Here is a 57,671-nt window from a genome sequence, read left to right as displayed (position 1 = left end):
AGTGGTGAATCGTCAATCACATCATCGTGAATCAATGTTGCAACATGCAACAATTCAACTGCAGCAGCACCAGCTTTGATCTTTGCCGGGTCGGTTTTTTCGCCGAATTCTGAATAGATGTAAAAGAAACCTGGACGCAGGAACTTGCCGCCGGATTTTAACAACTCAATGATTTTATCGTGAATCGGCTGATTTGGAAGGTTAACGGCGTTTAACAAATAAGGTTCCAAAGCGATTAATCTTAAATTAATGCGTGGAAATTGACGCCAAAGTGCATGGACCATGATATACCTCAATTTAATAAATTTTTAATTACATTATCTAAGATACAAATTCCGCGGGGAGTTGTCAATTAAGGTAGCGTGGAAATAATTCGGAAGTGTTCTACAATGGATTTAAGATTCAAGAAAGTAAAATATTAAAGGGCTTAAATCAAATTTCAATTGATGGGAGAAGATTAAATGACAAAACAATATGATGTTGTCATCCTTGGTGGGGGTGTTGCCGGTGGTTCATTGGCGCATTCCTTGCGGAGGCAGCATAAAACTGTGGCGGTTGTTGAAGATAATTTATTTGGTGGGACTTGTCCGAATCGGGGCTGTGACCCAAAGAAGATTTTATTATCTGGCCTTGAAGTGACCCAATTAGTTGCTGATATGCAAGGGAATGGGATTTCCGGTAAAGTATCGGTTAATTGGCCGGATTTGATGCGGCATAAGCGGCAGTACACCAATCCAATTTCAACTGCCACTCAAAATGGTCTGAAATCAGATGGGGTTGATACGTATCATGAACATGCTCATTTTAATCAGGATGGCTTGCTAGAAGCCGGCAATGCAGTCCTTGCTGGTGACAAATACGTTATTGCAACTGGTCAGCGGCCGGCTATTCTAGATATTCCGGGCAAACAGTTTTTTAAAACCAGCACGGACTTTTTGAACCTTGATGAAATGCCGGCAGATGTGACCTTCATTGGCGGTGGCTACATTGGTTTTGAGTTGGCAGGGATTGCCCACGCAGCCGGAGCGAAAGTTCACTTGATCCACCACAATGATCGGCCACTCAAGCAATTTGATCAGCAGTTGGTCGGGCAGGCAGTTGATCATTTATCAAAATTAGGCGTTGATTTTCATATGGATACCGATGTCGAAGAAATCACCCAGGTTGGTGATCAGTTCGTCTTATCGGGGGATGATTTCAGACTGCCAACCGATATGGTCTTCTGTACAGCAGGTCGAATTCCAAATGTCGACACCATCGGTTTGGAAAATGTTGGCGTTAAAACAGATGCCCATGGGGTGATTGTTGACGATCATTTGCAAACATCTAATCCGAATATCTTTGCGATGGGGGACGTTGTAAGCACTAAACGTCCAAAGTTAACTCCGGTTGCAGGCTATGAAGCTGCCTATTTGGCAAACTACTTCAATGGTGCCGCCGATAAGATTCAATTCAATTCAATTCCAACGATTGTGTTTGGCCAGCCATCACTTGGTCAAGTCGGACTGCCATCCAGTATTGCTGCAGATGACAGCAGGTACATGCTGATCACCAATGATATGACGGCTTGGTATAGTTATCACCGGTTGAATGAACCGCTCGCAAAGGCCAAGGTCGTGATTAATCGCGATACGGAAACCGTTGTGGGGGCAACTGTTTTGAGCAACCATGCAGATTATTTGATTAATATCTTTACGTTGATGATTGATAAGCAAATGAAGATTAGTGATTTTAACAAGGAAATTCTGGCCTATCCGACATTTGCCAGTGACGTGCAGTATTTGGTCTAGATACCATGAAAATTGGTTGAATCAGTATGCCAGTGTTGTCAGAAAATAGCTGAGAAGCCCCAACAATGAATTTTTTTCGTTGTTAGGGCTTCTCTTCTTGTTTATGCAGTATGGATTGCAAGGCACTTTACTGTTATATAGAGAAAACGTGTTCCGACGACCCAGATGCTAACTTCTAAGACAACTTTGGCAGAAACCCAAGATCTGGGTTCCCTGCCAAAGTTGTCTTAGAAACCGCATCTCCCAGGTCTCGTCACACTCTGATTAAAATGTGTTCCACAAACCAGCTTCGTCCGCTTTATCTAATAACCAGCCTTCCCGCAAGAAACGCGGCAAAACTGGTTATTGGATAAATGCTCCGAAGCTACCCGGTTTGCTCCACACTCTCTACTTTTGAATTTTCTTCTCAATCTTAATCTTTCGGTCAGTCAGACTTTCGTCGGTAATTAACGGTGTGACATCACCCAAACTAATCAGGGTGAGTTGGTGCATTGCCCTGGTGATGATTGTATACAAGGTTCCCAACAGGCTTTCATCAGGATAATTTTTTTCAGATGTATCCCAGGCGATCACCGAATCAAATTCCAGTCCCTTTGCCAAATAAATTGGCAGCACCAAAATGCCTTTAGGCAAAGTTCTGTCTGCATCTTGAAGCAAAGTCACATCACCCAGCGAATACAATTTTTCGTACACTTGCTTGGCTTCCGTCATATTCTTAGTCAAAATGGCTACTGTAGCGTATTCTTTTCGCTGGTCAGTCACAATCTTATTGAGCTGTTTGATGCCATCGTCAAAGCCGGCAGCCAGGATTAATTCTGGAATGTCACCCGGTCGATTGAAAGCTTCGATGTCATCGCCGTTCGGCAAAATTGATTTCGCAAAACTCGTGATCGGAAGTGTCGACCGATATGACCGCATTAAGCTGATCAAACGTGATCGGCGAACGTGGAAAGCAGCATTTAATTTATCGAGGATTTCCTTTGGCTGCTCAACATCTTTGAAGAGGGCCTGTTCGCTATCGCCCAGCAGTGTCCACTTAGTCTGTGGGAATGCGTAACGCAGATATTTCAACTGGGCCACGGAGTAATCCTGCATTTCATCGACGAATAAATATTTCATGGTATTATTTTGACCGCTATTACACATATAGTCGCGCATGTACAACAATGGCGCACAATCATCCAACTTGATCGAATGAAATTCAATTGAGTGATTAAACTCATCGACGGATTGCTGCCATTGGGGTGTTTCAATGTTCTGTGGCAAATCGACAGTTTTCAAGAAGTCAGCATATTGCAGGTAGGCGTCAAAAAAGTTGTCATTAAAAATTGCATCGTAGACGACACGAAGTCGGTCATTGACAATCTTTCTGGCAATGTAGAACCGTTCAGCATCTTCGTTCTGGAATTCACCAAGTTCTTTACCTGCCAACAAGTCGTGATACTTTTCATTGCTGAGCTGATCGATTTCGTCATTTACCCAATCTGCTTTGGTTTCGGCGTCTATCCGTCGCTTGAGCCGCTTAATTAATTCGTTTTTGGTGTGGAGAAAGCGGTCATAAACCTTGGCAGCCTTGGGGAAACTATCAAAAATAGTTTGAATTTCCTTTTTACTAAAGAATGTTGATTCGTTAAAAATAATGTCACTAAAGAAAATTTGTGATGGCTGCAAATTATCACAGTATTCCTGAAGTTCATCCATGAACTTGGCGGACTCTTTAAATCCTCTGACGAGTTTTTGTTGGTCGGTTAGATCAACGTCGGTCTCATAGCGTTCAAATAAGCTTTGGACGTTGAGCCCTTTCAGACGATTATCGATGAACTCATCAAAGGTCACCTGGCGCATGTTGCGCTCACCCAAGCTGGGGAGGACTTCTGAGATATAGTGACTAAAGAGCTTGTTAGGCGAGAATAGAATAATTTGATCAGCTTCCAAAGTGTCACGACTGTGATATAGCAGAAAAGCGATGCGCTGTAAAATAGCGGAAGTTTTGCCAGACCCAGCGACTCCCTGCACAACCAATAAGTTGCTTCTGGTGTCTCGGATAATGTCGTTTTGTTCGTGCTGAATCGTTGCAACGATGTTTTGCATGTACTCATCGTTTTGTTCACCCAAGGCACTTTGGAGCATCTCATCGCCAACCGTTTCGTTGGTATCAAACATGTTACGGATTTGCCCGTCGACAATTTGGAATTGGCGTTTCTTTTTTAAATTAGTTTGTTGTTGGCCCATCGGCGTATCGTAAGCCACTTCACCTAGGGTGCCATTATAGTAGACACTGGAGATCGGTGCCCGCCAGTCGTACACCAGAAATTCGCCGTCCTCATTTTCAAATGACGCGATCCCGATATATAATTTCTCGGTTTCATCTTCATCTTCGTCTTGTATATCAATCCGACCAAAGTAGGGCGACTTCTTTAAGTCCTTCAAAGTCGAAAGCTGATTTTTTAAAATTGATTCGTTTTCGGTTAAACGAGAAACCAGTCCTCGTTGCTGCTGCAGTTCAGCACTGGTTTCAATTCTGTCGTCGACTTCAAAGTAGTTGACGGAGGTGTTATCGGAATAGGTTTGTTGAACCTTCTTGGTTTCGGCGTGGGCACGGTTTAATTCATCATCAGCGCTGATAATTTTCTTGTCGATTTTTTCAACAACCTTGTCCACACGTAACTGTTCGGTTTTCTTTTCGTTATTTTCCAAAAGGGTTCCTCCATTCGGATTCGGGTCGATTGTCAATTAAGAATGCTTCGACAATTTTAGTTGGTATTACAAGCGATGTCAATTGAGTTGTCCCTTCAAAATAATCTGAAAGGACTTTTCTGTTTTCGATTGAATTTCAAGCGTATACTTTTGGTGGAATGCTAACGAAATGAAAGGGATGGAAAAATGAAAATTCTAGACTTATTCAATTTAACTGAGCAGCAGCAAACCAAGCTGGCTGGCCTTGGAGATGTTCAAGTGATTGAACCTCAAGATCTCAATGACAACAATTCAAAAGAGATTGACGCCATTTATGGCTGGGACGCTCACGCAGAAGAGGTGTTGACGGCTTCTCCCAAGCTGAAATTTATACAATCAAACTCTGCCGGAGTAGATTATATGCCCTTAAGTGAATTTCAAAAGAAGGGCATCATTTTGGCAAACGTTAGCGGCATTCACGCAGAACCAATCAGCGAAACAGTCATTGCCTATGTTTTGTCGTTTGCCCGCGGTATTGTGACAACTGCCGCTGCCCGACCTGACAAAAGATGGGTTGGTGATCAGGTCCGAATGCAAAATTACACCTTAAAAAATCGCACAGCCGTGATTTTTGGGACTGGTCATATTGGTGAGGCGATTGCTGAGAAGCTGCAGTTTTTTGGCACCCGGACGGTCGGGGTCAGCCGGCATGGCAACCCCGTTGCCCATTTTGATGAGGTGGTGACAGATGACCAAGGGACTGATCGCGCCGCCAAAGCTGATTTTGTGATCAATATTATGCCACTAACACCCGCAACCAAGCACTTCTTCAACAAGGAATTCTTCGATGAGATGATCAACCACCCCGTCTTCATTAATGTTGGTCGTGGGCCTTCGGTAGATACGCAAGCCTTAATTGATGCCTTGGATCAATACAAATTAGCTGGTGCCGGACTGGATGTTTTTGAATCCGAACCCTTGGAAAAAAGTTCGCCCTTGTGGGAAATGGATAACGTTATTTTGACACCCCACATTTCTGGTGGTTTCCAGGAATATGGCGCTGAGGCCTTTGATATTTTGTATAAGAATTTGGCAAGCTTCATTCAAACCGGTGAGGTCGCTGTCAACAAGGTTGATCTCTCGGCGGGATATTAACCAAATCTTCTATCATTTTACGTTGAAACAGGGTTTACTTTTTAGCCGTTTATCAGTAAAATTAAATTGTTATTAAAAACTGAGTAGAATCGTCAATAACAGAGAGGCCGGTTAGCTGAAAACGACCACGACGAAACGAATTGGATATTAAATGGGTGACGCCCATATCGTCATGAGCGGTAACTTGATATTAGTTACAATTTAGGTGGTACCACGTATAAGCGTCCTATTGTTAAAGCAATAGGGCGTTTTTTGAAAGGATGGTTAGGATGACAAAGAAAATTATTTTGACAGGTGACAGACCTACAGGCAAGTTACATATTGGCCATTACGTTGGTTCATTAAAGAATCGGGTAGAATTACAAAATTCCGGTGACTACGAAACATTTATCATGATTGCGGATATGCAGGCGTTAACTGATAACGCACGGGATCCAGAAAAAATTCGTCACAGTTTGATCCAAGTTGCTTTGGATTATTTAGCTGTTGGCATTGATCCCAAGAAGTCGACAATTTTGGTTCAGTCACAGATTCCGGCCCTCCCAGAATTGACTCAGCACTACTCTAATTTGGTTACCGTTTCGCGATTGAACCGGAACCCAACTGTTAAGAATGAAATTAAGCAGAAAAAGTTTGGTCAAAGTGTCCCAGTTGGGTTTGCAATGTATCCAATCAGTCAAGCAGCCGACATTACTGCATTTAAAGCCACAACGGTGCCGGTCGGCGATGACCAAGAACCAATGTTGGAGCAGACCCGAGAGATTGTGCGGACCTTTAACTCCGTTTATAACGATGACATTCTGGTTGAACCGGAAGGCTACTTCCCACCTAAAGGGATGGGTCGGATTCCCGGCTTGGACGGCAATGCCAAAATGAGTAAATCATTAGGCAATGCGATTTACCTTGCTGATGACGAAGACACCATTCAAAAGAAAGTGATGTCAATGTACACCGATCCCAACCATATCCACGTGGAAGATCCTGGACAAGTTGAAGGCAACACGGTCTTCACCTACCTTGACATTTTTGATCCAGATAAGCAGAAGGTTCAAGATTTGAAGGATCAATACAGTCACGGTGGCCTTGGTGATGTTAAAATCAAGCGTTACCTGAACGATGTCCTTCAAGCAGAGCTCAAACCAATTCGTGAACGCCGTGAACAATACGCCAAGGATGAACAAGGCGTATACGACATTCTCAAAAAAGGCAGTGAACACGCCAACGAGGTTGCCAACCAGACCCTCAAAGAAGTTCGTGATGCAATTGGTATTAACTATTTTGACTAATATGTCCAGAAAGGGTGGCAGGGATGGAAAACCTTGTAATTTTGGATATTGGCTCAAATTCAGTCAGAATGGCAATTAACCAGATTACTGATGATGGCAGTTACCATGAAATCAAGCGGATTAAAAGCGATAGCAGACTATCTGAAGGCATGGGCAGAGGCAAGATTTTACAGCCCGCTGCCATGGAACGGACGATCCAGTCGCTCGCTAATTTTAAAAAAATCTATTCCCAATACCAAGCTAAGAAGGTCATTGGGATTGCGACTGCTGCGGTTCGTCAAGCTAAAAATCAGGCGAAATTTCTCAAAGCAGTCAAGGACAGAATTGGCATTTCGCTGCAAGTTCTCACGGGTAATCAGGAAGCCTATTATGATTACTTAGGTGTGATTAACCGACTCGGAATCAATAACTGTTTAATTTTGGACATTGGTGGGGCAAGTTGTGAGCTAATCCGAGTTAACAACGGCCAAAGTGCCAACCTTACCAGTATTCCGATTGGTGCGGTCAATATCACTGAAAGATATCATTTGAGTGATAACATTACTGGTGCCAATTTGTTTAACGCGCAATTTAACATTCGTAAAATATATTCAAAGATTGACTGGCTTAGCCGGGCTGCCCATCAGCCGTTAGTCCTTCTGGGTGGTGCCAATCGAACCTTGGCGAGAATTAACCGACGTCGGCAAAACATGGTCAGAATTGATGCTATTCATGGTTATCATTTAACTGCTGAACAGGTGAACCGAACCTATTTGAATTTGTTGAAGGGGAATGTGAACCGCCGACGAAAAATTCAAGGACTGGAGCATGACCGTGCTGACATTATTGTTGGTGGTTTGTTGCCCTTGATTGTTTTAATGGAAAAAATTGACGCCAAAAAAGTCTTATTTTCCGAAAGTGGTGTCCGTGAGGGGATCATTACAGAATATATTCAAAAAGAATATGGCACAGAGTAGAGCTGGCAATTGCACCAGCTTTTTGTGCCTCTAGCAGATTTATGGTGATATGATGGAAAATAAATGGGATCACTTTTATAAAAAAGGTTATGCACAAAGGTTGCAGCTCATTGCCGATTCGGTTGGATTGTCTGATGCGCAATTGCAATTAATTCATCAAAATGAGGACCACGCATCGGGTGAATTGGTTGAAAACAATTTAACCAGCTATCCACTGCCTGAAGGTGTCGTCACCGGACTGATTGTCAACGGCCGTCGTCATCTAGTGCCAATGGTCACTGAGGAGCCATCCGTCATTGCGGCGGCAAGTAACGGCGCCAAATTATTGTCGGCAGGTGAGGGGATTCACTGTGCAATTCCGGAGAAGCTGGTTAGTGGTCAAGTCATTGTCAAACACGCCGAAATTAAGGCAGTATCCAAGTTTGTCGAAACTAATCGGCAGCAGATTTTGAATATTGCCAATCAAAGCCATCCAAGTATTTTAAAGTATGGCAGGGGTGCCCAAAAAGTCGCAGTTCGAGAACTTTCGCCAACATTTTTATCAATTGATTTATCGGTTGATACCGGCGAGGCAATGGGTGCTAATATAATTAACACGATGCTAGAGGCAATTTCCAATTGGCTTTCAGATCAACTACATGTGGAAACAACGATGGCAATTCTAAGCAATTTTGCTGACGAAGAAGTCGTTGAAGTGACTGGTCAGGTTGCCGTTGACAAATTGGCAAGCAGGTCACTTGATGGCCGACAGGTTGCACAACGAATTGCTGATGCCAGCGAAGTTGCTCAGCTGGATGTTAAACGTGCCACAACCCATAACAAAGGGATTATGAACGGTGTTGATGCAGCGGTCATCGCTTTTGGCAACGACTGGCGGGCAGTGGAAAGTGCCGCTCATGCCTTTGCTGCCCGGCAAGGGCCGTACAAGGGTCTCAGCACTTGGCAGGTGGTCGGCGATCAACTAGTTGGTAAAATGGCCTTGCCAGTCCCAATCGGCTTTGTAGGAGGTGCCAGCAAGGTTCTGCCGCTAGTAGCAGTTAATCAGCAAATTGCCCAAATTCATCATTCTCAAGATGAGATGCAGGTGATTGCTGCAGTTGGCTTGGCCCAAAATTTAGCTGCATTAAAGGCGTTAGTCACCGATGGCATTCAAAAAGGTCACATGGCCTTACAATTAAAGTCGCTGGCCCTTTCAAATGGCGCAACTACGCAAGAATTGCCTGCAGTGCTTGCTCAGTTGAGACAAATTGCCAACCCCAATTCACAGACAGTTAAAGAGATTTTAAAAACAATCCGAAGATAGGAGATCATTATGGATAACAATATTGATATCGAATTAAATAAGGACGTCCACGGCCTGATTGATGCCGTGAACAATTTCTTTCCCGGTACAGTGACGGTAACCTTTATTGGTAAGCTTCAGTCAGGCTATGTTCGCCACGATCAAGCGCAGACCGTTCAAGATGGCAAAAACATCATTGTCCAAATTGCCGATTTAAGTGCCCCAGACTATACCGCCTCTCATGAGCTGCTGCATTTATTGATGGTTCTACGTGGTTTTCCTCAAGTCTTTTACTCACTCACAACTGGCGACGATACTTTGGATGAACAGTTGAAGATGATGGGAACCGAGCTTTACGATATTGTGTCACACTTTGTGGTGGTTTCTGAACAGCGAAAACACAATTTGATTAATGACGAAATCGAAGACATGTATCTTAAAGGCGTTTACGCAACTATCAAACCTGAACCAAAGCCGTTGGACGACCAAATGATGCTACGCTTAACGACTTTGTTGGATGCAATGGTCTTCTATGGTGATGGCATTGATAAGGTCGCTGACAAACTCAAGAAAGATTTCCCAATCTCATTTGAAGCTGCCGAAAAATTATACAAAGTGATTACTGAAAAGCCGACCGATTCACCGTTTGGCCTTCGTCGAAACGTTGTCAAACTATTTAAGGCGTTTGACGAACAGTTGAAGGATTGGGAGCTGCCGGCACTTCATAACACCGAATTTACAACGGTTACCAGCGTTCTTTCCGAGCGTCAGCTGGGATTGAAAGTCAAACAGTTATTTGAAATCTATCATTCCGATTTGATCGAAGTGAATAGCAACACTAAAGGCTACGTTGGCTTTAACCGGGTTGATGATCAAAATTCATTTGTCCTTGCCAATCCTAAAGGTAACCAGGATGATCCAGAATTTTTCAAAGGGGTGTATGACAAATCGGTTAAGCAATTGTTTGATGACCTGAAGATGCCTTACATCGTTCGTAAATAATGAACTTTTAAAGGAGGATTAAAATGATTGATGCTAAAATTCAAAGTGAATTTGATAACGCGAAAAGAATTGTTTTTCTAACTGGTGCAGGGGTTTCAACTGCGTCGGGAATTCCTGATTATCGTTCAAAAAACGGTTTGTATACTAATGACAAGACCGATAAGCCGGCCGAATACTATTTAAGTTCCGACTGTCTGCGTAATGAGCCAAAAGTGTTCTGGGAATATGAGAAGTCAAACATGTATTATCCCGACGCTAAGCCGAACGTGATCCATGAACGTCAGGCTCAATTTACGCAGCAACGGGATGCAACTGTCGTTACCCAAAATATTGATAGTCTGTACCGCAAGGCTGGCACTCAGAACTTGGTCGAATTTCACGGGAACCTTTATAAAGTCTATTGTCAAAAGTGCCACAAAACTGTCGATTACAAAGAATATCTGAAGAGTATGTATCATGAAAATTGCGGTGGCGTTTTGCGCCCCGACATTGTGTTGTATGGTGAAGGCCTTGATCCGGTTGCCATTTCCAAGAGTGTCGATGCGGTTTCCAAGGCTGATTTAATTGTTATTGTCGGAACGTCGATGCGGGTGTATCCGTTCGCCGGTCTGATTGATTATCGCTCTCAGAATGCTAAAGTGCTTGCAGTTAACGAAGAACAACTTCAATTCGGTTTTCCATTTACAATGGTGAAAGAAAATGCAGTTGATTTCTTCAAAGACTTAAAGGTCAATGCCTAGTCATCTGGGAGGTGGGATGATTGATTACAATTGGTTTGACCACGTTTTCGGATCATCCTTCACTGATTGATGGTGCCAAACGGAAGGTTCGCTTAACTGAATACAGTGGTTATTTTCCGGTTGTTGAATTGGATACGCCGTTTTATGCAATCCCCAAAGTCGAGGTTGTGGAAAATTGGCAAAAGCAGGTGCCTGACAACTTTCAATTTATCTTAAAAGCCAACCGGGTTATGACGATGCATGATCAAGGCAGTGCTGACCCGGTTGACAATGAGCAGCGGTTTGTGGAATTTAATAACTATAAACGCGCCGTTGCACCACTTATGACGACGGGGCAACTAAAGGCGGTGCTCTTCCAATTTCCACCATATTTTGCCAGAAGTATTGCGACCATTCAGTATTTGAGACGGATTAGTAATTTAATGGCAGGTTATCCGGTGGCCGTTGAGTTTCGGAATTCCACCTGGTATGGGGAAGAAATCACCCAAGATGTTGCCGGTTATCTTAAGGAACTGGGGATGACCATGGTGGCGGTCGACGAACCGCATACCACAAACGCGGGGGTACCGTTTGAGCCATTAGTTACTAATGATGATTTGGCATTGCTAAGGCTGCATGGTAGAAACGTGAAGGGTTGGACGGAACACTCGGCGGATTGGCGGGGTAAACGAACGCTTTATCGGTATTCGAAGGAAGAACTGGAAGAATTCCGCAAAGTGGTCGCTGATTTGGATGAGAAAGCCAAGGAGGTCTGCGTTATTTTCAACAATAACAGTGGCGGAGATGCGGCCGATAATGCTTTGCAGCTTAAAAAGATGCTGGGAATTGAATTTGGCGGTTTGTCGCCGGTGCAGATGGATTTGTTTTGAGTGCGACGAGACCCGGGAGATGCGGTTTCTAAGGCAACCTTGGTGGAAACCCAGGGCTTGGGTTTTTACCAAGGTTGCCTTAGAAGTTAGCATCTGGGTCATCGGAGCACGTTATGGCTAGGTAAATGTGAATCCCGGTTGTGAATTTAAATTCGGAGTAACTTATATGTTAGCGTCAGTTGCGTCGGAGCACGTTATGGCTAGGTAACAGTGATGAAACAACTCGAATTTTTGCCAAGTTGGCCTGAAAGCTTAACATCCGGGTCATCGCCGCATTCATAACACACCAAAAGAATCCAATTATAAAAAATTCAAAGCTGCCCACAAATCCAATTCACATCGCCATTCCCACAAATATTTGCTATACTGGATTGTAATATCTTCAAGAATAATTAAGCATGAAAAGAGGTACTTTCATGGCAGAAAGTAAGCCAACATTTTATATCACAACACCAATTTATTACCCGTCTGGAAAGTTACATATCGGCAATTCGTACACGACCATTGCGTGCGATGCTGAAGCGCGTTTCAAACGGGCCATGGGTTACGACGTCTTCTTCCTAACAGGAACAGATGAGCATGGACTTAAAATCGAACAAAAAGCAGAACAGTTGGGCATGTCACCTAAAGACTATGTCGATAAGATGGCCGCTTCAATCAAACAATTATGGAAAAAGTTGGAAATTTCCAACACCAAATTTATTCGGACTACCGATGATTATCATGAAAAGGCAGTTGCAGATATCTTCCAGAAATTACTTGATAAAGGCGATATTTACCTTGGTGAATATACTGGTTGGTATTCTGTATCTGATGAGGAGTACTTTACTGAAAGCCAACTTGCAGAAGTTTATCGTGACGAGAATGGTAAGGTAACTGGCGGAAAAGCGCCAAGTGGACATGAAGTTCAATTAGTTCATGAGCAGTCTTACTTCTTTAAGATGAGTAAGTATGCCGACTGGTTGTTGCAATACTACAAAGATCATCCTGATTTCATCCAGCCGGCAACTCGGATGAACGAAATGATCAAAAACTTTATCGAGCCTGGTTTGGAAGATTTGGCGGTTTCTCGGACTACCTTTACTTGGGGTGTCCCTGTCAAATCAGATCCTAAACACGTGGTTTACGTTTGGATCGATGCGCTGACCAACTATATCACCGCACTGGGCTACGATGGCAAGGATGACAGCAATTTCAAGAAGTATTGGCCAGCTAATGTTCAGATGGTTGGTAAAGAAATTGTTCGATTCCACACGATTTATTGGCCAATTATCTTGCATGCCCTGGGACTTCCATTGCCAAAGACTGTTTATGGGCACGGCTGGTTGCTGATGAAGGACGGCAAGATGTCCAAATCAAAGGGAAATGTGATTTACCCTGAGACATTGGTTGACCGTTATGGCTTGGATGCTTTGCGATACTATTTGTTGCGGGCAATGCCGTATGCTAATGACGGCTTGTTTACACCTGAAGACTTCATTGATCGGTTGAATTTTGACTTGGCCAACGACCTTGGAAACTTGTTAAACCGAACTGTTTCGATGATTAACAAATATGAGGATGGTGTGTTGCCGGCATACAAGGCTGGTGTAAATGATGCTGATAAAGAGTTGGAAGACACCGCTGAATCAGTTATTGCCAATTACAAGCAAATGATGAATGATTTACATTTCTCTGATGCACTGGCTGAAGCTTGGAAGTTGGTTGCTCAAACCAACAAATACATTGACCAAACCGAACCATGGAATCTGGCTAAGAATCCTGACGACAAAGACAAACTCGATGCCGTTATGTCACACTTGGCAGCCGGTTTACGGGTGATTGCTGAACTGATTAGCCCAGTCATGACTCACGCACCAAAAGAAATTTTCGCTCAACTAGGGATCAAGGAAGAAATCAACCTTGAAAACCTTCAATTTGCAGATGTTCCAGCAGGCGTTAAAGCTGTTGCCAAGGGGACACCAATTTTCCCACGAGTCGAAGTTGATGATGAAGTTGACTACATTAAGCAACAAATGACTAAGACTGACAAAGCCAAGGGACGCGCTGCGATGAAAGAGGCTGCAGAAGCTGATTTTGATCCAGAAGAAACCAATTTGAACTTAACTAAAAAGGAAGTTCGATTCGAGGCTTTTGAAAAGATTGAACTTAAGGTTGCTGAAATCAAAGACGTTAACCGAGTTGAGGGCGCAGACAAGTTGCTTCAATTCCGTTTGGACGCCGGCGACGATGGCGATCGCCAAATTCTCTCGGGCATCGCCGAGTGGTACCCTGATTACAAGAAGCTGGTTGGCAAAAAAGTCATTATTGTTTCCAACTTGAAACCGCGAAAGATGCGTGGCCAAGTCAGCCAAGGAATGCTGCTGTCAGTGGAACATAAAGACGGCAATGTTGAATTAGTGACTGTCGGTTCGCACTTGGAAAATGGGGTTACACTGGAATAAATTGTCGATTTGTGGCAAAGTAAACATAGTGAAAGACTAGGGATTGGCAACAAGACGCAAGTTTTGTCACAATCCCTATTTTTATCTAAAAGATTTGGGAGCATATAATGAAAATTTTTGATTCACATACCCATTTGAATGATGAGCATTTATATCCAGAAGCAGATAAATACTTTAAGCACGCCCAAAACCTGGGAGTGGCTAAGATTGCCAACGTTGGTTCCAACCAGAAGCTAAACGATTTGTCGTTGGAATTATCTGCTAAGTATCCTGATATGTATTCAATAATTGGCTGGCATCCTGAAGACTCAATTTATTATCATGAAGAACAGGAAAAATTGTTGATTGAACAGCTGCAGAGCCCGAAAGTCGTCGCCCTTGGTGAAATTGGCTTGGATTATCATCAAACCACTTCACCACGATCAGTTCAAAAGCGGGTGTTAAAACGACAAATTGATATTGCCAAGCAGCTGCATCTACCGATTTCGATTCATAACCGTGATGCTTTCGAAGATACCTATGACATTTTAAAGGAAATGAATGTTGCTGATATCCGCGGCGTCATGCATAGTTTTAATGGTGATCCAGAGTGGCTGAAGAAGTTTTTGGATTTGGGGATGTTGGTCTCATACAGTGGCGTCGCCAGTTTCAAGAAAACCCATGAAGTTCATGATGCAGTCCGTGAAACACCGTTTGATAGTATGATGGTTGAAACGGATGCGCCATATTTGTCGCCGGAACCGTTGCGAGGCAAGCAAAATGAGCCGGCTTATTCACTTTACACGGTCGAGGCCCTAGCCAGAATCTGTGATGTTAACCCGGATGTGATTGCAGCGCATACTTACGAAAATACGATGCGTTTATTTGGAATTGAGGAATAATGAAAAAAATTAAAGAAGTCATTGTCGTTGAAGGAAAAGACGACACTAAGAGAATTCAACGCGCAGTGGACGCCGACACGATTGAAACCCGTGGATCCGCCATTCCTGACGAGACCTTGGATCTGATTAAAAAGGTTGCTCAGACCCGTGGTATCATCGTCTTCACGGATCCTGACTTTTCTGGAGAAAAGATTCGCAAAACAATTTCTGCTGAAGTGCCAAATGCCAAGCACGCATTTATTACCAAACAGCAGGGGGTTCCCAATCGCTCAGACGGCTCACTTGGTGTGGAACATGCCAGTGTTGAGTCAATCCGCGAGGCTCTCAGCCAAGTTTATACCGAGGACGATTCGGCCGGCGAGTTAATTTCCAAATCAGAATTAATGAAATATGGATTAATGGGGAATCCCAGTGCGAAGCAACGCCGCGAGCAGCTTGGCGAAATTTTACGGATTGGTTATGTTAATGGCAAGCAGCTGCAACATCGTTTACGGATGTTTGGCATCAGCCATGAGGAATTTTTAGCCGCCGTTCAACAGATTGATAAGGAGAAAACCAATGACTGAATATCCACAAATTGCCAGTCCTATTCGGACTCAGGCCATCTTGAATCGATATCATTTATCCGCTAAGAAAAGTTTGGGTCAAAACTTTTTAACTGACCTTGGCGTTTTGGACAATATTGTTAAAGCTGCTGAGATTACCAAAGAAGATAATGTGATCGAAATTGGTCCTGGAATTGGGGGCTTGACCGAGCAGTTGGCAAAAGCTGCTAACAAAGTGATCGCCTTTGAGATTGATGCCAACCTGCTGCCGGTATTGGATGAAACCTTGGCGCCTTATGACAATATCAAGATTATTAATCAAGATATTTTAAAGGCCAATTTGCCCAAAATTATCGGTGAAGAATTTGACAGTTCCAAACCGTTAAAAGTGGTTGCCAATCTGCCATACTACATTACAACGCCAATCGTGATGGACCTGATCGCTGGAGAGACGGTCTTTAATGCCATTGTTGTAATGATGCAAAAAGAAGTTGCTGAAAGGCTGAATGCTAACCCGTCCACTAAACCATACGGTTCATTATCTGTCATTGTTCAGGAATTGAATCATGTTGAAATTTCGTTTGTTGTTCCAAAAACGGCGTTTATTCCACAACCCAAAGTCGATTCGGCAATTGTTAAATTGACACCACGGGCTGATAACCCGGTCAAACCCTTTGATCAGAAGGCTTTTATCAGTTTTGTCCGCGGATGCTTTATGCATCAGCGAAAAACGTTATGGAATAATTTGCAGGGCGTTTTTGGCAAAACACCAGAAATTAAAGCAGCAATCAAAGAGGTGTTGGCAGCTGTTGATATCGATGCGGGAGTCCGTCCTGAAAGTTTGACGGTGGCACAGTTTGTGTCCATGGCGAATGCATTCCATACTTTGAAAAATTTAATCTAATTCTTAGGGCTTTATTATTGCTAGATGGCTTAAGTTGTGGTAAAAAATTGCATTTCTATTACTCTTGTGATATAATGAACCATCGTGAGGTGAGTAGAATGCCAGTGACTTTATCTGTTATTAAGCATAAGATGGACGATCATATCGGCCAACACGTACTAGTAACTTCTCAAATTGGGAGAAGAAAGACAACCAAGCGTCAGGGAATTTTGAGGGAAACATTTCCTGCTATTTTTGTTGTCGAATTAGATCCAGGGAAAGCGAATTTTGAGCGCGTTTCTTATAGTTATACTGATATTTTGACGAAGAACATCGAAGTTGACTTTGATGCTTCTCAAGCAGTCTAACTTATTGAGTCGAAATCATTGTGGGGCCTGAGAGGCCTTTTTGTTTTGCCCTTTTATCACCTAAACACTGACATTTTATTAATAATTTAGTATAATTTTGTTATTAATAAACAATGAGGGGGGTGGATCCAAGTGAAACGAATTGTTCGAGCACCAGCAAAACTGAATCTTGGCTTGGATGCACCCTTCGTTCATCCTGATGGCGCGATTGAATGGCGAATGGTGATGACCTCAATTGGATTAAGTGACCACATTCAAATCGAAACCACTGATCGTCATGACAATATCCGAATTCTGTCCGATAGCAGTTTTTTGCCAAATGATCGGCGCAATCTTGCCTATCAGGCAGCACATTTATTTTTAAATAAAGTTGGTATCCAGACTGGTTTGAAAATTTCGATCAAGAAAAACATTCCGGTTGCCGCTGGGTTGGGTGGCGGTTCATCTGATGCTGCTGCTGTGTTGCGTGCACTCAACGAAATGTTTGATGCCGGATTATCATTTGCGGAATTAGCCCAGATTGGCATTCAGGTGGACTCAGACGTGCCATACTGTGTGTATAGCAGAACGGCATTGGTGAGCGGCCGGGGTGAGATCGTGACCCCATTGCAAAAATTGCCAAAAATGTGGTTCGTTTTGGCCAAGCCGAATATCAGCGTCTCAACGCCTAAAATTCTTCGACAGGTAGCGACGACTCAAGTAAGCCACCCACAAATTGATGAACTGTTGGCGGGAATTGAGAATTCTGACTACGATCGAATTGTCAGCAACATCGGCAATTCTTTGGAAGAGATTACGACAGCTAGTCATCCCCAAATTGAAACACTGAAATCACGCTTGGTTGAATATGGGGCTGATGGTTCACAAATGAGTGGCAGTGGGCCGACAGTATACGGAATCTGCCGAACTGAATCTCGTGCCCATCGGGTTTATAACAGTATTTCTGGTTTTTGTAATGAGGTATATATCGCTCAACCAGAGTGTGATACGAACCCAGTCTTTTAAAATCATGAATATCGGGTTGCTGACAAACCTTCAGTTTTGTTCAAGCAGCCCTTTTAATTTGCCCCAGTGATTGACAAAATTTGAATTTAATCTAAACTAAAATAGTAATAATTACTTTTTACAAAGTTGTGGAGGGATTTTCATTTGAGTGAAACATTAATTTCAGTCGAAGATTTATCATTAAGCTTTCCCAATCACCAAGTACTTTCTGATTTAACTTTTAAAGTTCAACGAGGCGAATTCCTTGGCGTGATTGGTGAGAATGGTGTGGGTAAGACCACTTTGATTAGAGTGATTTTGAATCAACTGAAACCATCTGCGGGCCGAATCAAGATCAAAAATGGCCTGAAGATAGGGTACGTACCCCAATTTCGAAATGTTGATGTTGAATATCCCTTGTCGATTGAAGATTTTATCTCCCTGAATTTTACTGGGATTAAGTTGCCGTGGCTCTCACGAAAAGAAAAGCAAAAGATTCAGACGGTCATCAAGCAGGTTAATCTCGAACACATTTCCAAGCGACCGCTTGGGTTGGCATCTGGCGGTGAAAAGCAGAAAGCCTATTTAGCACAGGCGCTGATTAACGATCCGGACCTTTTGATTTTGGATGAGTCAACGGCTAGCCTGGATCCCAACACCAAGCGGGAACTACTGGATGTTGTTCTGCGATTGAACAAAGCCTTAGGGTTAACGATCATTTTCGTCTCCCATGATATGCAGGTCATTCATGAATATCCAGATCATTTCTTATGGTTAACCAAGAATGGTTATACCGCGGGGCCAATCAGCGAGCTTCATAATGATTCTAAGGAGGGCGAATATGTTTAGTTTTGAATTTATGCAGAATGCATATTTAGCGGGAACCCTTATCGCCATTGTTAGTGGAATCATGGGCGTTTTTGTGGTTGCTCGGAATATGCCTTTCATGACCCACACACTGTCAGAAATTGGTTTTGCTGGTGCTGCCTTTGGGATTTTCATCGGCTGGACACCTTTAAATGGGATGCTGGCTTTTACCACCGTCAGTTCGATTCTGGTCGGTGAGTTGAGTGGTGCAGTTGAATCTCGGCGTGAGTCAGTGATTAGTGCCATTTCTGGGCTGTTTATTGGTTTGGGAATTCTGTTCTTGTCATTATCAAACAAGAATTCCAGTTATGCGACCAGCATTTTATTTGGGAGTGTCATCGGGATCAGCCATCAAGAAGTCGTTCAAATGGCCATTCTTTCCGTTTTAGTCTTAGTGGTGTTATTTTTTATCTTCAGAAATTTGAAAGATGATTCCTTTGACGCGGTCGGCGCGAAGACAAATCATATCCACAGTTCCTTAATTTCAATTATCTTTCTTGTCTTGCTGGCATTTAGCGTCAGTGTTGCCGCCCAGATTGTCGGCTCACTTTTGATTTTCGTATTATTGACCTTACCGGCAGCCAGCTCCAAATATTTTGCCCACACCGTGATTCAAATGATGTTGTTAGCAATTGCTTTTGCAATCTTTGGTGTTTGGTTTGGTTTATATCTCGGTTATGTGACCAACTGGCCGGTGACTTTCTTTATCGCCAGTATCGAGGCCGTCATTTATGGATCAGCATTGATTTATAATTCAATTGCTAATAAGAGCCGTTGATTTTAAAACGTTATTATATTTTGCTATAAATTCCCCTAAAGACGAACATTTATGATAAAATCAAATAGATATTACATAAACTCGAGGTGGAATTTTTGAAAACAAGAAGAAGTGATCGACTGATCGATATGACCCGCTATATGTTGGAGCGGCCACATACACTTGTGCCTTTAACATTTTTTGCAGATCGATACGAATCAGCCAAGTCCTCGATTAGTGAAGACTTAACCATTTTAAAACGAACATTTCAAGATCGGGGAACCGGTCTGCTTGAAACCATTCCTGGTGCCGCTGGTGGGACCAGGTTTTTGCCGTACATTCTTAAAGATGAGGCTCAAGAGGTCGTTAACAAATTAATTGAGGAGATGTCCTCAGACACCCGATATTTGCCGGGTGGGTACGTCTACATGTCAGATTTGTTAGGCAGTCCGGCAACGCTGCGGGAAATTGGGCGGATCTTTGCAACCCAGTATCTGAATCAAAGCGTTGACGCGGTGATGACGATTGCGACCAAGGGTGTGCCAATTGCCCAGAGTGTCGCTGATTTCTTAAACGTGCCGTTTGTGATTGTTAGACACGATACTGAAATTACTGAAGGTTCAACCGTTAACGTTAATTATGTTTCAGGTTCATCGACCAGAATTGAAAAGATGTCGTTGTCCAAGCGGAGTCTCAGACCTGATTCCAACGTGTTGATCGTTGATGATTATATGCGTGGCGGCGGAACTGTTGGTGGGATGATTTCCATGGTCGAAGAATTTGATGCCAATTTGATTGGTGTTGGGGTAGTAGCCGAAAGCACTGCGCCAAACGGTCGGACCATTGGTGACTACACATCATTGATGCGTGTGGACGCCGAGAACAACACGGTCGTTTCACAACCTGGAAATTACATCGAGAAAATATTTAATTAAGCATTGGGGAGAAATATATAATGGCAACAAAAAACACAATCATACTGGCAGCGGGTAAGGGGACCCGGATGAAATCCAAGCTTTACAAGGTCCTCCACCGACTTTGTGGTAAAACAATGGTTGACCATGTTTTAACTGCAGTTGAGAAAGCCAATATGGATAATGTCGTGACGGTTGTCGGTTTTGGTGCCGACGCTGTCCGTCAGAATTTGGGCGACCGGACTCAGTATGCTGTACAAGAGCAGCAGTTGGGTACTGGCCATGCGGTCTTGCAAGCTGAAAAATTATTAGGAAATCTGGACGGCATGACTATGGTCGTCAGTGGTGACACACCACTGTTTACGACGAAAACGTTCGAAGATTTATTTACTTATCACGAAAATAAAAAAGCCAAAGCAACTATCTTAACTTCTAAAGCACCGGATCCAACCGGGTATGGTCGAATTGTCCGGAATGATTTGGGCATCGTGGAAAAGATCGTTGAACAAAAGGACGCCACTCGAGAAGAGCAGGCGATCGATGAAATTAATACTGGTGTTTATGTATTTGATAATCGTGCTTTATTCGATGCATTGCATAAGCTGACCAATGATAATGCGCAAGGTGAGTATTATCTGACTGATGTTATTGAGATTTTGAAGTCCGAAGGGGAAACGATTGCAGCCTACAAGATGGATGATTTTGACGAGTCAATGGGGGTTAATGATCGAATTGCGTTAGCTCGTGCCACCAAAATTATGCGTACCAGAATTAACCGTCAGCACATGATGGACGGCATTTCGATGATTGATCCGGAACGGACTTATATTGACGCTGACGTTAAAATTGGCTCAGATACAATCATCGAACCAGGTGTTCAACTAAAAGGCCACACGGTGATTGGCAGTGACTGTTATATTGGCGCGAACTCTGAAATTCGGGATTCCATTCTTCATGATCATGTCAAAGTGACATCTTCGTTGATCGAAGAATCAGAGATGATGGATCACTCCGACATCGGTCCTAATAGTCACTTGCGTCCGGAAGCCAAGATTGGCAAGCACGTTCATTTAGGTAACTTTGTTGAAATTAAGAAGTCCTCGATTGATGAAGGCACCAAGGTTGGCCATTTAACTTACGTTGGGAATGCCAAACTTGGCAAGAATATCAACGTTGGCTGTGGTGTGATTTTTGCCAATTATGATGGCGCCCATAAGCATGAAACGACAGTGGGCGACGATTCCTTTATCGGCAGCAATTCTAATTTGATTGCACCTTTGGAAGTTGCTGACCATTCATTCATCGCTGCTGGATCCACCATTAATAAGACAGTTAACCAGTACGATATGGCGATTGCCCGTGCGCGCCAGACGAATAAAGCCGGTTATTTCAAAAAATTGCCTTATCAGAAAGATTAACTCTGATTTTTAATTAAAACATTGTATAATTAAGTTATTGAGATGTGAGTTAACAAAAAACATATTGGAGGATCATATGGCTCAGCAATATTTTGATTCGAAACTAAAGATTTTCGCTCTGAATTCTAATCGTCCTTTGGCTGAGAAGATCGCGGAAACTGTTGGCGTTCCCTTGGGAAAAACTTCTGTTGATCGGTTTAGTGACGGGGAGATTCGCATTAATATCGATGAAAGTATCCGTGGCGACAACATTTTTATCATTCAATCGACATCTGCTCCGGTTAATGACAACCTGATGGAATTATTGATCATGGTTGATGCATTACGCCGTGCCAGTGCCGGAATGATTAATGTCGTGATTCCATACTATGGTTACGCACGTCAAGATCGAAAAGCTCGGTCACGTGAACCAATTACCGCCAAATTGGTGGCAAATATGCTGCAGACAGACGGGGTTGACAGAGTGGTTGCACTTGATTTGCACGCTGCTCAAATTCAGGGATTCTTTGATATTCCAGTTGATCATTTAATGGGGGCACCATTATTGGCTGATCACTTTATCAAGCAGGGTTTCGGCAGTGATGACGTTGTTGTGTCACCTGATCATGGTGGTGTTTCAAGAGCCCGTGCATTAGCTGAATTTTTGAAAGCCCCAATTGCAATTATTGATAAGCGTCGCCCACGTGCCAACGTAGCCGAAATTATGAATATCATTGGGGATGTCAAAGGTAAGCGTTGTCTGATGATTGATGATATGATCGACACTGCTGGAACAATCACGCTAGGTGCTCAGGCTTTGATGGATGCTGGTGCCAGTGAGGTTTATGCTTGCTGTACTCATCCAGTGCTTTCAGGCCCTGCAATTGAAAGAATCAAAAAGTCACCCATTAAGCAGTTAGTTGTGACCGATACCATTCAATTACCAAAAGAAAAGCAGATTGATAAGATTGAACAAGTTTCCGTTGGTCCGTTGATTGGCGATGCTATTAAACGCATCAACGAAAACAAGCCGGTGAGTCCATTGTTCAAGAATAGATTTCGTGGTGAACAAAATTAATGATCGATTTGATTAAGAAACGTCCAGCCTGGTCTTCTGTCGTTGCCGTTGTGATTATCAATATCCTGCTAATTTTATTTAAAATGCCCAAAATGGTGTTGGGAAATCTCGACTTTTTAGTCGGCTTATTTCTCATTGTTCTGGGATCTGTTTTTATTGTTGGCTCCGGCCATTTGTTTACCGGATGGCGGTTTCATATTCGCAAGAAAAGTGATTTGGAAGCTGAAAATGATCCCAAACACCCGAAGGCTAAAGATGTTGCTTCAATCAAAAATCAACCAATCAGAGTTAATAAATACGCCCGATACTGTTTGGGTGTGGGTGGTTTCTTGATTGTTCTAGGAATCATTTTGACAAGTATTTAATCAAATATTGCAAACAAAAAGGATCTCAATGAGGCACATGCCTCGTTGAGATCCTTTAATTTGGTCTAATCATTGACATACTTATTAATGGCAAATGCCACGCCATCTTCAGTGTTGGGCTTGGTAATAAATTGAGCGGCTTTTTTGACCTCATCAATTGCGTTGCCCATTGCCACGCCAAAGCCGGCATAGTCAACCATTGTAAAATCATTTCCTTGATCGCCAATCGCCATAATGTTGTCTTTGGTTAAATTCAGTTGATCAGCCAACTCGCCAAGGGTTTTACCTTTGCTGGCCTGCTTGTTCATCATTTCAATAAAGAAGGGTTCGGTTTGAACCACATACATATCATTTCGTAACTTGTCAGGAATTAACTGATTAGCCTTGGTAATATTTTCTGGGAAATCAACAAACATTGCCTTTGACATTACCAGGTCGCGAGGAATTTCTTCCGGTGATCTGAATTTGATTGGCAGCCGAACCAGAAAACTTTCAGCGATCCCATATGGGTTGGTATCCCGATTCGTGGTGTAAATGCTGTCGGTAGTTTCAATTTGATAGTTAACATTTAACTTACGGCTGAGCATTTCTGTTTCAAGGAAATTATCGTAAGTAATCGTGTGATTGACCGTGACCTTACCGGCTAAAGTCTGTGCCATGGCACCGTTAAATGTAATTGCAAATTCGTCGCCGCCGCTAATTTTGAGCTTGTCCAAATATGGCTGAACGCCACTTAACGGGCGGCCGGTACACAAGACAATTTTGACACCTTTTTTTCGGGCAGCGGTAATGGCATCGATGGTGGGTTGAGCCAGTTCGTTCTTTTCGTTTAAGAGAGTGCCGTCAATATCGATGGCAATGAGTTTGATATCCATGCGTGAGTCTCCTTTAAGTTATTGAATGAGTTGGTCATTTCGAATGTGGCGGTTAAATTCGTCATATTCCGGCTGGAACAAATCGACGTTCTCGTCTGGCTTTAAAATCTCTCGTGGGAAGAAGAACCGATTATCACCAGTTTGACGATCTGAAATTGCTCGAACCAGTGGGCTGACTGATGATAGTGACACTAACGTGCCGTCGTCTTGCATGAGGTGGATTTGTTTTTTGTCGGCTTGATAAGCGTCGTACGGCAAGTCGAAACTGTTGTCGGTCGCCGTATAATAGTCAGGATTAAAACCTGACTGTTCAATAATCTGACGCAATCGTGGCAGCAAGTTGCTGGTTGATTTGTCGAATTTAACGGATTTCAAAGGCTTTCGGTCAATGAATCGACTGGCCAAGTTGCTTAAAATGTCATCCGGGTACCGTTTCCAGTGAATGAAGTAGGTGTTCAACACGCCGTCGTCTAGTTGAAGATAATCATCCAGATTAAAATCACCTTTGAAGAATGGCAACAGCAGATAGGGTGTCTGCGGATCATGATTAACTTCGGAGCTGAAGATGACTTTGGCTCGCTGAAGCAGACGGTTTAAGACGACTTCCATCGATCGGGAAACTGGATGGAAATAAACCTGCTGATACATTTGGAATCGGCTGACGATATAATCCTCAACGGCGTGCATGCCGCTCATCTCGAAACAGATGCCATCTTTATATGGCCGCATAACTTCCAGGATTCTGGAAAGGTCAAACGTGCCGTACTTAACGCCGGTGTTATATGCATCCCGGAGCAAATAATCCATTCGGTCGGCGTCTAGTTGACTGGAGATCATTTCAACGACCTGCTTGTTGGGATAGGTCTTATTGATGACGCTGGCGACTTTTTCTGGAAAGTCAGGACTGACCCTTCGTAAAACCTGGTTAATTTCCGTTGTAGGCGATGTTATGATCGCTTGGGTAATCTGTTCATGGTTAGTGCCAAAGATGTGCTCAAAGGTGTGTGAGTACGCTCCATGGCCAACATCATGTAGCAGAGCAGCGCAGAGGGTGACTAATTTCTCGGAATCATCCCAGAGACCGTCCCCAGGTTCTTTGGACATAAAATTCTTTTGGAAGGATTCGATGATCCGTCTGGCAATTTCATAAACCCCGACGGAGTGAGAAAATCGGGAGTGCTCGGCACCATGAAAAATCAGCGAAGTCGTTCCCAGTTGATGGACACGACGTAATCGTTGGAATTCCGAGGTGTTGATCAAATCCAAAATGACTTGATACTTAACATAGACGTAGTTGTGAACCGGGTCGCGAAAGACCTTTTCTCGTTTTAATTGTTGATGTGCGTAATCCAAAAAATTGCCTCCTTAGACAATTGGTAATTGGTCATTTCTCAGTTGAATTTTCCGCAGCTGTTTGGCACGCTCTTCTGTAAATTCACGGGAGAGCATGAAATCCGAGCCGCTGGTCAGGTCAACCGAGATGTTTTGCTGAGTAACTGATTCTAAAAATTTGTGTTCGACGTCGCTTGGAGTGATGTCTGGAAATCCGAGCTGTTGGACAGTCGTCATGGTTGTTTGATCGACTTTAGGAAATGTCCACCGTGATTGTGAATAGGCGTCTGCCGTTTCGTAAAATTCCGCAACGGTTTGACTACGCGCATCCTGATCGCCATTGACACTCAGATAAAGCATCAAAACCAATGCATTGGTCGTCCGCCGTTGGGCAATTCCGGCAATCTTTTGCCCATTGACCGACAAATCGTATTTGCCTGGGCAATAGGAATTGGTGACCTCAAAGCTTTTGATGTCGAGTTGAGGAAACGACATGCTGATGAGTCCTTTGATAATCTCGTAGGCCTGATCAATGGTGTAGACTGTGTCCGGCTGTGGGATGAAGAGAGAAATGTTTAAAATTCCCGGATCACTCACAACCGCCAGGCCACCGGAGTTACGCAAAAAATAATCGTAGTGATTACTCAGCAGGCTTTTTAGGCCCGCAGCCAATTTGGGCAAATGCCGATCGTTGATCCCCAGGATTAAAGTTTCTTCTTCGGTTGTCCAAAAGTGAATAAAGGGCCTTAGATTGCGGTCACAGATTTCCAACAGCGCGTTGGTGTCCGCAAAGGCATCAAGTTTGGTGCTTCTGGAATAGATTTGATTAATTACAGTAATCGGAACGTTTGTAAAAGACATTTTCCAACTCTCCATTTCATAAATCAAACAATCCATTTAATTATAACAGACACTAACAAATTAATAGGTAAAGTTGCAGAAATGATGAAGGTGACATGAGTGCAAAAATAGGTTGAGGGATATATAATATATTAGTTAGAACTAGATTTAAAAGAAGGTGTATTATGGACAATTTAGCAACTGGCGTTCCAGTTCAGATTCATTTGGAAACCAATATTTTACAGGAAGGCCAGAAATCAAACTTTGTTTTTGATGTCACCGGCCAATTGGTTCGCGTCGGGACCAGCCTTTATATCCGTTATGAGGAAGAAAACGACGATGGTAAGATTCCCGTCACAATTAAGATTTCTGATAATGGCGACGTGAAACTGACTCGATCTGGTGACAACCGACTTCAGTTGATGTTTAGTGATGGCAAACGAATTGCTGCCCGATACCGGACGCCATATGGTTTGATGGATATTCAAACGGTCACTTCCGCACTGGATATGGAAATTTTAGATGCCCCCCTCAGAGGCAACATTGGCATTGATTATTTGTTGTATGCAGGGGATGCATTATTAGGTAAATACAATATTCGATTGCAATTTACAATCTAATCGAGTATAGTAATTTTTAGACTGTTGTTAGACTGTTGAAAGGACGTGTACCAGTTTGGAATTAGAAGTCTTTAAAGGCCAAAACAAAAATGAACTATCGATGATCGAGGTCGCACACGCAATCTTGGCACAACGTGGAGATACCATGCCATTTGCTGATTTAGCCAATGCTGTGCAAGCCTATTTAGGCGATAGTAACAAAGAAATTCGTGACCGATTGTCACAATTTTATACCGATTTGAACATTGATGGCAGCTTTATTTCACTTGGTGATAATCTTTGGGGCTTACGAACATGGTACCCTTATGAATCAATTGATGAAGCAACTGTCCACACAGAAGAAGACGAAGATCGACCTAAGCGTAAGAAGCGCCGTAAGGTTAATGCCTTTCTTGCCGATGCTTCAGATGATGACGACGTGATCGATTACGATGACGACGATCCTGAAGATCAAGACGATGACGACTTTGATGATGACACCGACGACGATGATGATTCAGATGATGAATCAGAAAATCTCGGCAAATACAACAAAGATCTTCAAGATATTGATGACGACTCAGATGATGATGACTTACCAGATGGTATTGAAGGTCAACTGAACGAATTGAATGATGATGACGATTCATTAGATGATGACGATGATGATTTCAATTCAAAAGAAAGCCATTAATTCTTGACTAATAATTAAAAAGTATGTATTATGTTTTTTGGGCTCCTTGAGATTTCAAGGACATCTGAACGATGATTAAATTGTTCCCTATTCACTTTTGGATAGGGAATTTTTTTATTTGTGAATTCCCCGGCTAACGGCTATCTAGTAAGAGGAGAGGATTATATAATGACCAAATATATTTTTGTAACTGGTGGAGTTGTTTCATCCTTAGGTAAAGGAATTGTCGCAGCATCACTAGGCCGATTGTTGAAAAATCGAGGATTGAATGTTACCATCCAAAAATTTGATCCATACATCAACGTTGACCCGGGAACTATGAATCCATACCAACATGGCGAGGTTTTTGTTACCAACGATGGTACCGAAACTGACCTGGATCTTGGCCATTATGAACGATTTATCGATAATAACCTGAATAAATACTCCAATGTCACAACTGGTAAGATCTACGACGAGGTTCTAAGAAAAGAACGTCATGGTGATTACCTTGGTGCAACTGTTCAAGTAATCCCTCATATTACGGGAATGATCAAAGAAAAAATTATGCGGGCTGCCAAAGTTTCTGACGCGGAAATCGTTATTACTGAAATCGGTGGAACCGTTGGTGATATTGAATCACTGCCATTTTTGGAAGCCATTCGTCAAATGAAGACTGAAGTCGGTGACGAAAACGTCTTTTACGTTCACACCACTTTGATCCCATATTTGCGGGCTGCCGGTGAAATGAAAACCAAACCAACGCAACACAGTGTTAAAGAGTTGCGAGGCCTGGGAATTCAACCAAACTTGTTGGTTGTCCGTTCTGAAAAGCCAATTACCGATTCAATGAGAAAAAAGATTTCATTATTCTGTGACGTCAAGCCACAGGCCGTTGTTGAATCACTTGATGTGCCAACTTTATACACGATTCCGTTGAACTTGCAGAAGCAGGGTATGGACCAACAAATTTTGGATCACTTTGGTATCGACAAGCCAGCTGCTGACATGAGTGAATGGAAGCAGTTGGAGCACCACGTTCAACATTTAAAGCGCACCATTCACATTACTTTGGTCGGCAAGTACGTTGGTTTGCAGGATGCGTATATTTCTGTTGCCGAAGCTTTGAAACATGCCGGTTATGTGGTTGATGCCGACATCGATCTTGAAATGCTTGATTCAGAGAAGATTACTCCTGACAATGTTGACGATTTGCTGAAAGCTGCTGATGGGATTATCGTTCCGGGTGGCTTTGGTGATCGTGGGATCGAAGGGATGATTACTGCGATTAAGTATGCTCGTGAAAAGGATGTCCCATACCTTGGCGTTTGTCTTGGGATGCAGATGGCATGTGTTGAATTTGCCCGTGACGTTCTTGGTTACCCAGATGCCAACTCAACTGAAATGAATCCACGAACTGAACATAACGTGATCGACCTGATGGCTGACCAAGAGGATGTTCATGACATGGGTGGGACTCAACGTTTAGGCGCATACCCTTGCAAGTTGAAGCCTGGTACAGTTGCTGCAAAGGCCTATGACAATGCAGATGTTATTTCTGAGCGTCACCGTCACCGTTATGAATTTAACAACGCTTACCGTGAGTCAATGGAGAAAAACGGCATGGTGATTTCAGGAACTTCACCAGATAATCATTTGGTTGAAGTGGTTGAAATTCCCAAGAATCGTTTCTTCGTCGGTTCACAGTACCATCCAGAGTTCATTTCACGGCCAAACCGTCCCGAAGGATTATTCAAAGACTTCGTTGCGGCAGCCAATGATTTGTACCTTGAAAAGAATAAGTAAACGCAATTTTGAAATGGGCAGTGGCAATGCATTTTGCCGTTGCCCATTTTTTGTAATAGAGCTCATCTGTTCCTGATTTGTCGGCGTTTTCAGACGAACCAGTGACACTTACTTGTACAGAACAATTGTTTTAATTATTACAAATTGTATAATTCAAGTTAGAGGCTTGTATTTTGCAGGCATTTTGGATAATATGTTTCTTGACATGAAAAATGTGCGAATACAAAAAGTGAGGAAAGTTTCGATGAGTAAATTAATCATAAATGGAGGGAAACGCCTATCCGGAGAGATCTCGATTGGTGGTGCCAAAAACAGCACCGTTGCGTTGATTCCAGCGGCAATTTTAGCGGACACACCCGTTAAATTTGACTCTGTCCCAGACATTTTAGATGTTCACAATTTAATGCTAATTTTAAAATCCATGAACGTTTCGTCTGAGTTTAACGGCGACGTCTTAAAAATCGATCCAACCAACATTGTCGAAGCACCACTTCCCAGCAAGGCGATTAAGAGCCTCCGGGCATCGTATTACTTTATGGGCGCACTGCTGGGAAGATTTCAACGGGCAACTGTGAGTTTTCCCGGTGGTGACAACATTGGTCCTCGACCTATCGACCAGCATATTAAAGCATTTAAGGCTTTGGGTGCTGAAGTGAGCGAACATGATGGCACGGTTACCATTAGTACTGGTCCCGACGGCTTGCACGGCGCCCAGATTTTTTTGGACATCGTGTCCGTTGGTGCGACGATCAATACCATTTTGGCGTCTGTTAAGGCTCCTGGAACAACAATTATCGGCAATGCCGCTAAGGAACCTGAAATTATCGACATCGCGACTTTCCTCAATAACATGGGTGCCAACATCAGAGGTGCGGGTACTGATGTCATCCGGATCGAAGGTGTGCCAACCCTTCAAGCTCGAAACACCCACACAATTATTCCCGACCGGATTGAAGCAGGGACTTACTTATCGTTGGCCGCTGCCGTTGGGGATGGCATTTTAATTACGAATATCATTCCTGAACATTTAGAGGCCTTTGTGGCTAAGCTTGAGGAGATGGGTTGTGATTTAACGGTCTATGAAGATAGTATTTACGTTGGACCATCTCACGATCTCAAACCAATTCGGATCAAAGTGATGCCATATCCTGGGTTTGCAACAGATTTGCAGCAGCCTTTGACACCATTATTATTCAAAGCACAGGGGCGCAGCGTGATCATTGATACGATTTATCCACAGCGGATCAAGCACATCACTGAACTTAACAAGCTTGGCGGTAAGATCAAGTCAGAAGATACCGATGAAGGCATCATTGTAGTTGATAACTCACCTAAGCTCGTCGGGGCCAAGGTTCAGGCTGGTGAAATCCGCGCCGGCGCTTCTCTGGTTATTGCCGGTTTGATGGCCAGTGGGACGACCGAAATCTGCCATGCCGATAATATTTTGCGTGGTTATGGGAACATCGTCGACAAGCTGAGAGGCATTGGCGGGGATGTGACCTTGGAAGTTGAAGAAAGAGTAAATTGATTATTGATTGCCATTTTCATTTATGGTACACTAACAAAGTTGACTAATCGATAATCTCTGGGTCATCAGATTGATTCAGGGCAAAGGAGCGATATATAATGAAAAAAGGAATTCATCCAGCATATCAACAAGTTGTATTTCAAGATTCATCTACAGGTTTTAAGTTCATCTCAGGATCAACTAAGACCTCTGACGAAACTATCAAGATGGACGATGGCAAGACATACCCATTGATCCGTGTTGAAATTTCATCAGACTCACATCCTTTCTACACTGGTAAGCAAAAGTTCAACCAGGTAGATGGTGCCGTAGATCGTTTCAACAAGAAATACGGTCTTGCAGACAACAAGTAAATTGTTTAAGAACGAGGGACTTTATGGTTCCTCGTTTTTTATTAAAATTAAACAGGAGTTGGACAATTACATCACAATTGTCCAACTCCTGTTTTGATTTAAATGGTAATATAAAAAAGTGTTTTTGGTTAGGCTTTCTGTTTGCGAGCTTTCCTCATGGTTCTGGTATTGTTAAAAACCAGCGTCAAATTGATGACCACCAGAACCGCAGTGGAAATAAATACGCCGGCGTAATCAAATGAGGTTGCGACAACCGATCCAATCATCGGCCCGGCAACGTTTCCCATCGCCTGAAATGATTGATTCCAACTGAAGACCCGACCAGTTACGTGAGGTGGAGTGTTCTTTGCCAGAATTGACTGAACAGCTGGCAGCATTGATGCGTTGGCAACCCCAATCAAAAATCGGAGACCAATTAACTCCCAGACATTGGTGACAAACGCCATCGGGACGTACACCGCAATTGCCAAGATAAACCCAACCATTAAGACTCGATCGGCACCGATTCGGTCTCCCAGCCGTCCAAGGAAAGGCGCCGCCCCGAAGGTTGCGATTCCGGGTACCGCTGCGACAATTCCACTATAGAACGTCGTCGCCGGGCTGTTATCCATGATTTGCCGAACATATAATGCTAAAATTGGAACAATAGAGTTGTTGGCGGCCTGAATAATCATCGTTGTGACAAACATTCCCAGCACCAATTTTGAGTTACCTAATTCCCCAATGACACCGCGGGTATTAAGCATTTTCGATTTGGCCACTGGCTTGAAGTCTTCATGGACCATGAAAGTGGTGACCAAGAAAACCCCAACGAACAGTGCACCGGTGATAAAGAAAGTGACTCGATAGCTGAAGAATGATGCCAGTGTTCCACCTAATAATGGGCCTAGAAGGGCGCCAGACACGTTTCCGGTTACCAGGGTACCAAGTGCCTGCCCACTTCGGCGTTTGGGCACTTGAGTGGCAATCAGCGCGTTGGCGTTACTAATGTAACCAGAGAAGACCCCTTGGAGCAACCGGAGCCCGATCAATTGCCAGACGTTGGTAACTAATCCCATGAAGATAAATACAATCGCCATCCCGGCAGATGCCCGAACCAGCATCAATTTTCGGCCGGTCCGATCCGCTAGTTTTCCCCAGAGCGGAGACGCAATAGCCGTGACCAAATAACTGGCGGCAAATGCCAGACCACTGTATAGACTCAATTCGTTACGGGTAAAGTGTCCCAGTGAGTCAACATAAAGAGATAGAAACGGCATGACTTCACTGAAGCCAATTCCTGCCATGAAGGTACCAAACCAGAGAACGGCAAGGTTTCGCCGCCATGAGTTGGGACCAACTTGTCTTGTTGCCAATGAGGTTCCTCCTTTATAGATTCAATACATATATCATTCTTTCATTATGTGGAGGTAGTTATGAGAAAAGGACTTCTCAAAAAAATAGTGATTAACGTGATTTTTGTCTTGCTCATTATTGTAGCACTCGGGATGATTTTTAACCGACAAATCAAAAACGAAATGATCAAATCATATCAACCAAAGATTACTCGAAAAACAGTTACCCAAACTGAAGAACGAGTAAAAAAGCAGACTAAGCGACATAAGCAAAATGTCAGTTATAACTTTAAAAAAGTTAAATCTCTTGATTTCCAAACGGCAGCTCGAGCACGGATGAACACCAACAAGATCGAAGTTATTGGCGAAATCCTGCTGCCAAAGTCCGATATTCATCTGCCAATCGGCTTAGGGGTTGCCAACAACACATTGGCCCTGGCCGCTGGTACTATGCGCCCTGATCAACAGATGGGGAAGGGCAACTATCCACTTGCTGGGCACCACATGGTTAACCGTCATGTTTTATTTGGTCCCCTTTATTTCAAGACTAAAGTGGGTGATCGAATTTATTTGAGCAACATGTCGCGGGTTTATCAATACCAGGTTGACAAACGTGAGTTCATTGCTGCTACAAGAGTTGATGTGGTGCGACAGACAAAGCGACCAATTGTGACCTTGATTACCTGTGATGCAACGGGAGCCGGACGACTAATGATTCGCGGTAAGTTCCAGAAGAGCTATCGGATCAACGATGCGACGCCAAAATTAAAACGAGCCTTATTGGGACCCGTCAATAATTAAGCCAATTCAGTTTTGAACTTGTCCAGCCACTTTGGCAGGGTTTCCGATAGCTGACGATATGTTCTCCCAAATTTATGGTCAAACCATGGGTCGGGAATATCGGTTCCTTCCATTCCAGGAATAATGTTGTAGCACAAAAAGATTTTCTTACGGTCGGTAATTGGCGCGATTTGATTCAAATAGAAGATGTTTTGATTATCCATGGCAATGATATAATCGGACTGGTCAAAATCTTTCTTAGTAATCGGCGTCGATTTTTTGTCACCGACCGATAGGCCATGCTTCGCGAGCTCGGCGATGGCACCGGGATGTGGTGGATTACCTTGTTCCTGAGAACTAATGGCTGCGGAAGCCACTTTGATTTTATTTTCTAAATGGGCATTTTTGACCATTTGACGAAACATGGCCTCAGCCATCGGTGAGCGACAAATGTTCCCAAGACAAACAAATAATACGTTAGTCATATTAATAACCTCACACTCATATTGCGTTAACATTCATGTTACCAATGAATTAAGAAAAGGGCAAATAGAGACATTTCTGTCTTAATTATAAGACATATAATCGTGAGGGTAGTACAATAAATTTAGATATAAATATGGGGTAATAAAACGATGAAGGGCAATGTGATTTTCATAAATACAAATCCAATCTCCAATATGATTTTATCGTCGGGGATTACTGCGGCCGATTTTATTAATGGTCTCGATGAATTGCCTCAAAATATCATTTTACTGAATAATGATGATCAAGCTGCCAATGGTTACAATTCTCATTCCAAATTTAATTTGATCAACGGAACAGGTGAGATCCGGACATATTTGCTCAGAAATCCAGATCAAAAAAAGAAGTTCATTGATTTTGATACCGAAGACAGTGTGAACAACCTGTCACCATTTGAAATTGCCGAACTGCTTTATCTAGCCCACATGGGGACGCCAATGGGACGACCGTTTTCGTCAAAGCTGGATAATCATTATATTTACCTCAGCCAAGATAATGGGACGATTCGTTCATATTACAGGCGATTTTCAGATTTTAACCATGTTTTGGAAATTGCGATCAAACGAAACTTGAGGGAAACCCATAACACATTGAGAGTATTCCTGAGACCGTTGGCAATCAAAGACGTTGACAAGTCCATCTTGTTAGACTTGATCACCAAATCAAATGACGGATTGTTCGTTTCGTTTGATTCATTGCGCGAGCGGTCACGAACCTATCACATTCCATTGAGAATCCTCAAAGATCCTGACCAAGTCTCAATTATTTTGCGAACCAACGCGGTTAATGAAAACACCGTGTACGCGGGAGATTTATCATATAATTTACAAACATCAAAATGGCACTTAGAATGGCAGAATCAAACGGTGGGTGTTTAGCCGTTTGATTTTTTGTTATAATTGAATTTAACTATTTTAGATTTTTAATAATTGGAGCGCTAAATAATGAAAATGACGATTGGCGAGATTGCCAAGGCAATTCAGGCCAACACTGATAATTTCGATGAAGCATTGCTCAAAAAGCCAGTAACAGGCGTGTGTTTTGACACTCGAAAAATGCAGCCGGGTCAGCTGTTCATTCCGTTGACTGCCGAACATGACGGTCACGATTACATTGATAACGCCGTTGCAGGTGGTGCAGCCGCCACTCTGTGGGCCAAGGATCACGCGGATCGATTACCATTGAAGATTCCGGCCCTTGTGGTTGATGACACCTTGAAGGCGTTTCAAGCCCTTAGCAAATATTACCTTGATAAGATTAATCCACGGGTGATTGCGATCACTGGGAGTAATGGCAAAACAACCACCAAGGATATGGTTGCTGCCATTCTTTCCAGTACCTTTCATGTGACCAAAACCCATGATAATTTTAACAATGAAATCGGGCTTCCCTATACCATTTTACAAATGGAATCCAATACTGAATTCTTGGTTGCTGAGATGGGAATGGACCGTCCAGGGCAACTTGACTTTATGTCCAAGTTAGCTCAACCAGATGTAGCAGTCATCACGATGATTGGTGAAGCTCACATTGAATTTTTCGGCACACGGGATAAAATTGCCGATGCCAAGATGGAGATTACCCATGGACTCAAGGCAGATGGTTTCTTCGTTTATGATGGGGATGAACCATTGTTGAACGAACGGGCTAAAAGTGTCGATGTGATCAAGTCAACATTTGGACGGAAATCGGCTAATGACGTCTTTGCAACGGACTCAAAAGATGGCCAGTACAGCACTGAATTTCACGTCAATCTCTGGCCGGACATCGACTTCAAAATTCCAATGATTGGTGATTACAACGTGAATAACGCGTTGGCCGCCATCTCAGTCGGGCGAATTTTTCAAATCCATCCAGAAATTATGGCTAAAAAGTTGGCAAAATTTGATTTGACAAAGAATCGCACCGAGTGGCTGACAGGATCCAAGGGTGAGCGAATTTTAAGCGATGTATATAATTCCAATCCAACCGCCGCCAAAGAAGTTCTCACAGCGTTTAAGAACACTGAAACCAAAGGCCGACGGATTGCTGTATTAGGCGACATGCTTGAGCTTGGGGATCAGTCCAAAGCGATGCATGCATCTTTGGCAGAGGCGTTGGATCCGGCATCAATTCCCGTTGTTTACTTGATTGGGAGTGACATGTCAGCTTTATATGAGAAGCTCAAACCAATTTATGCGCCTGAAAATCTGCACTATTATCAGGCCGATCAACTTGATCAACTGGCAGCGGACATTGAAGCCACGCTGTCTGCAAGCGATGAAGTCATGTTGAAGGCTAGTCACGGTCTTCATTTGGAAAATGTTGTTGCCACATTAACAAAGTAAAACTTATCGGTCATGAGTTGATCTGTTTAGCTTGCTTAATGTTATGTGACGGTGTAAACTAAAAAGGTTATTTTGTAATAAATGATTGTAGGTCAAGTGGCCAACGCGTTCCGGGAAACGGATTTTTCCTTAGTTGACTGCGGAACCTTGATTGTTTCAATTTAGGAGGAAACATATTTGAAGTTTAGTGAATTAGGATTATCAGACCACTTATTAACTGCGATTAATAACAGTGGGTTTGAAGAAGCTACGCCAATCCAGGCCGAAACCATCCCAATGGTTCTTAAAGGTGAGGATGTTATCGGTCAAGCTCAAACTGGAACTGGAAAAACTGCCGCATTTGGTTTGCCAATCTTGCAAAACATTGATTTTGACAACCCGAATGTCCAAGCCCTCATCATTTCACCAACTCGAGAGCTGGCAATCCAGACACAAGAAGAAATCTATCGATTAGGAAAAGATGAAAAAGCCAAGGTTCAAGTTGTTTATGGTGGTGCAGATATTCGCCGTCAAATCAACGCTTTAAAGGGTCATCCACAGATTGTGGTTGGAACTCCTGGCCGGATTCTTGATCATATTAGACGCCATACTTTAAAGTTAGAGCACGTTAAGACATTAGTTTTAGATGAAGCAGATGAGATGTTGAACATGGGATTCCTTGACGATATTGAAGATATCATCAAACAAACCCCTAAAGATCGTCAGACACTGCTCTTCTCAGCAACAATGCCAGCTCAAATCAAGCGCGTTGGGGTTCAATTTATGAGAGACCCTCATCAAGTGACGATTAAAGCTAAAGAATTAACAACTGACTTAATTGATCAGTATTATGTAAGAGTTAAAGAATACGAAAAGTTTGATACGATGACTCGTTTCTTCGATGTTCAAGATCCTGAAGTAACGATTGTTTTCTGTCGGACTAAGCGCCGGGTTGATGAAGTTGCCAAAGGCTTACAAGCTCGTGGTTACAAGGCTGCCGGTCTTCATGGGGACTTAACTCAAGCTCGTCGTACTCAGATTATGCAGGAATTCAAGGCTGCCAAGATTGATATCTTGGTTGCAACTGATGTGGCTGCCCGTGGAATTGATATTTCAGGTGTTACCCATGTTTATAATTACGATATTCCTCAAGATCCTGATGGTTACGTCCATCGTGTTGGTCGTACCGGCCGTGCCGGTAAGCATGGTGTTTCAATCACCTTTGCGACCCCTAACGAAATGGATTATCTTCGAGAAATCGAAAAATTAACCAAGGTGCGTATGCTGCCTTTGAAGCCACCTACAGTTCAAGAAGCCTTTGTTGGCCAATTGAATTCAGCTGAATCAGACATTGCCGACTTAATTAAGAAGACAAATACTGATAAGTTTGAGAAGATGGCAGACAAGTTGTTGGATGAGTATGAAGCAACTGATTTGGTTGCTGCATTACTGAATGATGTTACCCGCGATAACGTTAAGGTTAAGATTACCCCAGAACGCCCATTATCTCGTCATGGTCATGGACATGGTGGTGGTCATCGTAACGACCGTCGTGGCGGTGGACATGGTGGACATTACAAGGGTTCAAAGAGTCATCGGAACGGTGACCGTAACAACTCTGGTAGAAACCGTGGCCATTATGAAGGTAATAAGGACCACAAGCATTCAGAAAAGCATTCATCAGGTAATGGTAAGAAACGCCGTTTTACAATTAAAAATAGTTAATTAACATTTAGGATTGTGCTGTAATAGCACAATCCTTTTTATTTTATGGTAAAATTATTCTATCTTTTTGGTTTGCGAGGGATCTTTAAATGATTGCAGGAATAGGAATTGATGTTACAGATATTCGAAGAGTTGTAGCTGCCGTTGAACGTAATAAGCATTTTACGCAACGAGTTTTGACAGTTGATGAAATTAAACAGCTGGATGAGCTGTCTGACAAACGCAAGTATGAATATATTGCTGGCCGATTTTCAGCTAAGGAAGCTTACTCGAAGGCTTTTGGTTCAGGCTTAGGCTCACAGGTCCGATTCCATGATCTATGTATTGTGAATAATGAAGCCGGCAAGCCAATCTTTTCGAAGCAGCCATTTGATGGGAACGCATTTGTGTCGATTTCTCATACCGATGATATTGTTGTTACCCAAGTAATTTTAGAGAAGCGGGGTTAGATAATGACAGTCGGAAATTTACGAAATGCGCAGTTAAAGATTAATCTACAGGCGATTTATGCCAACATTCACCACGCGAAAGAACGTTTGGATCCAGGGACTGAATTATTTCAAGTTGTCAAGGCTGACGGCTATGGGCATGGTGCCGTTCAAGTTGCTCGAGTTGCCGAAAAAGCCGGGGCCACTGGTTTTTGTGTGGCTATCCTAGACGAAGCGCTACAATTACGCCAAGCTGGGATCACTGAACCGATTCTGGTCCTTGGAATTACCGATCCAGAGTTCGCTTCATTGGCTGCTTCTGAAAAAGTTTCATTAACAGTGGGTTCAACAGATTGGCTAAAGCGAGCCGCTAAATTGCTCGAGGATAGTCATTTTACAGGCCACTTGAACGTTCATTTAGCTTTAGACACCGGGATGGGGAGAATTGGTTTTCAAACCCCAGACGAGCTTAAAAACGCGCTCGGCATTTTAGAAGCCAATGACGACAGTCTATTGTTTGAAGGTATCTTTACCCATTTTGCGACTGCAGATAGCCCTGACGATACTTACTTCAAATTACAATATCAAAACTTTCAGAACTTTATGGCCGTCGTCGACCAACGGCCAAGATATGTGCACGTTGCTAATTCTGCCACCAGTTTGTGGCACAAGGTGTGTGGCGGCAATATGATTCGGTTTGGAATTTCAGCTTATGGGTTGAATCCATCTGGTCGTGAAATCACTGATTTGCCATATCAATTGCAGCCGGCATTATCATTTACAACTGAAATTGATTTTGCCAAGCTCGTGAAAAAGGGTCATTCAATTGGCTATGGGGCAACCTATACCACTGATAGTGATCAATGGATTGGAACGGTGCCGGTTGGCTATGCAGATGGTGTTCCTCGGGCAATGCAAGGATTCTCTGTGTTGGTTGATGGCCAGCCATGTCCGATTGTCGGGCGCGTTTGTATGGATCAGTTCATGATCCGCCTGCCGCACCAATACCCATATGGGACAATGGTTACGATTATCGGCAAGTCTGGTGATGCGGAAATCACGGCTGATGATGTTGCTGATTATCTTCACACAATCAGTTATGAGGTTATTTGTGGTTTCAGTTCACGGATTCGACGAAAATATTTATGATTTTTCCATGGTTTCATGTTATATTAGACAGTACAGTAATCTGGAACATATAGGGGAATAGAGTAATGGAAAAAGCAACTAATTCAAAGCATTTTTCAGTTATGATCAACGATCAAATTGCAGACCGGTTGGAACAATTCAGTGCAACGGTTGGAATATCCGAAAGTGCAGCGGTTGAGATTGCAATCAACTACTTTTTTGATGATCCCAAAGTTATTGATGGATTAATGAAGGGATACCGTGAAATGGGTAGTTTGAACCGTGAGATCAGTAAGGACTTTTCTTGCTGTGAAGAAGACGCTGATATCCATTTGACTCAATATCGTCAAAGATTACGGAATTTACAGTAATGTAAGTTACGATGATGGGAGGTATGAGGGTGACTGACGTTATTTTTAAACGTGGAGACATTTTTTATGCTGATCTATCACCAGTTATCGGTTCCGAGCAGGGCGGAATGCGACCGGTTTTGATTGTCCAAAACGACATTGGCAATCATTACAGTCCAACCGTCATTGTTGCCGCGATTACCGCCAGAATTTCCAAACCTAAGATGCCGACACATGTTGGAATTTTAGCTGGGGACGGAATAGAACGAGATTCGGTTATTTTACTAGAGCAGATCAGAACCATTGATAAGCAGCGACTCAAAGATAAGGTGACACACCTCGATAATTCTATTATGAACAAGGTCGATAAAGCAATAAAGATAAGCTTGGGATTAGCTAAAGGCTAGTGACGGACCGCAATACATAAAACATCACAACGCTAAGATAAATTAAAGATCAAGTTTAACAAAACGACCATCTCATATGAGATGGTCGTTTTTGTATCATTATTCAAGTCAAATTAGTTCTTTTCTTCTTGTAAGTTCTCAACTTCTGGCACTCTGAATTCTTTTCGTTCAAGTGCCGCGATGATTCTGTTTAAGCGGTCCTGATCAACTTCGGCTGGAAGAGTGAACATAATCCGGTGAACCAGTTCGCCTTCTTGTGCATCCAGTGAAATAACGCTGGCAATGCTGGTGTACTTGGTAATGATTTTGGCAATTTCTTCAAGATCCCCACGTTCACCACTTGCAACAACGGTTAATACATAACTGCCGATATTCACATTCCAAGATTGTGAGAGCATATCCAGCAAACGGGTGTGGGTCAAAATACCATAGAAGTTGTTACGTTCATCCAAAACGGCAATGTAAGGCAAATCCTTGATTGAGAAGAATACCTGAAAGAAGGCTGAGTTTACGTTAATAAACTTGGTGGCATTCTTCAGGAGCGTGGTAACAGGGAGGGACATATCCCCGCCACGTGATTTATGACGATAAATATGCATCTTATAGATGTTTCCACGGAAAATCTTACCAGTTTCGTCCAAAATTGGGACACAACGATAACCAGAATCTTCCAAAGTCTGTAAAGCCTCTTCCAAGGTTGCGTCTTCTTTAACGGTAACCAGTCGTTCCTTAGGCTTTACTAATGTTTTTAATAGCATGTTTAATTCCTCCAACTTAACCTGTATACACCTATAATAACATAGCCAAATTTAGAAAAGAACATTAAAACTTGAATTGTTCTCATTAATATCTAAATAAATTAGAATGATTGTTTGAAAATTGTGCAAAAAGCGACAAGTTCACTCAATGGGGCGTAAAACACTTTTAGACAACGAAAGCCATGAACAGTTTTCTGTCCATGACTCCGTTGATCTAATTCAATTATTAAAGTTCAGCCATGCCATCTGCAGTTGTCTTCTGCAATGTTTCGGCAGAAGCCTTCATTGCGGCAGCTTCATCAGTGCTAAGTGGAACTTCGACAACTTTTTGTATTCCTGATGCGTTGACAACAGCTGGTGAGCCAATGTAAACATCGTGCAGGCCATATTCACCATCCATTGGGGCACCAACAGGTAAGATTGTATTTTCATCACGCAAGATTGCTTTTGAAATTCTCATCAAGCAAGTTGCAACACCATAAAATGTGGCGCCTTTTCGATTGATAATTTCGTATGCCTTGTGGCGAACCTGATCCTCAATTTCTTTCAAGTCATCCATTGATAAACCAGCTTCTTTGGCGACATCCAAGAATGGACGGCCGCCAACTGTGGCTGCGGAGTAGGCTGCAAATTCAGAATCACCATGCTCGCCTAAGATGTATGCGCTAATTGATTGTGGGTTGAGTTGTAATTTCTTGCCCAAGGCAACTTGGAGTCTTGATGTATCCAATGAGGTTCCGCTTCCAAAGACACGGTTCTTTGGGAAGCCTGAGAACTTCTGAGCTGCGTACGTTAAAATGTCAACTGGGTTGGCAGCAACTACGATAACGCCCTTGAAACCTGAACCAACCAAAGGATCAATGATTGATTTCATAATCTTCAGGTTCTTGTTAACCAAGTCCAAACGAGTTTCGCCAGGCTTTTGCGGTGCACCAGCAGTGATCACTGCAAGATCTGCGTCTGCACAATCCTTGTAGTCACCTGAATATACGTGCTTTGGGGAGGTGAATGCTTGTGCATCTTCGAGGTCAAGTGCATCTCCCTCAGTTCGTTCTTTAATTACATCGACAATCACAAACTCTTCAGCGAGACCTTGTTGCATCATAGCGTATGCATATGATGAACCAACGGCACCGTCACCGATTAAAGCTACTTTTTGGCGTTGTAAAGTCAAAAAAATCATCTCCAAAATATTAATGTATTCCTCTTGGAACCATATCGATTATAGCATGGACTTGAATGCGCCTTCACGAATAAACATCTTTTATTTTCGGGGTTTTCAATGGCGAGGGAGCTTGGTGGATATGATATAATCTTTATGTTAATTAATTTTTCGACAGCTGAACAGTCTTTGTTCAGCATTTTGTGTTGGAAGAAACGTGAGGATGACTTTAGATAATGAAAATGATCGTTGGATTAGGAAACATTGGACCACAATATGATGGTACCAGACATAATACCGGGTTTATGGTAGTTGAACAATTTGCCAAAAGCCACGACATCTCAATTAAGACACGGAAAATGAATGCAAAATATGGTTCTGGTTTCGTGAATAATACCAAAGTGATGGTTGTTGAACCAACCACTTTTATGAATGATTCGGGAATGGCAGTTCGACCTTTGATGGACTATTTTGATATTCCAGTTGAAGACATCATTATCGTTCATGATGATATGGATTTACCAGTTGGCAAGATTCGAATTAAGGACAAGGGGTCTGCTGGCGGCCACAACGGGATTAAGAGCATTATTGCCAGTGTCGGCACCGAAAATTTTGATCGAATTCGAGTCGGCATCGACCATCCGGATCACGGCAATACAGTGGTGAACTACGTTTTGGGCCGGTTTAGTAAAGATCAAACGCCGGTATTCAAACAAGCTGCCGATCACGCCGTTAATGCTTTGGATGATTGGATCGATGGCATGTCGATCCCAGATTTGGAAAACCAGTACAATTAACGAAAGGATACAATCTTGAAGTTAGATCAATTACTGACAACAATCCCTCAATATGCTGAGTTGGTTTCAAACCTCAAGCCGAGCACCCGTCAATTGGTGACTGGCATTGGCGGTTCCGCTCGGACTTTACTGATCGACAATTTAATCCATTCCACTGACCGACCAACCGTTGTAGTAGTTGACTCGTTATTTCATGCTGACCAGTTGGTGAACGATTTGGCGAACTTACTCGATGATGATCAATTGTTTGAGTTCCCAGTAGAAGAAATGGGTGCTGCTGAATTGGCAACCAGTTCGCCTGAGTACAAGGCTCAGCGGGTATTAGCGTTGAATAAGCTGGCCAGTGGGGAACCGGCAGTCATTGTCACGTCTGTTTCGGGAATTAGAAGATTGGTGCCGGATAAACAACAGTTCCAAGAAGCTAAGCTAACCCTCAAAATGGATGGGACCTATGACTTGGAAAAATTGAAGCTGCAATTACACCAAATGGGTTATGTTTTTCAAAAAATGGTTGCAGCCCCCGGAGATTTTTCAATCCGGGGATCTATTTTGGACATTTTTCCGCTGAACCACCAAGATCCGGTTCGAATCGACTTTTTTGATACTGATGTCGATTCTATGCGGACTTTTGATGTCTCCAATCAGCGGAGTATCAAGAATATCAAAGACATCACTGTGTTGCCGGCTACGGACTTATTAATGAATGACGAACAGCGACAAACCGTGGCTAAACAACTATCTAAGCGGCTCATTGCTGAGCAAAGTAAATTGGACGGTAAGGCCGCCAAAAAACTTCAGGGAAATCTTGAACCGCAAATTATGGATTTGCAAAACGGTTTAAGTGATCCACGATGGCTGTTATTTGCGGATATGATTTATGACAAGCAGTATTCCCTACTTGATTACCTGGGGGATAACGGAGTTGTCATTTTTGACGACTATTCTCGGATTACCGATACCGCGAGACAGTTGGAAAGCGACGATGGGGAATGGTTGAATGACAAGATTAAGCATTATGAAGTTTTAAAATCGACAACTTATACCAATGACTTTAAGAAAGCTTTTACTGCCAATAAGCACGCAACGTTGATTCTGTCACTCTTTCAAAAAGGGATGGGGCGGATGCGGTTGGATGCGATCGTAGACATTACCGTGCGGCCGATGCAGCAGTTCTTCAGTCAGATGCCAATGCTGCGAACGGAAGTATTGCGTTGGCAAAAGATGAAACAAGCTATCATTATCATGGTTCATGATGAGAAACGACTCACAAAGGTCGCTCAGACATTGAATGACTTTGAGATCACCGCGACTCAAACGGATAAAGATCATTTGATGGCCCATGAGGTGCAGCTGATCTCAAGCAATTTGGATAATGGATTTGAAATGCCATTAGCCAACTTTGTGATCATTACGGAAAAAGAAATGTTTGGGACCGTTTCCAAAAAGCGGCCTCGTCAAACGACATTTAACAATGCAGAAAGAATTAAGAGTTATACCGACTTAAAGCCGGGCGATTATGTTGTCCACGTCAACCATGGAATTGGCCGTTACGAAGGCATGAAGACCATGGAAGTTGATGGCAAGCACCAGGATTATTTGACGATTTCTTATAAAGACAATGCCAAATTATTTATTCCAGTTACCCAGCTGAATTTAATTCAAAAATATGTCTCTTCTGAAGATAAACATCCACGGATTAACAAGCTGGGCGGCAGCGAATGGGCCAAAACCAAGGCCAAAGTTGCTTCAAAAATCGAAGATATAGCTGATGAGTTGATTGATTTGTATGCCAAAAGGAGTGCCGAAAAGGGCTATGCCTATCCGGAAGATGACTCCTTGCAGGCGGAATTTGAAGCCGCTTTTCCATACAGTGAAACGCCTGACCAACTCCGAAGTGCGACTGAGATCAAACGTGATATGGAGACACAGCACCCAATGGATCGATTGTTGGTTGGAGATGTTGGTTACGGTAAGACCGAAGTGGCGCTCCGAGCTGCGTTTAAAGCAATTGAGGTCGGCAAGCAGGTCGCATTCTTGGTACCTACAACTATTTTGGCACAGCAACATTACGAAACGATGTTGGACCGATTCCGAGATTACCCGATTACCGTGCGGGTCCTTTCGCGGTTCCAGACGGCCAAACAGGTCAAGGAAACTTTGCAGGGGCTGAAGGATGGAAAAGTGGATGTGGTTGTGGGCACCCACCGTTTGTTGTCTAAAGATGTTAAATTTAATGATTTGGGACTCCTGATTATCGATGAGGAGCAGCGATTTGGTGTGAAGCATAAGGAACGGATTAAGGAAATGCGATCGGATGTGGATGTTTTGACACTGACGGCGACCCCAATTCCCCGAACCCTGAACATGTCCATGATGGGGGTCCGGGATCTTTCTGTGATCGAGACGCCACCTTCTAATCGATATCCGATCCAGACTTATGTCATTGAACAAAATGCCGGGACAATTCGTGAAGCAATTGAACGAGAAATGTCGCGGGGCGGCCAGGTCTTTTACCTTCATAATCGAGTATCTGATATTGAAAAAACCGTTGAACAAATTAGTGCTTTGGTGCCTGAAGCCAGGGTGGGTTACATTCATGGCCAGATGTCAGAAAACCAAATGGAAGATATTTTATACGATTTCATTAACGGTGAATACGACGTCTTGGTGACCACCACAATCATTGAAACTGGGGTGGATATTCCTAATGTCAACACGTTGTTTGTAGAAAATGCTGATCGCATGGGACTTTCTCAACTCTATCAATTGAGAGGCCGGATTGGCCGGAGCAGTCGAGTTGCCTACGCCTACTTTATGTATAAGCCAAATAAAGTTCTCACTGAAATCGGCGAAAAACGATTGGAAGCAATCCGTGATTTCACCGAACTCGGTTCCGGCTTTAAAATTGCTATGCGAGACTTGTCTATCCGGGGTGCTGGAAATCTACTCGGAAAGCAGCAACATGGGTTCGTTGATTCAGTTGGATATGATTTGTATACACAAATGTTATCCGATGCAGTTGCCAAGAAACGCGGCAAGGACTTTGAATTCCGGACTGATTCAACTATCGAACTCGACTTGGAGGCATACCTGCCAAGCGATTATATTCAAGACAATCAACAGAAAATCGAATTGTATAAACGGATTCGACAAATCGAAAATGAGGATCAGCTTCACGAAGTTGAGGATGATTTGATTGATCGCTTTGGTGATTACGGAGAGCCGGTTGCCAATTTGTTGAAAATTTCTCAATTAAAGATGTTTTCAGATTATGCGCTGGTTGATAAAATCCATCAGGATCAGCCCAAAATTATCATCACATTTTCGGCCCGAGCAGGCACTGAGTTTTCTAGTAAAGAATTATTAGAAGCAATCGCACAGACCAAGTTTCGGGCAACTATCAATACGGAAAATGACAAATATCAAATTCAGTTGACAGTCCAACCTAACATGAGTAAGTGGTTAGATGGGCTGATTGCATTAGTCAAGCAACTATCAGAAACCCGGCACAAACATCGAGCGGGCGGTAAGGTTAAGCCTCATGAAAAATAGTTCGAGAAGACAACAGGTACTGAGAGGAACATTACTTTTAACGATCGCATCGTTTGTTGCGAAACTTTTGAGTGCCGTTTACCGGATTCCTTTTCAGAATATGGTTGGCAACATCGGCTTTTATGTCTATCAACAGATATATCCGATCTATGGCATTGGGATGACCTTTGCATTGACCGGACTCCCAGTTTTTATTTCTAAATTAGTTGTCGACACGAAGGATTCCAGAGATAGAGTTGCCTTGGCAATGAAAATCCAAAACATTTTAATTGTGGTCTGCCTAACTGTTTTTTGCATATTACAATTTGCGGCTGGCCTCATTGCACTTAAAATGGACGATCCCAAATTAGCACCGGTGATTCAATCCGTCAGCTGGATGTTTTTGTTCATTCCATTTCTGTCGACTTGGCGTGGTTATTTTCAGGGTAAAATGGAAATGCGACCAACTGCCTATTCTCAAGTCATTGAGCAGGTCGTTCGGGTGTCAACGATTCTCTTAGTGGGGTATTGGGCAGTCAAATCAGTTGCCAGCCCTTATAAAATGGGTCAGCTGGCAATGCTCTCGGCACCAATTGCAGGCTTTTGTGCCTTGCTGTTTGTGATGATCTGGGTTAGACGCCATTCGTTCCCAGTTAATTGGCGAAGACATCAATCCACTATTCAGAATCGGTTATTGATTAAACGGATCCTTTTAGAAGGTGGAACGCTTTGCCTGGTTTCCGCTGTCATGCTGTTACTTCAGTTGGCGGATTCATTTTCAGTTGTCGCTGGGCTTCAATCATTTGGCTATTCACTGTCTGAAGCCCAAAACATCAAAGGAATTTACGATCGTTCGCAAACCTTGGTCCAACTTGGTCAAGTACTGAGCATCGCATCGGCAACCGCTGTGTTGCCCGGTTTGGTATTAGCAAATAAACATCATCAAGATGTGACATTTCGACATGTTGCCGCGACTAACCTCAGAACCAATTTAGCAATCTCGCTGGCCATGAGTGTTGGTTTATTTGGACTTATGCCACAAATCAACCGACTGCTGTTTGCTTCGTCGGAGTTGAATCTAACCATCAGTCTTTACTGTTTTAGCATCATTTTAACCAGTATCTTGATGACTTATAACGTGATTCTCCAGAGCAAAGACAATTATTTAAAAACGATGATTGCCATCATTGCGGGCTTTCTGTTCAAGATCCTTGTCAATCACTGGTTTGTCAGTTTGATGGGAATTATTGGTGCTAGTACAGCAACCCTGTTAAGCTTAGTGGTAATGGTGGTGTTAATGAACGTGTTGAGTAGAAAAGAGTTGGCTCAACTGATTTCGTTCAAACAAGTCAGCAAACTTGTGATTGTTTTGATCGCTATGCTGATTGTCGTTGAGCTGATCGTTCTGGGGATGAGTATGCTCGATTTAACAATTAATCCCAGAATTGAAGCGCTCATTGTTGCTGGTGTCGCCATACCGTTGGGTGTCGTAATGTTCTTTGGTGGTTGTGTCGTGCTCAAAGTCTTCACAATCCGAGAATGGTTGGCGATTCCAATGGTCGGCAAATTCTTAAAAATTAAAGGAGTAACCACTCATGAGAATAGATAAATTTTTGAAAGTTTCCAGAATTATTAAACGTCGCTCAGTCGCTAAGGAAATTGCCGACAAAGGTCGGATCTTTATCAATGGTCGGGCTGCTAAATCATCAACCGAAGTTAAACCAAATGATGAAGTCGTCATTAAATTTGGTAATAAGACGCTGACAATTTTGGTCAAGGAGTTATTAGATACAACTAAGAAAGACGACGCAGAACGAATGTATGAAATCACTTCCGAAGACTATGAACGCGACTTTCGTAATGAATAGGTAAATTTTTCACAAAAATCCTGAAAACATTAGGAATCGTCTAGACAAATGCTCATAAATTGGTATAATTTATCTAGAACGTGCGAATGATCGGGGGATTTAGCATGAGGCAGCAAAGCGGGAAAGTTAAAAAGCTCGACAACGATTTTACTCGTCGCCGAGAAATTGAACTGAATAATTCAAAGGTCACTGCGGTTTTGTCCAATCGACGAAAAAAGCGGGCCTTAGTTATTGGTGCCATTTTCCTGTTTTTTGCGTCAATTTTCCTGATTCAAATTGTTCGCGCAAAAGTCAATTATGCTGATGTTCACGTCCAGATTGCGCGTGAGCAAAAGGATTTGAAACAACAAAAAGTTGCCAATAAGCAGCTTAAAGCCCAGGTGTCACAATTGAATGATAAAAGTTATGTTGAGCAAATCATTCGTGATCGATACTACTATACGAAGCCTGGTGAAACAGTTTATAGTTTTCCAAACAAAGCACCTAAAGATGTTAATGATTATGATGTAAAATAAAACCAGTGATGAAATTCATCACTGGTTTTATTTTGACAATCACTAGTCGGTTCAAAATAAAATATGATATACTGGTTACACTATTACATTGGGAGGAACATTTTTTTAGATGGCAATTGAAGTTGGAGAAAAAGTTAACGGTAAAGTTTCCGGAATTACGAATTTTGGTGCATTTATTGATTTAGGTGATCATCGAACCGGTTTGGTTCATATCAGCGAAGTTTCTGACGGATTTGTTAAGGATATTCATGATGTTTTGAAGGTTGGCGATGACGTGACTGTTAAAGTTCTCAAGATTGAGGGCAATAACAAGATCAGTCTTTCCATTCGCAAAGCTTCTGATAACCATGACCATGAAGCGTCCAAAAACGAAAATCATTCCCACAGAAATTTTCACGAGAATAACCATGAAGGTCACGAAAATCATGGCAGTCATGAGAACCACAGCTATCATTCACGTGGTGGCAATACAGGTCGGAATAGTCACTCCAATAATCACGAAGAAAGTTTTGATGATATGATGTCAGGATTTTTGAAAGAAAGTGAAGACCGCTTATCAACCCTCCGTAAAAATACGGAAGGTAAGCGTGGCGGTCGTGGCGGTCGTCGAAGTTAAATTGATTAGATATTTCTAAATAATATTTTAGTGGCTGGGGGCAATTATTTGCTGCCGGCCACGTTTATTTCTATGAACAAATGATCGACGGAGGCAGTTGTGAACTTACAAGCACAATTCAATTTGATTATTAAGCACGCCAACTGGTGGACAGCCACCGATCAGGTGGTCGTGGCAGTTTCTACAGGGGTCGATTCAATGACACTCCTGCATTTATTATTGCATTTACCGGCTGATAGTCGTCCAAAAATCATTGTTGCCTATGTCGATCATCAGCTTCGGGATCAGAGTGATGTTGAAACCAGTTATATCAATGATTACTGCGCTTCTCATCAGCTCCAGTTGGAACAAACGGTTTGGCCGTTAGCCTCACATCCAAAGACTGGCATCGAAGCGGCCGCCAGAGCCTTTCGGTACGCTTTTTTTCAGTCAGTGCTTCACCGAACTGGCGCCAACTATTTGTTGACAGCTCATCATGGGGATGATCTTGTAGAGACAGTCATTATGAAATTGGTTCGTGGCGGTCAGCTATCCTCTCTAACGGGGATCCAAGCTGAGCGACCTTTTGCCGGTGGCACCATGATTCGACCGTTACTCAGTTTTAGCAAACAGCAATTGCAGGCTTTTGCTGAAACACATCAAATTAAATGGTACGAAGACGCCACCAATCATGAATTGACTGTTCAGCGAAACCGGGTGCGCCACGAGGTGATCCCACTTTTAAAGGCTGAAAATCCGCGATTGTTGCCTCATGTTTTGAGTTATACGACGCAATTAGCAGACACTTTAAATGCGCTGAATAGATTGCTTGACCCGATTGTTGCTAAGGCAGTTAATTCCACAAGCGAGCAGGTAGCCCAAATCGATAACCGAATTTTAATTCATTATCCAGAAAATATTGTGAAGCTCGTCATTCAGCGAGTCATTGAGCATCATCTGCATGTTCCCAATGTTTCGAACGAACAGCTGAGTTCAATCACTCGACTAGTTAGTCAATCAGATAGGCCGCAAGCCAAACTGGATCTCGAAGATGGTTGGCAGGTTCAACGTCAATATGAATTACTAATAATTTGTAAGGATCCACAAAAATTCCTTGGTAAGTCTGAAAAAAGATCAGCTTTTATGGTAATATTAGACAGATGGTATTCACTGGATCAACCGATTAATTTTGGTGTTTTTTCTGAGAATCCTTTTCAACACAATGGCAAGGTAGCCATGCTTTATCTAAGTGCTGAGGATTTTCCATTACAGGTCCGTTCAATCGCTCCTGGTGACCGTTTACCAATTGGACAGGGGAAACATCAAAAGGTTAATCGGGTGCTCATCAATGCCAAAATTCCAGATTCACAACGTGAGTTGACACAGGTACTTGTCACTGCCAACAACACCGTCCTGTCGGTTTTAGGAATAAAAAATGCAGTGGTTCCTCAAATGAAGCGGCATCGAAAGCCTTATTATTTAGTTGAATCAAAGCAGAAATAATAAAAAGAAAAGGAATTTGTGATGAATAACGACATCTTAAAAGTACTTTATAGCAAGGAAGAAATTGAGGCTGCGTGTCAACGTCTGGGTAAAGACATTTCCAAAACATATGCCGGTAAGACGCCAGTTGTTGTAGGTGTGTTGAAAGGCGCTATCTTCTTTATGACTGACATTGTCCGTGCAGTGGATACTTACATGCAGATCGATTTCATCGATGTTTCCAGCTATCATGGTGCGACTCAATCTTCCGGAACCGTTGAATTATTGCAGGATATTAACACTGACATCTCCGGTCGGGATGTGCTGATCGTTGAAGATATCGTGGATACCGGTCAGACCCTGAAGTTTCTCCTTGATACGTTTGCCAATCGCGGTGCAAGTTCAATTAAGGTTTGTACGCTGTTGGATAAACCTGCTGGGAGAACCGTTAAAGTGTCGTCAGACTTCATTGGTTTCAAGGTTCCAAATGAATTTGTGGTCGGCTATGGCCTGGATTATGATGAGAGGTACCGTAATTTGCCGTACATTGGTGTCTTAAAGCCGGAAATTTATGCAAACAATTAATGGTCAAAAAAGGTCAAGTGTGTTAGTATTTTGACTATCAACATGAAAATATTTAGTTTTGAGGAGGACGTTGATGAACTCGAATAGAAATGGGCTTTTTAAAAATAGTCTATTTTACATTGTCATATTTCTACTGATAATGGGGGTTATCTATTTCTTTAACGGAAATACGAACCAAACCACATCACAAGAAATCCAATCAAGTCAGTTCGTTAAGAACTTGAAGGATGACAAAGTAAAAAACTTTTCAGTACAGCCAAGTGGCGGAGTTTATAAGGTAACAGGTACTTATAGACAGGGTCAGAAGGTTCAGGTGCAGTCCGGTCTGATTGGTGGAAACCAAACCCAGTCCAAGAATGTCACCAAATTTACCACAACTGTCCTCGAGAACAACTCCTCAATTGCTGAAATCACCAAGGCAGCTCAATCTAACAATGTTAAGATGAACGCCAAACCGGAAGAGTCAAGTGGTTTTTGGGTAAATCTGTTGGTTTACGTATTGCCGCTATTGTTATTTGTCTGGTTCTTCTACATGATGATGGGCCGTGCTGGCGGTCAAGGCGGTGGAAATGGCAAAGTGATGAGCTTTGGCAAATCCAAAGCCAAACCAGCCGACAGTAAGCAAAATAAGGTTCGTTTCTCAGATGTTGCTGGTGAAGAGGAAGAAAAACAAGAACTTGTCGAAGTTGTTGAATTTCTTAAAGATCCAAGGAAATTTACAACTCTAGGTGCCACCATCCCACATGGTGTCTTACTTGAGGGACCTCCTGGTACTGGTAAAACTTTGCTTGCCAAAGCGGTTGCCGGTGAAGCCGGAGTGCCATTCTACTCAATTTCAGGTTCAGATTTCGTTGAAATGTTTGTTGGTGTTGGTGCCAGCCGTGTTCGTGACTTGTTCGATCAAGCCAAGAAGGCTGCCCCAGCCATCATCTTTATCGATGAAATTGATGCCGTCGGTCGCCGTCGTGGTGCCGGAATGGGTGGGGGTCATGATGAACGTGAACAGACTCTTAACCAGTTACTGGTTGAAATGGATGGATTTAGCGGTAATGAAGGTGTTATTGTTATTGCTGCTACCAACCGTGCCGATGTTTTGGATCCTGCCTTGACTCGTCCAGGTCGTTTTGACCGGAAGATCTTGGTTGGACGTCCTGATATCAATGGCCGTGAAGCTATTTTAAAGGTTCACTCAAAGAATAAACCATTGGCAAACGACGTTGATTTACACGAAATTGCCAAGCAGACACCAGGATTCGTTGGTGCTGATTTGGCCAACTTATTAAACGAAGCTGCTTTACTTGCTGCTCGCCGTAATAAGACCCAAATTGATGCCAGTGACTTGGATGAAGCTGAAGATCGGGTGATTGCCGGTCCTGCCAAACGGAACCGAGTTATTTCCAAAGAGGAACGGGAAACCGTTGCTTATCACGAGGCTGGTCATACAGTTGTTGGATTGGTCTTAAACGATGCTCGGGTTGTCCACAAGGTAACCATTGTTCCTCGTGGTCGTGCTGGTGGATATGCAATTATGCTGCCACGTGAAGATCAACAATTGATGTCTAAGCGAGACGCGATGGAACAGATTGCCGGATTGATGGGTGGTCGTGCTGCCGAAGAAATTGTCTTTGACTCACAATCTTCAGGTGCTTCAAATGACTTTGAACAAGCTACCAATTTGGCACGTGCCATGGTTACTCAGTATGGTATGAGTAAACGCCTTGGCCCAGTTCAACTTGAAAATCCTGCTCAGGACACATATGGTCCAAGGTATTCTCAAGAAACTGGTGCTGCAGTTGATGAAGAGGTTCGTCGCTTAACCAATGAAGCCCATGATACTGCTAAGAAGATCATCGAAGAACATCGTGATAAGCATAAGTTGATTGCTGAAGCTTTGCTTAAATACGAGACCCTTGACGAAAAGCAAATTCTCTCACTTTGGAACGACGGCAAGATGCCTGAAAGTTCTGATAAGAGTGAATTTCCAAGTGAACGCGCCGCAACCTTTGAGGAAGCTAAACGCGAACTGGAACGGAAGGAAGCTGAACGTCAAGCTGAATTGGAAAAGGATCACGGTTCGGATAGTCAATCTGATTCTTCAACTGGAGACACTTCAGCTGATGATCAGTCAGATGAATCAGAGAAGCCGGATGATGTTTCCAATAATGATCAACCAAAAGATCAAAATCATGACAATGATGATAACAATTAGTTGAATATTTTAAAAATGAGTTTAGGGTAGAATTATCTCTAAGCTCGTTTTTATTTTTAGATGAGGTGTAAATATATGGATGATTATTTAGTAAAAGCAACCACAACTGATGGGATGTTTCGTGCTTATGCGGTCAATGCCAAGCAATTGGTTGCCACGGCGCAAAAAGATCATGATACATGGAGTGCATCTTCGGCCGCCCTTGGGCGAACATTAGTCGGAACAGTCATGCTTGCAGAATCTGTTGAAAAGAATGGTGAAGCTGTTACCGTCAAAATTGATGGAAAGGGACCTGTTGGGCAGATTGTTGCTGATAGTGATTCCAACGGCCACGTAAAGGGCTATATCCAAAATCCGCACATTCACTTGCCATTAAATGCCAACCATAAGATTGATGTTGGTAAAGCGGTTGGTGTGAATGGCTTTATCGAGGTGAGTCGGGCTGCTGAAGGCGAAGATCCCTATACCGGAAGCGTGCCACTGGCTTCTGGTGAAATTGGCGATGATTTTACCTATTACCTGGCACAGTCGGAACAGATTCCATCGGCCGTTGGTGTCTCAGTATTTGTGAATGATGATAATTCCATTGGCGCTGCCGGTGGCTATTTGGTCCAAGTTTTGCCAGATGCGACTGATGATGCCATCAACAAGGTTATTGAGCGCATTAAAGAGATGCCAATGATTTCCGAACTCCTTCTGGACAAACAAAGTCCTCAAGACATCTTGGAACTCATCTTTGGCAAAGGGAAGCTTCATTTCTTAGAAACCGTGCCGGTTGAATTTTATTGCAACTGTTCCAAAAATAAATTTGGCAGAGACCTTGAAGGCATTCCAGTACCACAATTGGAAACGATGTTAAAAGAGGATAAAGGAATCGACGTCACTTGTAACTTCTGTGAAAGCAAGTATCACTTCGATGAAGAAGAGCTGACCAAGATTATTAAAGTTGCTAAAGCAAAGGGTCATAAATAATGTTGGCTATCTCTTTTCATAAATATGTGATAATATAGCAAACGGAATTTCACAAGATGATAAACAAATTTTGAGGTGACAATATGGAATGGAAAATTGGAGATGTAACGATCCCCAACCGAGTTGTAGTCGCACCGATGGCGGGTGTCACAAACTCTGCTTTCAGAATTATCTGTAAAGAGTTTGGTGCCGGCTTGGTGGTTTGTGAAATGATCTCGGATCGTGGCATTATGTACAAAAACAAAAAGACACTTGATATGATGTTTGTGGATCCTCGCGAGCATCCAATGAGTATTCAAATTTTTGGTGGCACCAAAGAAACATTAGTGGAAGCTGCCAAGTTTGTCGATCAAAACACTGCCGCTGACATCATTGATATCAACATGGGCTGTCCGGTTAATAAAGTGGTCAAAACTGACGCTGGCGCTCGTTGGCTGCTGGATCCCAAGAAAGTCTACGAGATGGTCTCTTACGTAACTGATGCTGTTAAAAAGCCTGTCACAGTTAAGATGAGAACTGGATGGGACAAGGATCATATTTTTGCGGTTGAAAATGCACTGGCTGCCGAAAAAGCGGGTGCTTCTGCATTGGCAATGCACGGCCGGACTAGAAAACAAATGTATGAAGGTCACGCAGATTGGGGTATTTTAAAACAGGTTGCCGATGAGATCCACATTCCATTTATGGGTAATGGTGACATTCGAACTCCTCAAGATGCTAAAAAAATGCTTACCGAAGTTGGCACCGACGCCGTTATGATGGGTCGGGCAGTTGAAGGCAATCCTTGGATTTTGAAGCAAACAAAGCATTACTTGGAAACTGGTGAATTGTTAGCTGAACCGACACCAGCAGAAAAAGTTGCGACTGCCAAAGAACATTTGCATCGTCTGGTTGAATTAAAAGGTGATTATGTTGGTTCACATGAATTTCGCGGCCAAGCAGGTTACTATTTAAAGGGTATTTCCCATTCAGCACGAACCAAGGTTGCATTAACCAATGCATCCGGCGAAGTGGCGATGGATGAGATTTTTGATGAGTTTCTCGAGAAAAATGAACAAAGAAAAGCGCGTCAGCACCGGATAGCACAATAAATTCGGTGCTTTTTGTGTTATGATTATTAGTAGTAAATTTTCATTTAGGAGGTTTCACAGTGGCCAAAGACAAAGAAATGAATGATCAAATGATCGTCCGGCGCCAAAAGATGGACGAATTACGCAAGGAAGGAATCGATCCATTTGGACATCGATTTGTGCGTACATATCTTGCTGAACAATTGCATCGAGATTTTGATGATGAAGATAAAGATGAATTAATGGACAAAGACAAAAAAGTCACGATTGCCGGTAGAATGATTGCCAAGCGTGGTAAAGGTAAAGTTGGCTTTGCGGATTTGAAGGACCGGACTGGTAAGATTCAGATCTATGTTCGTAAGGATGTTGTGGGTGATGATATTTATCATATCTTTAAACGATCTGATATTGGTGATCACCTCGGTATTTCCGGGCAAATTATCAAGACTGATATGGGTGAATTGACTGTTCGAGCAGAATCAGTTACTTTCTTATCTAAAGCTTTACGTCCATTACCTGATAAATTTCACGGTTTGAAGGACAAAGAACAACGTTACCGTCAACGTTACCTTGATTTAATTTCCAATCAAGATAGTTTTGATCGTTTCGTCAAACGGACTAAGATTATTTCTGCCGTTCGTAAGTATTTGGACTCAAACGATTATCAAGAAGTTGAAACCCCAGTTCTGCACAATTCTGCTGGTGGTGCTAACGCACGCCCATTTATTACTCACCACAATGCTTTGAACATCGATCTGTATTTGCGAATTGCACTGGAATTACATTTAAAGCGTTTAATCGTCGGTGGTTTGGAACGGGTTTACGAAATTGGTCGAGTCTTCAGAAACGAAGGAATGGATACCCGTCATAACCCTGAGTTTACAATGCTTGAATCATATGTTGCCTACTATGATTTCCATGATGTCATGGATGAAACGGAAGGTATTTTTAAAGCTGGTGCGGCTGCCGTTACAGATGATAATGTTGTCACATATCAAGGCCATACAGTTGATTTGAATAAACCGTTTAAGCGCCAACACATGGTAGATGCCATTAAAGAATATACTGGTATCGATTTCTGGAAGCCAATGTCAGACGATGATGCTAAGAAATTAGCGGATGAACATCATATCCACTATGAGTCATGGTGGAAGACCGGGCATATCATTAACGCCTTCTTTGAGGAGTTGGTTCAACCTAAGCTGGAACAACCAACGTTTATTTATGGCCATCCAGTTGAAATTTCACCTTTAGCTAAAAAGAATCCTGATGATCCCAGGTTCACTGATCGGTTTGAACTTTATATCTTAACCAATGAATTTGCCAACGCATTTTCTGAATTGAACGATCCAATTGATCAACGTCAACGATTTGAAGCTCAAGTTGCCGAGCGTAAAGCTGGTAATGAGGAGGCTGAAGGAATTGATGAAGACTATATCGAGGCTCTCGAGTATGGTATGCCGCCAACAGGTGGTCTTGGAATTGGTATCGATCGTATGGTAATGCTTTTGACTGATGCACCATCAATTCGCGATGTCATTTTGTTCCCAACAATGCGTCCCGAAGATAATTCGAATAATTAGTAATACTTTGTAAAGCAATCCAGTTTTGGATTGCTTTTATTTTTGTCAAAATTGAGATTAATCACTCGATTTTTCGTATTTGTTTTGTATAATCGGCATTCAAAATGATCGATTAGACCAATTTGTTTTTTAATCTAAATTAATTTGGTGAATTCACTTGACGCGCGTCTCATAATCAGATATATTTATATATGCTGATTCGAACAGAGTACACAACAAAACGTGTTAATCAAAAATGTTTTTGTTGACTCAGGTTCATTAGCGTGGTATATTTAAATAGTTGTCGCGAGAGATGATTCATCTCTTCCAACAACGA

The 57,671-nt window shown here is 42.7% G+C and carries 53 protein-coding genes and 1 pseudogene (1 of these 54 running past the window's edge); 45 read left to right on the top strand and 9 right to left on the bottom strand.

Translation table 11 applies throughout. The features are described 5' to 3' along the window. On the bottom strand, nt 1-284 hold the beginning of the coding sequence (locus tag FD05_RS01580; RefSeq protein ID WP_020281943.1) for a polyprenyl synthetase family protein. The gene continues 694 nt to the left of window position 1, outside the view; only the first 284 of its 978 coding nucleotides appear in the window; its start codon is at nt 282-284; the stop codon falls past the left edge of the window. 177 nt (nt 285-461) lie between these two features. On the opposite strand from FD05_RS01580, the gene FD05_RS01575 reads away from it, so the two are divergent. Beyond that, nucleotides 462-1,790 (top strand): dihydrolipoyl dehydrogenase family protein, encoded by a 1,329-nt coding sequence (locus FD05_RS01575; RefSeq protein ID WP_020281944.1) that lies wholly within the window; start codon nt 462-464, stop codon nt 1,788-1,790. 387 nt (nt 1,791-2,177) lie between these two features. On the opposite strand, the gene helD is transcribed toward FD05_RS01575, so the two are convergent. After that, entirely contained in the window at nt 2,178-4,487 is a 2,310-nt protein-coding gene (helD, locus tag FD05_RS01570; protein ID WP_020281945.1) for an RNA polymerase recycling motor HelD, read from the bottom strand. A 186-nt stretch (nt 4,488-4,673) separates the two neighbouring features. On the opposite strand from helD, the gene FD05_RS01565 reads away from it, so the two are divergent. The 19 genes from FD05_RS01565 to FD05_RS01475 all read left to right on the top strand — a co-directional run bounded on the left by FD05_RS01565 (nt 4,674) and on the right by FD05_RS01475 (nt 23,239). Beyond that, nucleotides 4,674-5,621 (top strand): NAD(P)-dependent oxidoreductase, encoded by a 948-nt coding sequence (locus FD05_RS01565; RefSeq protein WP_020281946.1) that lies wholly within the window; start codon nt 4,674-4,676, stop codon nt 5,619-5,621. A 269-nt stretch (nt 5,622-5,890) separates the two neighbouring features. After that, a complete protein-coding gene (gene trpS / locus FD05_RS01560; protein WP_020281947.1) occupies nt 5,891-6,907 on the top strand; it encodes a tryptophan--tRNA ligase in 1,017 nt (338 codons plus the stop codon). A gap of 23 nt (nt 6,908-6,930) precedes the next feature. Next, nucleotides 6,931-7,863: a Ppx/GppA family phosphatase gene (locus tag FD05_RS01555; protein WP_020281948.1), complete on the top strand. Its 933-nt coding sequence runs from the start codon at nt 6,931-6,933 to the stop codon at nt 7,861-7,863. A 52-nt stretch (nt 7,864-7,915) separates the two neighbouring features. Continuing rightward, nucleotides 7,916-9,166 (top strand): hydroxymethylglutaryl-CoA reductase, degradative, encoded by a 1,251-nt coding sequence (locus tag FD05_RS01550; RefSeq protein ID WP_020281949.1) that lies wholly within the window; start codon nt 7,916-7,918, stop codon nt 9,164-9,166. Nucleotides 9,167-9,175: 9 nt separating this feature from the next. Further along, entirely contained in the window at nt 9,176-10,147 is a 972-nt protein-coding gene (locus FD05_RS01545) for a hypothetical protein (RefSeq protein ID WP_020281950.1), read from the top strand. A 23-nt stretch (nt 10,148-10,170) separates the two neighbouring features. Next, entirely contained in the window at nt 10,171-10,887 is a 717-nt protein-coding gene (locus tag FD05_RS01540) for an NAD-dependent protein deacylase (protein ID WP_020281951.1), read from the top strand. 20 nt (nt 10,888-10,907) lie between these two features. After that, a complete protein-coding gene (locus FD05_RS01535; RefSeq protein ID WP_020281952.1) occupies nt 10,908-11,756 on the top strand; it encodes a DUF72 domain-containing protein in 849 nt (282 codons plus the stop codon). 416 nt (nt 11,757-12,172) lie between these two features. Next, on the top strand, nt 12,173-14,200 hold the full coding sequence (gene metG / locus FD05_RS01530; protein ID WP_039933301.1) for a methionine--tRNA ligase: 2,028 nt from the start codon (nt 12,173-12,175) through the stop codon (nt 14,198-14,200). A 107-nt stretch (nt 14,201-14,307) separates the two neighbouring features. Then, nucleotides 14,308-15,081 (top strand): TatD family hydrolase, encoded by a 774-nt coding sequence (locus FD05_RS01525; RefSeq protein ID WP_020281954.1) that lies wholly within the window; start codon nt 14,308-14,310, stop codon nt 15,079-15,081. Next, the gene (rnmV, locus tag FD05_RS01520; protein WP_020281955.1) at nt 15,081-15,647 is read left to right on the top strand and encodes a ribonuclease M5; all 567 of its coding nucleotides are present in this window, start codon (nt 15,081-15,083) and stop codon (nt 15,645-15,647) included. The genes FD05_RS01525 and rnmV overlap by 1 nt, the downstream gene beginning before the upstream one ends. Further along, entirely contained in the window at nt 15,640-16,530 is an 891-nt protein-coding gene (rsmA, locus tag FD05_RS01515) for a 16S rRNA (adenine(1518)-N(6)/adenine(1519)-N(6))-dimethyltransferase RsmA (protein WP_020281956.1), read from the top strand. Before rnmV ends, rsmA begins: the two co-directional genes overlap by 8 nt. 98 nt (nt 16,531-16,628) lie before the next feature. Continuing rightward, a complete protein-coding gene (locus FD05_RS01510; protein WP_020281957.1) occupies nt 16,629-16,877 on the top strand; it encodes a Veg family protein in 249 nt (82 codons plus the stop codon). 132 nt (nt 16,878-17,009) lie between these two features. Beyond that, nucleotides 17,010-17,882, top strand: a complete 873-nt coding sequence (ispE, locus tag FD05_RS01505) for a 4-(cytidine 5'-diphospho)-2-C-methyl-D-erythritol kinase (RefSeq protein ID WP_020281958.1) — start codon at nt 17,010-17,012, stop codon at nt 17,880-17,882. Between the two features lie 144 nt (nt 17,883-18,026). Further along, on the top strand, nt 18,027-18,710 hold the full coding sequence (locus FD05_RS01500; protein ID WP_020281959.1) for a metal ABC transporter ATP-binding protein: 684 nt from the start codon (nt 18,027-18,029) through the stop codon (nt 18,708-18,710). Continuing rightward, nucleotides 18,703-19,506, top strand: a complete 804-nt coding sequence (locus FD05_RS01495; RefSeq protein ID WP_020281960.1) for a metal ABC transporter permease — start codon at nt 18,703-18,705, stop codon at nt 19,504-19,506. Before FD05_RS01500 ends, FD05_RS01495 begins: the two co-directional genes overlap by 8 nt. A 95-nt stretch (nt 19,507-19,601) precedes the next feature. Next, nucleotides 19,602-20,420, top strand: coding sequence for a pur operon repressor (gene purR / locus FD05_RS01490; protein ID WP_081637879.1), 819 nt, complete (start codon nt 19,602-19,604; stop codon nt 20,418-20,420). A 20-nt stretch (nt 20,421-20,440) separates the two neighbouring features. Beyond that, nucleotides 20,441-21,817, top strand: coding sequence for a bifunctional UDP-N-acetylglucosamine diphosphorylase/glucosamine-1-phosphate N-acetyltransferase GlmU (gene glmU / locus FD05_RS01485; protein ID WP_039933305.1), 1,377 nt, complete (start codon nt 20,441-20,443; stop codon nt 21,815-21,817). A gap of 76 nt (nt 21,818-21,893) precedes the next feature. Then, entirely contained in the window at nt 21,894-22,874 is a 981-nt protein-coding gene (locus tag FD05_RS01480; RefSeq protein ID WP_020281963.1) for a ribose-phosphate diphosphokinase, read from the top strand. Beyond that, complete coding sequence (locus tag FD05_RS01475; protein WP_020281964.1) at nt 22,874-23,239, top strand: DUF3899 domain-containing protein; 366 nt, start codon at nt 22,874-22,876, stop codon at nt 23,237-23,239. The genes FD05_RS01480 and FD05_RS01475 overlap by 1 nt, the downstream gene beginning before the upstream one ends. A 65-nt stretch (nt 23,240-23,304) precedes the next feature. Here FD05_RS01475 and yidA read toward each other — a convergent pair whose 3' ends face one another. Genes yidA through FD05_RS01460 form a run of 3 tightly spaced genes read right to left on the bottom strand, consistent with a single transcriptional unit; the run spans nt 23,305 to nt 26,307 of the window. After that, a complete protein-coding gene (yidA, locus tag FD05_RS01470) occupies nt 23,305-24,114 on the bottom strand; it encodes a sugar-phosphatase (protein WP_020281965.1) in 810 nt (269 codons plus the stop codon). Nucleotides 24,115-24,132: 18 nt separating this feature from the next. Then, entirely contained in the window at nt 24,133-25,467 is a 1,335-nt protein-coding gene (locus FD05_RS01465) for an HD domain-containing protein (RefSeq protein WP_020281966.1), read from the bottom strand. A gap of 12 nt (nt 25,468-25,479) precedes the next feature. Beyond that, a complete protein-coding gene (locus FD05_RS01460; RefSeq protein WP_020281967.1) occupies nt 25,480-26,307 on the bottom strand; it encodes a lipoate--protein ligase family protein in 828 nt (275 codons plus the stop codon). 164 nt (nt 26,308-26,471) lie between these two features. Between FD05_RS01460 and FD05_RS01455 the strand changes: the two genes are divergently transcribed. The 5 genes from FD05_RS01455 to FD05_RS01435 all read left to right on the top strand — a co-directional run bounded on the left by FD05_RS01455 (nt 26,472) and on the right by FD05_RS01435 (nt 31,245). Beyond that, entirely contained in the window at nt 26,472-26,906 is a 435-nt protein-coding gene (locus FD05_RS01455) for a YwiB family protein (protein WP_020281968.1), read from the top strand. Nucleotides 26,907-26,961: 55 nt separating this feature from the next. Continuing rightward, entirely contained in the window at nt 26,962-27,579 is a 618-nt protein-coding gene (rpoE, locus tag FD05_RS01450) for a DNA-directed RNA polymerase subunit delta (RefSeq protein WP_020281969.1), read from the top strand. 168 nt (nt 27,580-27,747) lie between these two features. Then, nucleotides 27,748-29,364, top strand: a complete 1,617-nt coding sequence (locus FD05_RS01445) for a CTP synthase (RefSeq protein ID WP_020281970.1) — start codon at nt 27,748-27,750, stop codon at nt 29,362-29,364. 244 nt (nt 29,365-29,608) lie between these two features. Further along, a complete protein-coding gene (locus tag FD05_RS01440; RefSeq protein ID WP_020281971.1) occupies nt 29,609-30,892 on the top strand; it encodes a UDP-N-acetylglucosamine 1-carboxyvinyltransferase in 1,284 nt (427 codons plus the stop codon). A gap of 98 nt (nt 30,893-30,990) precedes the next feature. Then, the gene (locus FD05_RS01435) at nt 30,991-31,245 is read left to right on the top strand and encodes a type B 50S ribosomal protein L31 (protein ID WP_020281972.1); all 255 of its coding nucleotides are present in this window, start codon (nt 30,991-30,993) and stop codon (nt 31,243-31,245) included. Nucleotides 31,246-31,373: 128 nt separating this feature from the next. On the opposite strand, the gene FD05_RS01430 is transcribed toward FD05_RS01435, so the two are convergent. Then, entirely contained in the window at nt 31,374-32,600 is a 1,227-nt protein-coding gene (locus FD05_RS01430; RefSeq protein ID WP_020281973.1) for an MFS transporter, read from the bottom strand. 60 nt (nt 32,601-32,660) lie between these two features. Between FD05_RS01430 and FD05_RS01425 the strand changes: the two genes are divergently transcribed. After that, on the top strand, nt 32,661-33,380 hold the full coding sequence (locus FD05_RS01425) for a class A sortase (RefSeq protein ID WP_020281974.1): 720 nt from the start codon (nt 32,661-32,663) through the stop codon (nt 33,378-33,380). On the opposite strand, the gene FD05_RS01420 is transcribed toward FD05_RS01425, so the two are convergent. Beyond that, nucleotides 33,377-33,844 carry a low molecular weight protein-tyrosine-phosphatase gene (locus FD05_RS01420; RefSeq protein WP_039933308.1) on the bottom strand — a complete coding sequence of 156 codons (468 nt, stop codon included), beginning with the start codon at nt 33,842-33,844 and terminating at the stop codon, nt 33,377-33,379. The genes FD05_RS01425 and FD05_RS01420 overlap by 4 nt on opposite strands. A 150-nt stretch (nt 33,845-33,994) precedes the next feature. Here FD05_RS01420 and FD05_RS01415 point away from each other — a divergent pair, with 150 nt between their 5' ends. The 7 genes from FD05_RS01415 (at nt 33,995) to FD05_RS01385 (ending at nt 40,228) form a co-directional block, all read left to right on the top strand. After that, the gene (locus tag FD05_RS01415) at nt 33,995-34,762 is read left to right on the top strand and encodes a hypothetical protein (RefSeq protein WP_039933310.1); all 768 of its coding nucleotides are present in this window, start codon (nt 33,995-33,997) and stop codon (nt 34,760-34,762) included. A 66-nt stretch (nt 34,763-34,828) separates the two neighbouring features. Continuing rightward, a complete protein-coding gene (locus tag FD05_RS01410) occupies nt 34,829-36,211 on the top strand; it encodes a UDP-N-acetylmuramoyl-tripeptide--D-alanyl-D-alanine ligase (RefSeq protein ID WP_020281977.1) in 1,383 nt (460 codons plus the stop codon). A 177-nt stretch (nt 36,212-36,388) separates the two neighbouring features. Next, nucleotides 36,389-37,915: a degradosome RNA helicase CshA gene (cshA, locus tag FD05_RS01405; RefSeq protein ID WP_020281978.1), complete on the top strand. Its 1,527-nt coding sequence runs from the start codon at nt 36,389-36,391 to the stop codon at nt 37,913-37,915. A gap of 89 nt (nt 37,916-38,004) precedes the next feature. Continuing rightward, nucleotides 38,005-38,364, top strand: a complete 360-nt coding sequence (acpS, locus tag FD05_RS01400; protein WP_020281979.1) for a holo-ACP synthase — start codon at nt 38,005-38,007, stop codon at nt 38,362-38,364. A gap of 3 nt (nt 38,365-38,367) precedes the next feature. Next, complete coding sequence (alr, locus tag FD05_RS01395; protein WP_020281980.1) at nt 38,368-39,492, top strand: alanine racemase; 1,125 nt, start codon at nt 38,368-38,370, stop codon at nt 39,490-39,492. Between the two features lie 65 nt (nt 39,493-39,557). Next, entirely contained in the window at nt 39,558-39,842 is a 285-nt protein-coding gene (locus tag FD05_RS01390; protein ID WP_020281981.1) for a hypothetical protein, read from the top strand. Between the two features lie 11 nt (nt 39,843-39,853). Next, a complete protein-coding gene (locus tag FD05_RS01385) occupies nt 39,854-40,228 on the top strand; it encodes a type II toxin-antitoxin system PemK/MazF family toxin (protein WP_039933311.1) in 375 nt (124 codons plus the stop codon). A gap of 113 nt (nt 40,229-40,341) precedes the next feature. Here FD05_RS01385 and cbpA read toward each other — a convergent pair whose 3' ends face one another. Continuing rightward, nucleotides 40,342-40,986 carry a cyclic di-AMP binding protein CbpA gene (cbpA, locus tag FD05_RS01380; protein ID WP_020281983.1) on the bottom strand — a complete coding sequence of 215 codons (645 nt, stop codon included), beginning with the start codon at nt 40,984-40,986 and terminating at the stop codon, nt 40,342-40,344. A gap of 226 nt (nt 40,987-41,212) precedes the next feature. Continuing rightward, nucleotides 41,213-42,169 carry an L-lactate dehydrogenase gene (locus tag FD05_RS01375; protein ID WP_039933322.1) on the bottom strand — a complete coding sequence of 319 codons (957 nt, stop codon included), beginning with the start codon at nt 42,167-42,169 and terminating at the stop codon, nt 41,213-41,215. 215 nt (nt 42,170-42,384) lie between these two features. Between FD05_RS01375 and pth the strand changes: the two genes are divergently transcribed. The 12 genes and pseudogenes from pth (at nt 42,385) to lysS (ending at nt 57,355) form a co-directional block, all read left to right on the top strand. After that, a complete protein-coding gene (gene pth / locus FD05_RS01370) occupies nt 42,385-42,945 on the top strand; it encodes an aminoacyl-tRNA hydrolase (RefSeq protein WP_020281985.1) in 561 nt (186 codons plus the stop codon). A gap of 15 nt (nt 42,946-42,960) precedes the next feature. Next, nucleotides 42,961-46,497, top strand: coding sequence for a transcription-repair coupling factor (mfd, locus tag FD05_RS01365; protein WP_020281986.1), 3,537 nt, complete (start codon nt 42,961-42,963; stop codon nt 46,495-46,497). Next, the gene (locus FD05_RS01360) at nt 46,487-48,085 is read left to right on the top strand and encodes an oligosaccharide flippase family protein (protein ID WP_039933314.1); all 1,599 of its coding nucleotides are present in this window, start codon (nt 46,487-46,489) and stop codon (nt 48,083-48,085) included. The genes mfd and FD05_RS01360 overlap by 11 nt, the downstream gene beginning before the upstream one ends. After that, nucleotides 48,072-48,344: an RNA-binding S4 domain-containing protein gene (locus FD05_RS01355; protein ID WP_013728347.1), complete on the top strand. Its 273-nt coding sequence runs from the start codon at nt 48,072-48,074 to the stop codon at nt 48,342-48,344. Before FD05_RS01360 ends, FD05_RS01355 begins: the two co-directional genes overlap by 14 nt. Before the next feature lie 104 nt (nt 48,345-48,448). After that, nucleotides 48,449-48,859 (top strand): FtsB family cell division protein, encoded by a 411-nt coding sequence (locus tag FD05_RS01350; protein WP_020281988.1) that lies wholly within the window; start codon nt 48,449-48,451, stop codon nt 48,857-48,859. A gap of 109 nt (nt 48,860-48,968) precedes the next feature. Beyond that, on the top strand, nt 48,969-49,475 hold the full coding sequence (locus tag FD05_RS01345; RefSeq protein ID WP_020281989.1) for a S1 domain-containing RNA-binding protein: 507 nt from the start codon (nt 48,969-48,971) through the stop codon (nt 49,473-49,475). A 99-nt stretch (nt 49,476-49,574) separates the two neighbouring features. Then, nucleotides 49,575-50,957, top strand: coding sequence for a tRNA lysidine(34) synthetase TilS (gene tilS, locus FD05_RS01340; RefSeq protein ID WP_039933316.1), 1,383 nt, complete (start codon nt 49,575-49,577; stop codon nt 50,955-50,957). 21 nt (nt 50,958-50,978) lie between these two features. Next, on the top strand, nt 50,979-51,521 hold the full coding sequence (gene hpt, locus FD05_RS01335) for a hypoxanthine phosphoribosyltransferase (protein WP_020281991.1): 543 nt from the start codon (nt 50,979-50,981) through the stop codon (nt 51,519-51,521). A gap of 73 nt (nt 51,522-51,594) precedes the next feature. Continuing rightward, nucleotides 51,595-53,575, top strand: a pseudogene (gene ftsH / locus FD05_RS01330) (ATP-dependent zinc metalloprotease FtsH); the annotation flags it as partial. Nucleotides 53,576-53,805: 230 nt separating this feature from the next. Continuing rightward, nucleotides 53,806-54,702, top strand: coding sequence for an Hsp33 family molecular chaperone HslO (hslO, locus tag FD05_RS01325; RefSeq protein ID WP_020281993.1), 897 nt, complete (start codon nt 53,806-53,808; stop codon nt 54,700-54,702). 83 nt (nt 54,703-54,785) lie between these two features. After that, the gene (dusB, locus tag FD05_RS01320) at nt 54,786-55,793 is read left to right on the top strand and encodes a tRNA dihydrouridine synthase DusB (RefSeq protein WP_020281994.1); all 1,008 of its coding nucleotides are present in this window, start codon (nt 54,786-54,788) and stop codon (nt 55,791-55,793) included. Nucleotides 55,794-55,852: 59 nt separating this feature from the next. After that, entirely contained in the window at nt 55,853-57,355 is a 1,503-nt protein-coding gene (lysS, locus tag FD05_RS01315) for a lysine--tRNA ligase (RefSeq protein WP_020281995.1), read from the top strand. Nucleotides 57,356-57,671: the final 316 nt, after the last annotated feature.

The organism is Lentilactobacillus otakiensis DSM 19908 = JCM 15040 (assembly GCF_001434145.1).
Classification (GTDB): domain Bacteria; phylum Bacillota; class Bacilli; order Lactobacillales; family Lactobacillaceae; genus Lentilactobacillus; species Lentilactobacillus otakiensis.
Note: the sequence above shows the minus strand (reverse complement) of the source record. Positions and strands in the feature narration are given on the sequence as shown.

Excerpts from the sequence above, each read along its gene's own strand:
- FD05_RS01360 (WP_039933314.1), top strand. The coding sequence starts at position 46,487 with ATGAAAAATAGTTCGAGAAGACAACAGGTACTGAGAGGAACATTACTT.
- rnmV (WP_020281955.1), top strand. The coding sequence starts at position 15,081 with ATGAAAAAAATTAAAGAAGTCATTGTCGTTGAAGGAAAAGACGACACT.
- FD05_RS01350 (WP_020281988.1), top strand. The coding sequence starts at position 48,449 with ATGAGGCAGCAAAGCGGGAAAGTTAAAAAGCTCGACAACGATTTTACT.
- yidA (WP_020281965.1), bottom strand. The coding sequence starts at position 24,114 with ATGGATATCAAACTCATTGCCATCGATATTGACGGCACTCTCTTAAAC.
- FD05_RS01355 (WP_013728347.1), top strand. The coding sequence starts at position 48,072 with ATGAGAATAGATAAATTTTTGAAAGTTTCCAGAATTATTAAACGTCGC.
- FD05_RS01375 (WP_039933322.1), bottom strand. The coding sequence starts at position 42,169 with ATGATTTTTTTGACTTTACAACGCCAAAAAGTAGCTTTAATCGGTGAC.
- FD05_RS01460 (WP_020281967.1), bottom strand. The coding sequence starts at position 26,307 with ATGTCTTTTACAAACGTTCCGATTACTGTAATTAATCAAATCTATTCC.
- FD05_RS01525 (WP_020281954.1), top strand. The coding sequence starts at position 14,308 with ATGAAAATTTTTGATTCACATACCCATTTGAATGATGAGCATTTATAT.
- FD05_RS01550 (WP_020281949.1), top strand. The coding sequence starts at position 7,916 with ATGGAAAATAAATGGGATCACTTTTATAAAAAAGGTTATGCACAAAGG.
- FD05_RS01435 (WP_020281972.1), top strand. The coding sequence starts at position 30,991 with ATGAAAAAAGGAATTCATCCAGCATATCAACAAGTTGTATTTCAAGAT.
- FD05_RS01455 (WP_020281968.1), top strand. The coding sequence starts at position 26,472 with ATGGACAATTTAGCAACTGGCGTTCCAGTTCAGATTCATTTGGAAACC.
- metG (WP_039933301.1), top strand. The coding sequence starts at position 12,173 with ATGGCAGAAAGTAAGCCAACATTTTATATCACAACACCAATTTATTAC.
- FD05_RS01345 (WP_020281989.1), top strand. The coding sequence starts at position 48,969 with ATGGCAATTGAAGTTGGAGAAAAAGTTAACGGTAAAGTTTCCGGAATT.
- FD05_RS01495 (WP_020281960.1), top strand. The coding sequence starts at position 18,703 with ATGTTTAGTTTTGAATTTATGCAGAATGCATATTTAGCGGGAACCCTT.
- hpt (WP_020281991.1), top strand. The coding sequence starts at position 50,979 with ATGAATAACGACATCTTAAAAGTACTTTATAGCAAGGAAGAAATTGAG.
- dusB (WP_020281994.1), top strand. The coding sequence starts at position 54,786 with ATGGAATGGAAAATTGGAGATGTAACGATCCCCAACCGAGTTGTAGTC.
- FD05_RS01555 (WP_020281948.1), top strand. The coding sequence starts at position 6,931 with ATGGAAAACCTTGTAATTTTGGATATTGGCTCAAATTCAGTCAGAATG.
- FD05_RS01415 (WP_039933310.1), top strand. The coding sequence starts at position 33,995 with ATGAAGGGCAATGTGATTTTCATAAATACAAATCCAATCTCCAATATG.
- FD05_RS01445 (WP_020281970.1), top strand. The coding sequence starts at position 27,748 with ATGACCAAATATATTTTTGTAACTGGTGGAGTTGTTTCATCCTTAGGT.
- rsmA (WP_020281956.1), top strand. The coding sequence starts at position 15,640 with ATGACTGAATATCCACAAATTGCCAGTCCTATTCGGACTCAGGCCATC.
- FD05_RS01390 (WP_020281981.1), top strand. The coding sequence starts at position 39,558 with ATGGAAAAAGCAACTAATTCAAAGCATTTTTCAGTTATGATCAACGAT.
- FD05_RS01440 (WP_020281971.1), top strand. The coding sequence starts at position 29,609 with ATGAGTAAATTAATCATAAATGGAGGGAAACGCCTATCCGGAGAGATC.
- acpS (WP_020281979.1), top strand. The coding sequence starts at position 38,005 with ATGATTGCAGGAATAGGAATTGATGTTACAGATATTCGAAGAGTTGTA.
- FD05_RS01480 (WP_020281963.1), top strand. The coding sequence starts at position 21,894 with ATGGCTCAGCAATATTTTGATTCGAAACTAAAGATTTTCGCTCTGAAT.
- alr (WP_020281980.1), top strand. The coding sequence starts at position 38,368 with ATGACAGTCGGAAATTTACGAAATGCGCAGTTAAAGATTAATCTACAG.
- FD05_RS01410 (WP_020281977.1), top strand. The coding sequence starts at position 34,829 with ATGAAAATGACGATTGGCGAGATTGCCAAGGCAATTCAGGCCAACACT.
- FD05_RS01540 (WP_020281951.1), top strand. The coding sequence starts at position 10,171 with ATGATTGATGCTAAAATTCAAAGTGAATTTGATAACGCGAAAAGAATT.
- FD05_RS01575 (WP_020281944.1), top strand. The coding sequence starts at position 462 with ATGACAAAACAATATGATGTTGTCATCCTTGGTGGGGGTGTTGCCGGT.
- FD05_RS01565 (WP_020281946.1), top strand. The coding sequence starts at position 4,674 with ATGAAAATTCTAGACTTATTCAATTTAACTGAGCAGCAGCAAACCAAG.
- FD05_RS01385 (WP_039933311.1), top strand. The coding sequence starts at position 39,854 with ATGATGGGAGGTATGAGGGTGACTGACGTTATTTTTAAACGTGGAGAC.
- FD05_RS01545 (WP_020281950.1), top strand. The coding sequence starts at position 9,176 with ATGGATAACAATATTGATATCGAATTAAATAAGGACGTCCACGGCCTG.
- cbpA (WP_020281983.1), bottom strand. The coding sequence starts at position 40,986 with ATGCTATTAAAAACATTAGTAAAGCCTAAGGAACGACTGGTTACCGTT.
- FD05_RS01475 (WP_020281964.1), top strand. The coding sequence starts at position 22,874 with ATGATCGATTTGATTAAGAAACGTCCAGCCTGGTCTTCTGTCGTTGCC.
- FD05_RS01425 (WP_020281974.1), top strand. The coding sequence starts at position 32,661 with ATGAGAAAAGGACTTCTCAAAAAAATAGTGATTAACGTGATTTTTGTC.
- FD05_RS01420 (WP_039933308.1), bottom strand. The coding sequence starts at position 33,844 with ATGACTAACGTATTATTTGTTTGTCTTGGGAACATTTGTCGCTCACCG.
- pth (WP_020281985.1), top strand. The coding sequence starts at position 42,385 with ATGAAAATGATCGTTGGATTAGGAAACATTGGACCACAATATGATGGT.
- glmU (WP_039933305.1), top strand. The coding sequence starts at position 20,441 with ATGGCAACAAAAAACACAATCATACTGGCAGCGGGTAAGGGGACCCGG.
- trpS (WP_020281947.1), top strand. The coding sequence starts at position 5,891 with ATGACAAAGAAAATTATTTTGACAGGTGACAGACCTACAGGCAAGTTA.
- hslO (WP_020281993.1), top strand. The coding sequence starts at position 53,806 with ATGGATGATTATTTAGTAAAAGCAACCACAACTGATGGGATGTTTCGT.
- FD05_RS01510 (WP_020281957.1), top strand. The coding sequence starts at position 16,629 with ATGCCAGTGACTTTATCTGTTATTAAGCATAAGATGGACGATCATATC.